Source organism: Synechococcus sp. CCAP 1479/9 (assembly GCF_019038535.1).
Taxonomy (GTDB): domain Bacteria; phylum Cyanobacteriota; class Cyanobacteriia; order PCC-6307; family Cyanobiaceae; genus Cyanobium.
This window is the reverse complement of the sequence record NZ_JAFKRK010000024.1, coordinates 164789-221852: the sequence shown is the minus strand read 5'-3', so window position 1 is coordinate 221852 and position 57064 is coordinate 164789. Positions and strand designations below refer to the sequence as shown.

Here is a 57064-nt window from a genome sequence, read left to right as displayed (position 1 = left end):
TCCCTCAAGGACGAACTCTTCTCCGACGACGACTGGGACGACTGGGGCGGATCGGGCCGCTCCGACCCCTGGTCGAGCCCGCCCCGGCCGCTGCAGCGGGATCCCTACCCCCTCGGCCGTTTCGCCGAGCGGGAGGCCGGCTACGACGACGACTCCCGCCGCTGGGACAACGGACGCTCCTGGGATCGTCAGGAGTCCTACGACCGTGAGCCCTCCGGCGAACGGCATCGCCCACGCCGCGGCGGCCGCTACGACCAGGACGATCCCTGGGCCGACGGCTGAGGGTCGTGAGCCAGTCCCCCACGTCGGACCCGGTGGCCAGCGCCGCCCGTGATCACTGGGAGGTGCTCGGCCTGGCTCCGGGCGCCGACGCCGCCGGCATCAAGCGGGCCTTCCGCCAGCAGGCCCGCCGCTGGCACCCGGACCTCAATGGCAACGACCCAGTGGCGGAGGCCCGCTTCAAGGAGGTCAACGAGGCCTACGCGGTGCTCTCCGATCCGGTTCGCCGCCGCGCCTGGGAGGCCGGCGAGGGTCAGGACAGCGCCGGGCTCGACAGCGACCCTTTCGCCACGGGCTTTCCCCGCTTCGAGGACTACCTGGCGGAGCTGTTCGGCCAGGAGCGCCGCAGCCCGCGTGACTGGGAGGAGGAGCCCGTCGAGGAGGAGCCCGCCGCGGCCGGCGAGGTGGCGACGGCGCCGGCATCGCCGCCACCGGTGATGGCCGCCACCGACGAGGAGACCCTCGTCACCCTCACCCCGGAGCAGGCCCTCAGCGGACAGCGGCTGGAGCTGGAGCTGCGCGACGGCACGGTGGTGGAGGTCTGGACGCCGCCCCTGGCGGGCGATGGCTGGCGGCTGCGCCTGGCCGGGGTGGCGGCCGGCGGGGCCGACCACTTCCTGCAGCTGCGGGTCCGCACCGAGGAGGGCCTGCGCATCGACGGCCTGCGGGTGCATTACCAGCTCGATCTCCACCCCGCCGATGCCGCCCTCGGCTGCCAGGCGGTGGTGCCCACCCTGGAGGGCCCCGTGCGGCTGCGGGTGCCGCCCGGATCCTCCAGCGGCCGGCTGCTGCGGCTGCGGCAGCGGGGGCAGCGCCAGGGGGACCAGCGGGGCGACCAGCTGGTGGAGGTGAGGATCCTCGTTCCGGAGCGGCCGACGGAGGCGGAGGAGGCCCTGTTCCGGCGCCTGCGGGAGCTGGACCGGGAGCAGAACGGCCCCAGGGACGGGGACTGAACCGCCCATCGACCGCCTACGGATGAGACACTGGCCTGCGCCCCACCCCTGACGATGTGACAGACGGCGGTCTCCCACCCAACCCGGTGCATGTCCTGCTGTTCGATCCGGGCAGTGACCAGGAAGGCATCCACTCGCTCGAGCTCGGCGGCCGCACAGTGGTTCTGTTGTTCGAGAACCCCGACGATGCCGAGCGCTACGCCGGGCTGCTCGAGGCCCAGGACTTTCCGGTGCCCTGCGTCGAGGTGCTCAACCGCCAGGATCTGGAGGATTTCTGCGCCGAGGCGGGCTACGAGGCCCGCTTCGTCCCCGCCGGCTTCATGCCCGAGAGCGAGGAGGAGCGGCTGCTGCTCGCCCCGCCCGAACGGAACATGGAGGTGACGGGCTGGAAGGAGGAGCCGACGGCCGCCGACGTGGAGGACCCCCATGGCCCCGCCGGCGATGCGGAGCTGGAGGCCTTCCGCCGTCGCCTCGAAGGTCTGCTTTGAGCGCCACCGGCGACGACAGGGGCCACCTGCTCACCGAGCGGCCCAACCCCGCCAGCGAGACCCTCGACCAGCTGCCGACGGCGAGCCTGGTGGAGCTGTTCTGTGCCAACGACCTGCTGCCCCAGCAGGCAGTGGCGGCCGCCGCTCCGGCCCTGACGGCCGCCATCGACGCCATCGCGGCACGCCTGGCGCGGGGCGGGCGCCTCTTCTACCTGGGGGCGGGAACCTCCGGACGGCTCGGGGTGCTGGATGCGGCGGAGTGTCCGCCCACCTTCTGCAGTCCCCCCGAACTTGTGCAGGGCGTGCTCGCTGGCGGAGCCGCGGCCCTGCTGCGCAGCTCCGAAGGGCTCGAGGACCTGCGGGAGGCGGGCCGCGATGACCTCGTCCAGCGGGGCTTCGGCCCGGATGATGCCCTGGTGGGCATCGCCGCCGGCGGCACCACCCCCTACGTGCTGGGGGGACTGGCCCACGGCCAGGCGATCGGGGCCCTCACCGTGGCGATGGCCTGCGTACCCGCTGAGCAGGTGCCGATGCCCTGCGACATCGACATCCGCCTGCTGACCGGGCCGGAACTGCTGACCGGCTCCACCCGGCTCAAGGCGGGCACCGCCACCAAGATGGCGCTCAACATCCTCTCCACCGGCGTGATGGTGCGCCTGGGCAAGGTCTTCGGCAACCGGATGGTGGATGTGGCCGTCACCAACAGCAAGCTGGAGGACCGGGCCCTGCGCATCCTGCGGGATCTGGCCGGGGTTCCCCGGGAGCAGGGCCTGGGCCTGCTGGAGCGGGCCGGGGGGTCGGTGCGGCTGGCGCTGCTGATGGCCGCCTCCGGCCTCGAGGCCGGGGCGGCCCGTGCGGCCCTGGAGCGTCACGGCCCCGGCCTGCGCCAGTGCCTCGAAGCCCTCGGGGTCAGCCTGCCGCCGTCGACGCCCCCTCTTCGCTGAACGGTCCCCAGTAGGGGGCGGTGAACAGCTCGGTGCGGCGGCGGGTGGCCGGCGGCACCTGGGCGGCCGGGGTCATCAGCGCATCACGCAGGGCCTGGTGGGCCGGGCTGGGGGGCCGCAGGGCCTGCACCCGCTCGGCGGCCAGCCGCACGATCTGCTGGGCGAGGGCCGCATTGGCCCGCAGGTTGTCGATCACCAGCTCGACGGTGACGGCGTCATGCATCGCATGCCAGCAGTCGTAGTCGGTGACCATCGCCAGGGTGGCGTAGGCCATCTCCGCCTCCCGGGCCAGCCGGGCCTCGGTGTGGTTGGTCATGCCGATCACCGTGCAGCCCCAGGAGCGGTAGAGCTCCGATTCCGCCCGGGTGGAGAAGGCCGGCCCCTCCATGCAGAGGTAGGTGCCGCCGCGGTGCAGCTGGCGCCCCTCCGGCATCAGGCTGTCGCTGACGTCGGCGAGGACCCGGGAGAGCACGGCGCAGTAGGGGTCCGCATTGCCGACGTGGGCCACCAGGCCCTCACCGAAGAAGGTGAGCGGCCGCTGCATGGTGCGATCGATGAACTGATCGGGCACCACCATGTCGAGGGGCCGCACGCTCTCCTGGAGGGAACCGACGGCGGACACTGAGAGGATCCAGCGAACGCCGAGGGAGCGCAGGGCCCAGAGGTTGGCCCGGTAGGGAACCTCGCTGGGGGTGAAGGTGTGGTGACGGCCGTGGCGGGCCAGGAACACCACCTCCAGATCGCCGATCCGGCCGATCCGCAGGCTGTCGGAGGGGGGCCCGTAGGGGGTGTCGACGCTCAGTTCGCGCACGTCCTCCAGGCCCTCCATGGCATAAAGGCCGCTGCCACCGAGCACCCCCAGTCGTGCCTTGGCAAGGTCGGACGTCGGCAGACCGCTGGCCTGGGGCGATGGGGTTGGGGGCTCGGTGGTGGCCATGGATGCGTGGTGCCCTGGACGGATACAGTCGAAGTTTGCCTCCTCGACCGTGCCCAAGGCCCTGATGGACACCGACGCCGGCCTGATCACCATCGATCTGTTCGAGGCCGATGCCCCCGGTACCGTCGCGAACTTCGTGAAGCTCTCGAAGGACGGCTTCTATGACGGCCTGGCCTTCCACCGGGTGATCAACGGCTTCATGGCCCAGGGGGGGTGTCCCAACAGCCGCGAGGGTGCCCGCGGCATGGCCGGCACCGGTGGCCCCGGCTACACGATTCCCTGCGAGATCAACGCCCAGAAGCACAAGGCCGGCAGCCTGTCGATGGCCCATGCGGGTCGCAACACCGGTGGCAGCCAGTTCTTCCTGTGCCATGGTCCCCAGCCCCACCTGGATGGCCAGCACACCGTGTTCGGCCACACCGAGAACATCGATGTGGTGCTGGCCCTGAAGAACGGCAGTCGGATCCGCAAGGTGACGATCGAGGACTGATCGAGGACAAGGCCGCGCCAGGCCTCACCGATGCTGCGCGACTGCGTCGGCTGGCCTGGCGATCACGTTTTCTGATCGATGCGATGGCGCTGCAGGCGCCCAGGCCCCTGAGTCTGCCCATCCCACTCCTGGGATTGGGCGGGGGACCGCGGCGTTGAGGCTTCAAGTGTGAGCGGTCCCTGTCCGCCTTGGCGTTGGGGACGGGGAGCATGTTCGGCCCCATGGGATGGAACATCGTCGTCGCCGGCGGCGGTGGCCGATGAACGGCTGATTCGGTTACAACCAAGACAGATCAACCGATCTGCGGAGCTGTCTCCCGGGCGGAGACCAGGGTCATTGGACGTCTGTGGCAGGGTGTCCATGGTCCTCGGATGATCCACCCGGCTGTGTTCAGGGAGAGGAATGATGTTGGCTCGGCGAATAGGTAACCATCCAGCACCTCAGAATTACCCTGATCAGTAACGCGCTGTTGAGAAGAGTCACGACACATTGAGATCAAGCAGATCTGCAGCACATACGCTGACTCGTAATCATTAGGTACATCATCTTCCGGGGTCGAGTTATGACAACGGTGATAGGAATGAAGAGCGGCCCGGCTGAGCACCTCTGCCTTGCCCTCCTGGGATTACAGGACTTAAAGACCCTTCATCCTCACGACTCATGACCGCCACCAACATCACCCGCACTGTCGGGATCGACAAATCCTCCATTGAAGTCGGCACCAGCACAACGGTGACGGCGTCGGCGGATTCCACCACACCCGCCATTGATGACGTCGTTTCCGGCGACGCCAGTGCCACGGCGGCCACCACGGCCCAGGCCGCCATTCTCAACAGCCGCATCAAGATCGGCACCGCCGGCACACTGAATGCCGTCGAGGAGGGAACGGTGGGGGCCGCAGCCACCACCACCAGCGGCAATGCCACGGCCAGCGCCAGCAACAACGGCCCCACCGGCGGGATCATCAACAGCACCCACCACCCCAACCAGCTCCAGGTGGGCACCAATGCCGTGGTGTCGTCCACCGCCACCAATGACGCCCTCGCGGTGGCCGAAGCGGTGGACGGAGCCTCCAGTGCCTCGGCCAATGCCGGCAAGGTGTTCGGCCTCAAGAACGTGGGACTCAATGCCGGCCAGGGCACGAGCCTGACGGCCAGCGCCACCGGGACCAGCACCGCGGCGGCCGAATCGGTGGGACTGCCGCCGGGAACGGGAGCGTCCAACGCAACGGCCGGTGCCTACGACGCCAAGGTGGTGGGCATCTACGCCAGCGGTGCGAAGCCAGGCGAGATGCCTCCCCCGACCGATGAGGACGCTGCGAGCGCGTCCTATGGCGGCGAGAAGAAGCCCCTGTCGATCTCCTTCGGCAGCAGTGGGACCGTCTCGGCCTTCGGGACGGGCGCCTTCGACGCCTCCGCCACCAGCGTCACCGGGGCGGCTGACGCCCAGAGCCGGGCCAAGCTCGTGGCCGGCATCGCCGTCGGCCCGGACAAGCTCCCCAGCAACACCGCTGCCAGCGCGGACCAGGGCGAACCGGCTCAGCCGTCCCCGGGTGGTCTGGTGATGAGCTTCGGGGAGAACGGGGCGGTGGCCGCCCAGGGCTCCGTGGGCAACGGCGGTGTGGGTGCCAGAGCGACGGCTGAAACGGTGACCGGCCCGGCGGCCGCCACCGTGGGCATCAAGACCATCGGCGGCATCGTCGATGTCAACCGGCTGGGCAATCAGAGCCTCTCCAATGGCCCCGGCTCCAGCACCATCCTCACCGTCGGCAAGGACGGTGACATCCAGGCCGCCGCCGTGGGCAACAGCGCCGCCTCCGCCAAGGCGGTGACGGCGCCGGCCAACGTCGACGTGTCGGCCACCACCAACCACAACAACGTGGTCGGCATCGCCATCGACAAAATGGCCATCGGCGAGAACGCCACCCGCCTGTTTGCCCAGGGCTTCAGCAAGCAGTCGGCCACGGCCCAGAGCACCACCTCCGGCGGTGATCCGATCGCCGGAGCCGCCAATGGCGACTTCGTCGCCGGCGTGCACGCCACCACGATCACCGTGGGCCGCAACGCCACCGACCCCGTGGCCGATGCCTCGCTCAACGCCAGCGCCACGGCCGGTGCCGTCACCACGACCGCCGGCAGCACCGCCCTGGCCGGGAACGGTTCCACGGTGGTGGGCTTCAACCAGAGCAGCCTCGCCATCGGCGAGAACGTGCTTGGAACCGGCGTCTTCAGGGCCACCGCCGCCTCCGATCTGGCCGCCGGCGCCACCGCCACCACCGGTGACACCACCGCCCGGGCCGGCGGCAGCGGCTCCAGTGTGATCGGCCTCAACGCCTCTCCCGTCACGATCGGCAAGGCCGGCAGTGTGGCGGGTTCCGCCAGCGGCACCGTGGGGGCCACCGCTGCCTCGGTGACCGGCGACGCCGTGGCGGAGGCCGCGCAGAAGGCGCGTGGGATCAAGGACAGCAAGATCGCCATCGGCACCGACGGCAACGCGACCGGCACCGCCGGCCTGACCGGTACGGCGTCGGCGACCACCACCACCGGTGACGCCGCCGCCGCCACCGATCTGTCCGCCAAGGGGATCGACAACGACGTCACGATCGCCATCGGCAAGGCGGGCAACGTGACCGGCACCGCCACCGTCACAGACAGCCGCACCCTGGCCTCCGCGGTGACCGGCGCCACTGATGCCAGTTCCGACCTCAAGGCGATCGGCATCCACCTCGGCAACACCAAGGTCACGATCGGCACCACCGGCAACACCGCCGGCACCGCCACGGCGGCCGCCCCCAGCGTCCTGTCCACCACCACCACCGGTGATGCCAGCGTCGGGGTCGAGCAGACCGCCATCGGCATCAAGGGCAGCGGCTACGACGGCATGGGAGCCCTCAGCAGCTCGGGCGTCAGCGCGATCAGCGCAGGACTGGCCGGCAACGTCATCGGCCGGGGCACCGGCAGCGCCCTCGGCACCGCCAACACCATCACGGGCGACGCCCTGGCCGGTACCGAGGCCTTCATCGCCGGCATCAAGAAGGTGGATCTCTCCGCCGACAACGTGACCGCGGAAGCGCAGGGGACCTACGGGACCAATGCGATGGCCGTCACCGGTGATGCCACCGCCAGTTCCGACGTGAAGGTGGCAGGTCTGCTGGGGAACTGGAACAACGCCAGCCTCAACGGCGATCTCAGGGCCACGGCGCGTCTGGTGAACGAGGTGATGGCCTCGACCACCACGGGGATGGCCACCGCCACCGCCAACAGCGATGTGGTGGGCATGAGCGGCTACCAGATCAACATCCTCCAGAGCGGCAACATCACCGCCTCGGCGGTGAGCGAGACCCTGGCCCAGGCCTCCACCGTGACCGTCTGACGTCGCTGCGGAGCGATCTCCCCTCCGGGGCCGGATCCACCGATCCGGCCCCTTCCCCTGACTCCCTTCCGGTCCCTGCGCCCCGTTGCCCCATGGCGATTCCACCCATCACCACCGCCCTGTCGCGGGCCCTGGCCCTGCGGCTCGACCAAGGCAGCACCTATCTCGGCGGCAGCCTCCAGCTCACCATCGCACCCAGTGCCCAGGCCAGCAACCGGTTGGTCCTGCCGGCGCCGGAGCCGGTCGGCTCCATCGCCACCGCCCTTGGCCTGGGCCTCGGCTCAAGCCGGTTCCTGGCCAGTCCCGCCGACGCCGCCTTCTTTGACAGCCCCGGTCTGTCGATCGTCACCGGGGGCGGCTCGATCGCGGGAACGGCGGGCGCCACGGCCACCACGGTCGGCCGCAACACCAATCTCGCCGATGCCACGGCCACCAACATCGGCCTGGCCAACATCGACGTGGTCACCCGCGGCGGCGGCGCCCTGCGGATCGGCACCCCCGCCGACCCCCTGCGGGCGGCGGCCTCGGCCGCGACCCGGTCCCTGCTGCCCGCCGGGGGCCTGCCGTCCCTCACGGCCCAGCTGTCTGCCCTCGCCACGGTGCGGGGGCTGGAGGGTGCCCCGTCCGCCGATCCCCCCGCAACGGTCGCCCTCCCCACCTTCTTCGGCCAGCCCAACGCCGCGGTGCTGGCCTCCGCCACCCTTGACGCCGATCCCGGGCCGACGACCAGCGCCGCCCGCGGCGTGGCCGATGCCAGGGGCATCGAGGGCTACCGGGTGATGGCCCTGCCGGCGGCGGTGCCGGGATCCCCGGCCCAGATCAGCGGCATCGCGGCCGCCAGCCTCTCCCTGGCGGGCGCCCCACCCAGCGGAGCCGAGCCGGCCAACCTCTCGGCGACGGCCATCGGCATCGATCACGCCGTTCTGCGGGGACCTTTGACTGGAGCGGTGAGCGTTCAGGGATCGGGCCTGGCCCAGCTCGACATGGCCAGCGTTCCGCCGACTGGCTCTTTGCTACTGAACAGCCTGCAGGGGATCGGTCTGCTCGCCGTCGATCTCCAGAGCAACGGCGGTGCACCCATCACCAACGAGGGGGCCACCGTGGTGGGGATGGGGGGCTTCGCATCGCCCAGGAGCGGTGGACTCCTGCCGACGATGGACGCGGCGGGCATTGATCGCTCCACCATCCTCACCGGCTCCGGGAACGACGTGGTGATGGGCCGCATCCACACCGAGCAGAGCTCGGGGCTGGACGCTGACGGTGACGGCGTTCAAGAAGCCGATGTGTTTCTGGATGCCTCCGCCCTGATCGGCGGGCCCGGTGGGTTCGACGGGATCCGTGACAGCCGGATCAACACCGGACTGGGGGACGACGCGGTGGTCGGCGCCGCCAGCCGCAGCCGGATCGAGGCCGCCGGCGGCGACGACGCGATCCTCCTCGACCGTGCCCGCAGCTCCTCCCTCGATGGCGGCTTCGGCGACGACGCCATCGCGGTGATGGGCCTGGCGCTCGACAACAGACTCCAGGGCGGTTTCGGCAACGACAGCCTGAAGGTGGCCGCCGGCGACGGCAACCGCCTGGACGGCGGCTTCGGCCAGGACCTCACGGTCGGCGGGACTGGCTCGAACACCTTCCTGCAGTCGAATGCGGGTTCGGCGCTCGATGCCTCCAGCAGCGACGTTTTCGCCCAGCGACTGGCGGATCCGGCGTTCTGGGGATCGCTGGGGAGCCAGCAGAAGCAGGAGCTCTGGGAGCAGGGCGCCCTGATGCAGGGCGGCCAGACGCTGGCACTCCTGGACACCATCAGCAACTTCGACGCTGCCCGGGGCGACGTCCTCGAACTCAGCAGCACCCTGGGCTCCCTCACCCAGTCCCTCTGGCAGAGCCAGGGGGCGATCTTCGGGATCCAGGGCGGCCAACTGGTGGTGCGTGACGGCCCCCAGAACAGCCAGATCGGCGTGGTGGTGGGAAGCCTGGCGGACATCCGCTCCCTCGGCATCGGCTCGCCCTCCCTGGCCTATGCCACCGACACCCGCCAGCTGCTGTTCGATGCCGACGGCGACTGGTCGAAGGGCAGCCGCAGCCTCGGCACCGTGACCATGGCCGATCCGGGCGCCCTCACAAAATCCAGCATCCAGTTCGGCGGCGGCGGCTGAACCGGGGCGATCGCGCCCGTTCCCATCCATCCCCGAGGGAGTGACCCATGCCTTCCGTTCCCCAGCTTCACCATGAGCTCGGCCGCGCCCTGGAGGCCATGGCCCGCCTCCCCCTCCACGACGTGCTTGAGCAGCGGGGGGTCCTGCGGGCCCTGGCCCGGGAGCTGGCGCTCGAAGGCCTCCGGCAGGAGGCCCGTTTCTCGTCGGATGAGGTGGGCGAGATGGGGGCGCAGCTGTGGGCGGGACTGCCCGGCGACGCCCCCACCGCCCCGGAGACCGACCTGGCGGGGGAATGGATCGGCAGCCTGCCAGAGGACGTGCGGGGGAGGGTCCGCCAGCGCTGGGACCATCTGCGCCTCCAGAAGGTTCTGGAGGATCGCTACGGAGAGCGGGTGGAGGCCCACTACCTCGAGCGGCGGGCGGATCTCGAGCAGGTGGTGCTGCGCCTGATGCGCCTGCCCCAGCAGGGGCTCGCCGAGGAGCTCTACCTGCGCCTGATCGACGACGGGGCCAGCTTCGGTGCACTTGCCAGTCGCCATTCCCTGGGCGACGAGAGCGTCACCCGGGGGATCGTCGGTCCGATCGAGCTCACCCAGCTGCACCCCACCCTGCGCGGTGTGCTGGCTTCCCTGGCCCCCGGTGACATGCACCCTCCCTTTGTGCTCGAGGCGTCGATCCTGCTGGTCCGGCTGGAGCACCGCCGGCCCGCCAGCCTGACCGAGGCCCTGCGGCACCGGCTGCTGGAGGAACTCCTGCAGCCGGATCTGGAGTGCTGGCTGGAGAGCGCCCTGGCGGAGCTGCGCCGCACCCACGCGGGGGCCCCGCTACCGCCGGCTCCCTTACCAGCCCTGGCGGGAGCCTGATCCATGACCACCGCCCCAACCCTCGACGACCTGCTGCTCTGCTTTCCCTTCCTGGCCGACCAGCCGCCGGAGCTGCTCGGGCGCCTCTCCGCAGAGGCCGAGCTGCAGCGCTTCCAGCAGGGCCAGCCCATCTGCCGCGTCGACCACCCGCCGGCCCGGATCTTTCTCCTGCTGGAGGGCACGGCCCGCTCGGTGGTGTTTTCCCGTCGTCTGGCCCGGGGCGTCAGCACCCTGCAACGTCTCCAGCCGGGAGCGGTGCTGGGTTGGACTCTGATCAGCTGCGGCCGCTGCTGGGAGACCCTGATCGCCTCCACCGATCTGGTGGTGGTCGCCCTGCCCCACGAATCGCTGCAACGGGAACTGGAGCACCATCCGCTCCTGGCGGAACGGGTGCGGGGCGGCGTCAGCCCGTCCGAGCTGTTCGCTGTCCTCGATGCCCACCTGCAGGACTACCCGCGGGCCCTCTCCCAGGAGGTTGTGGCGGCCGCGAACCAGCTGGCCGATGGCACGGCGGTGCGCACCTGGAATCCGGCGCAGCCGGCCGGCTTCGTGGCTGAGAGGGAACGGCTGTGGCTGGTGGCGGCGGGGCCGCTGCCCCTGGGCACGGCTGTGGTGGACACGGAGCCCTCCGAGGCGCAGGAGCCCCTCCGTCTTCTCGGCATCGACCGCCAGGCCCTGGCGGCGATCCTGGAACCGACGCCGCCGGAGCAGCCCGAGGTCACGGGTGATGGCTGGCGAGCCAGGCTCCTCGCCCGCTGGGAGCAGCAGCGACCGGGCCTGGAGCCCGCCGCGATCACGGCCGCCGAGCCGATCGACCTGACGGCGCCGGCCCCCGGGCCCGTGTCGGATCCCCAGGGCCCCGAGGCCTTTCCCTGGGTGCGGGGCACCGGTCCCCTGGAGTCGCCGATCGCGGCCTTCCAGATGCTCAGCCAGCATCTCGACCTGCCCTTCCGGCGCGAGATGCTGCGCCGGGTGTTCGGCGACCAGGTGCAGCGGCACGGCGAGGCGTCCCTGCCGCTGGCGGGGGCGGTGGCCGAATCGATGGGGCTGCAGACCCAGCTGCTGGAGATTCAGGTGGGTGCTCTGCCGCGGCTGACACCACCGTTGATGATCCGCTGGGGCAATGGTCTGGCGGTGATCTGGCGCTGCACCGGCCGGTCGGTGCTGCTGGGCATTCCGGCCGTCGGCAACCAGGAGCTCTCCCTGGCGGACTTCCGGGACCAGTGGGGCGAGGCCGGGGATGTGCTGACGCTGAGGGTCAACGATCTCACGCCGCGGCGCCGGTTCGGTTTCCGCTGGTTCCTGCCGGCCCTGCGGGAGCACCGCACCGTGCTCCTGGAGGTGCTGCTGGCCAGCTTCTTCGTGCAGCTCTTCGGCCTGGTGAACCCGCTGCTGATCCAGCAGGTGATCGACAAGGTGATCATCAACAACAGCCCCGGCGCCCTCGGCGTGCTCGGGGTGCTGCTGGTGGTCTTCGCCCTGTTCGAGGGGCTGCTGCTCTGCCTGCGCACTTTCCTGTTCGTGGACACCACGAACCGCATCGATCTGAGCCTGGGGACCCAGATCATCGATCACCTGCTGCGGCTGCCCCTCAGCTATTTCGATCGCCGACCGGTGGGTGAGGTGAGCAGCCGCATCGGCGAACTGGAGAAGGTGCGTGGCTTCCTCACCGGTACCGCCCTGACCACCATTCTCGATGCCGTCTTCTCGGTGCTCTACATCGGGGTGATGCTGATCTACAGCTGGCAGCTCACCCTGCTGACCCTCGCCGTGGTGCCATTCCTGGTGCTGCTGGTGCTGGTGGTCTCACCGATCGTGCAGGTCCAGCTGCAGAGAAGGGCCGTCGCCCATGCCCGCACCCAGAGCCACCTGGTGGAGGTGCTCAGCAGCATGATGACGGTGAAGGCCCAGAACATCGAACTGCGCAGCCGCTGGAAGTGGCAGGATCTGTACACCGACTACGTGGCCGATGGGTTCGATAACACCCTGGTGGGCACCACAGCCAGTTCGATTAGTGGATTCCTCAACAAACTCTCCGGTCTGATCGTCATCTGGGCCGGCGCCGGCATGGTGCTGTCGGGTGCCCTCAGCCTGGGGGAACTGATCGCCTTCCGCATCATCGCCGGCTACGTCACCGGGCCCTTGCTGCGCATGACGTCGATCTGGCAGTCCGTGCAGGAAACGGCCCTCTCCCTTGAGCGCCTCAGCGATGTCATCGATCACCCCCAGGAGGCCCCCGAGGACAACGCCAGGCGCCTGGTCATGCCACCCATCCAGGGGGAGATCCGCTTCCGCAACATCTCCTTCCGCTACCAGCCCTCCTCCCCCCTGCTGCTGAAGGGCCTGAACCTGACCATTCCCCACGGCACCTTCGTGGCGATCGTCGGCGCCAGCGGATCGGGCAAGAGCACCCTCACCAAGCTGCTGGCACGGCTGTACACCCCCGAAGAGGGCGTGGTGCTCGTTGATGGGATCGACGTGGCCAAGGTGGAGCTCCATTCGCTGCGCCGCCAGCTCGGCATCGTCCCCCAGGACACGGTCCTGTTCGATGGCTCCGTGGAGGAGAACATCACCCTCACCAACCCCGACGCCAGCACCGAGGAGGTGATCGAGGCCGCCCGGATCGCCGCCGCCCACGACTTCATCATGGACCTGCCGGCCGGTTACTCCACGGAGGTGGGGGAGCGGGGCAGCAGCCTCTCGGGCGGCCAGCGCCAGCGGATCGCCATCGCCCGCACGATCCTGCAGAAGCCGCGGCTGCTGATCATGGACGAAGCCACCTCCGCCCTCGACTACCAGACCGAGCGCGTGGTGAGCGAAAACCTGATGCAGGCCCTGGCGGGCTGCACCGTGCTGTTCATCACCCATCGCCTCTCCTCGATCGTGAAGGCGGACATGATCGTCTGCATGGGGCAGGGGGCTGTCCTGGAGGTGGGCCGCCACGACGAACTGATACAGGCCCGCGGTCCGTACTACGCGCTCTTCCGCCAGCAGGGTCGTTCCTCCCCGACCCAGTCGCCCGAAGCGGTTGCCCCGCCCGTCGTGGCCTTGCCGCCACAGGTAACGGAGCCGGTCATCGCCGCAGGAGGAATGGCACCATGACCCCCGTCGCCGACGGCACCACCAGCACCAACGGCCACGGCCTGGCCGCCGCCAACGGCCATGGCAACGGGCACAGCCCCACGGCCACGATGGCGCCTGGCCAGGCCCCCCCCGCTGAGCCGGCGCCGCCTCCGGTGCGTCTCTCCCGCCAGCGCCGCCGCACCCATCTGCCCCGCTCCACCAGAGGCTGGAGCCGGGCGATCATCTGGAGCCTGATCGGCCTGACAGGTTTCGGCGTCATCTACGGCGCCGTGGCCCGAATTGATTCCTCGATCAGCACCACCGGCAAGCTGCGTCCCGTCGGTGGCAGCCTCGACGTTCTGCCGCCGTTCACGGCACCGATCCGCCAGGTTCCGGTCCGGGAAGGCCAGTCGGTCAGGGCCGGCCAGCTGCTGGTGGCGTTCGACGCCCGGGAAGCCTGGCGCGAACGGCGCGACCTGCTGCTCCAGGCGGATCTCTGGCGCCGGCAGGTGAACCAGGCGGCGCAGCCGCTGGGACTGCCGTCCCTGCCGGGCGGCAGCCGGGAGGAGCGGCAGGTGCTGGCCCTCGATCGCCGGGACATCGAGCTGCGCCGGCGGGTGGCCCTGCAGCGACTGCGCCGCAGCCAGGCTGGCGAACGGGAGCAGACTGATGTGCTGGCGGCGCTGCGGGCCCGCTTCGCTCTCAACGCCAACATCCGCGAGCGGATGGCCCAGCTCGCCCGCGAGGGGGCGATCTCCCACCTCGAACTCGAGCGCCAGGACGAACGCCAGCTGGATCTGCTCAGCACCATCCGCCGCACGGAACAGCAGCGCGCCGCCGCCGGCAGCGGCGTGGTCGAGAGCCTGACGAACCAGGAGCAGGTGGGCACGGACAACGCCCGCCGCCTCTGGGATCGCTACGACGAGGCCCGCCATCGGCTGTTGGAGACGTCCACCCGCCTGGGCCAGGTGGAGGAACGGCTGCGACTCGGCCGGGTGGTCGCGCCGCGTGCCGGCAGGGTCTTCGATCTTCAGGCCAGGTCGGGGGAGATCTCCAGCCCGGGCCGTCCCCTGCTCCGGCTGGTGCCCCAGGGACCCCTGGAGGCGGAACTGGCGATCTCCAACCGGGACATCGCCTTCCTGCGGCCGGGGATGGCGGTTGATGTGCGGGTGACCTCCCTACCCTTCACCGACTACGGCTCCCTCAAGGGGACCGTGGTGCGGGTGGGGGCGGATGCCCTTCCCCCCGACCCCCGCAGCGGCGAGGAAACCTTCCCCGTGCTGGTGCGCCTGGAGCAGAGGCCACTGGGACGGAACGGCCGCAGCTACCCCCTGCAGGCGGGCATGGCCGTCACGGGGCTGGTGCAGCTGGGCACCCGACCGGTGCTGGCCCTGCTCAACGACCGGTTCGGCGGCGTCCTCGACGCCACCCGCACCATGCGCTGAGCCCCCTGCGGTAGCTCAGGCCGCCGCGGCGGCCCCCGGCACGGTGCCTGCGGCGGAACCGGCATCGGGTGAGCGCAGGGCGGGGAGTTCGGCGATGGCGGTGACGCTTCTGTCGGACCCCAGCAGCACCAGCCGGCTGCCCAGGTCCCCGGTGGCGATCGCCAGCTGGTCCACTCCGGTGGGCCGGGTTCCCATGCCGCTGACTAGCTGATCCAGGGGGGCGATCGGCAGCAGCCGGGGCTCGCCGATCCCCTCCAGACCCGCCGGCGTCAGGTCGACCGGAACCGACTCCGCCGCCCGATCGGCGAGGAGGCCGCCCAGACGCCAGGCGATGGCATCGGTCAGGCCGATGCCGCCACCAGGGCTCCACTCCAGATCTGCCAGCACCGGCAGGGCACGGTCGTTGGCCTGGGCCCGCATCCGGATGGCCTCCATCCCGGCCAGCACGAAGCGATCGCGTCCCGCGCCGCCGCTGACGACCAGCGGTGGCGCGCCCGCTCCGGTGCGATCCTCCAGGGCCCCCAGATCCAGCTCGAACCGGTCGTCGCCGGCCCCGGTCCGCAGCGTCTCGAAACCGCTGATGCCCCCGAGGATGCCGCTGGCCTCGCCACGGCCAAGATCGACCACCACCCCCTCCCGCCAGGCGCCGTAGTCGAGCCCGTCAAGGCCATCGCCACCCTGCAGGATCCCGTCGAGCCTGCCGGTGACCCCCACCGTCACCAGGGCATCCCCATCGCCGAGGAACAGGTTCTCCCAGCCGCTGAAGTCGAGCGAGCCGATCGTTCCGCTCCCGGGGGCCTCCAGGTGGACGGCCACCACCCCTTCCCCCCTGGCCACCCCCTCGTCCCCAGGGGCGTTCACCAGGCTGTCGAAGCCGCCGCCGCCGTCGAGGGAGCCGGCCAGCCGCGCCAGGGGAGCATCGATCCGGTCGTCCCCGCCCGCCGCCGCCAGCCTCAGCTGCGCCGGGGCCTCCCCCGCCAGATGGAGCGAGAGGGTGTCGTCCCCCTCTCCGAGGCCGACGGCATTGCTGGAGTCCGCCGCAAACGTCAGCGTTGAGCCGGTCACGGGTCCGTCGAAGTCGAGCCTGTTGGTGCCAGGGCCCGCGGCGATGCGGGAGCCGGTCACGGCGCCCTCCACGCTCAGTCGGTCGTCCCCTTCCCCCAGGTCGACATCGGAATCCAGCAGGGCGATCCGCTCGGTGACGGCCTGCCAGGTCAGGTCGCGCCAGGGCTGATCGAGCCAGGTCCGGATGCTGACCACATCGTCGCCTCCGCCCACCTGCAGCCGGCTGTTCACCAACCCGAGGGCCCGTGCCCGCAGCTGCAGGGAAGCTTCGGTTTCCGCCGGATCGGCGGCGGCCGGCAGGGTGATGCTCAGGCCGGGGCCACCACCCTGGGGATCCCGGAAGCCACTGGCGATCAGCACCCGGTCGTCCCCATCCCCCAGGAGGATGGCGCTGTCCTGCATGGCCTGGGCGAGCAGGTCGATGCCGATCTGACTCTTCACCGCGCTCACCGGGGAGTGGAGCTGGAACCGGGCCAGGCTGCTGAGTTCCAGCGTGCCCCCTCCGCCCGCGTCCTCGAGGCGGCTGTCCAGCATGCCGATCAGGGACTGGAGAACCTGCCCCCGGGCCAGGCCGCCGGCCACCAGAGCCAGATCGATGGCGTCCGAGACCCGCAGAAGGATGTCGTTGGCCTCTGGCCCCAGCTGAAGACTGGCCCGGTTCATGCCGGTGGTGTGGGTGGCCAGGCTCAGGCCGGCATCGTCGAGCACCGAAAGGGCCAGGAGTGTCAGCTCGCGATCGGATCCCACCTGCACCCGGGGTGTGTGGATGTCGCGTAGATCGATCACCGTGTCTCGGAGGGCGTCGAGGCTCTGGCGGTAGCGGCTCTCGGCCCCCCCTTCCACCGAACGGCTGACGATGCTGTCGTCGCTGCGGACGACGACCCGGAACGTCGGGATCTCCGGCGGCGCCACAGACCTCGCCATCATCGGCTGTTTCGGGCCGTCCCCGTTCACGTCGCTGGTCGCGTCACTGGTCGCGTCGCTGGACTCCAGGGCAACGCTCCGCTGCTGGCGCCGGGCGGCAGCGGGGGAGCCGGTCCAGAGCAGCCCGGAGCCGGCGGCGACCGGCGAGCGGAATCCCGACAGCGGCGCCTCCTGGGCCCAGGTGTTGGCCATGGCCGCCGCTGCCGCCTGGCCGGGCGGCGAGAGGCCACGTTCCCCTGCGCTGACCGGGCCAGAAGGATCGGCAGGGGCGAGCCCTCGATGGGCGCCACCGGATGCGGCCGAGCCGGGCTCCCACCCGGCCGGGGCTCCTGCGTCAGCACCAACGCCACCGGCCGTGCCCGCCGCCCGAGCGCTGCCCTGGCTGGCAGCGCCTGCCCCCGGCCCGTTCTCCGGCGACGGCCCTCCCCCAGCGGGCGCCGCCATCGCCCCGTCCTGCATCAGATAAAGGAACGTCAGCCACAGGGCCGTTCCGGTCAGTCCGGTCTCCAAGGAGAGCCGGCCGGGATCGCTGCGCAGACTCATCGCCCTGCGGAACTGCTGGATGGCCTGACCCATCGACTCCCCTTCCCGCCGAGCGCTGCCTCACCCCTAGCCCGGTTTCGATCGGCCCCGGACGCGGTGGTGCAATGACGCTGTGAACCTGCGACCCGACGTCACCGTCCTTAAGGACGCGCCCCGCCGGCGCCTCAGGACCAGACGATGAAGGCCCCGGGGGTGAGATTGAGCAGGGGGCAGGTGAGGGTCCGGCCCGGTTCCCCATCTCCATCCCCATCCCCGGCCACCGGGCCGCCGTCCGCCGCCGGCGGAACCAGGTCGGCCAGCTGGCGGCGCTCCGGCTCCAGGTCGATGCTCGGATGGCCCTTGCGGCGGGCATCGGGCGCCAGCAGCAGGTTGACGCCGGTGGTGCCCTGCCAGCGGGCCATCTCCATCAGCGGCCCGGCCAGGTCGGCGGCGGTGAGCTGGCGCGACTGGTGGGCCGCCAGCAGCAGGGCCAGCCCGGGACCGTCGAGCAGGGCGAGCAGGCGGGGATCCTCCTCGCGCTCCAGCAGCAGCCCCTTGCGCCGGGCCCAGTCCCGCAGCACCTCCAGACGGTTCGCCACCAGCAGGGGGTCGTGGGGGCCTTGCCAGCCCAGCACGGCCGTCAGGCCATGGGATTCGGTCTCCATCAGGTGGCCCAGCTTGGTGCGTTTCACCCGCAGGTAGGCGGCGTTGTGGAGGCCGGGGTCCATCACCAGGGGCACCCGGTCGACCACCTCGAGCCCGTAGCCGCCCAGACCGGCGATCTTGCGGGGGTTGTTGGTGATCAGGCGCAGCCGGCGCACGCCCAGGTCGCTGAGGATCTGGGCCCCGACGCCGTAGTTGCGCAGGTCGGCGGCGAAGCCCAGGCGTTCGTTGGCCTCCACCGTGTCGAGGCCGCCGTCCTGGAGGCTGTAGGCCTTGAGCTTGTTGATCAGGCCGATGCCGCGCCCCTCCTGGCGCAGGTAGACCACCACCCCCTCTCCGGCCGACTCGATCATGCGCAGGGCCGCCTCCAGCTGGGGACGGCAGTCGCAGCGGAGCGAGCCGAAAGCATCGCCGGTGAGGCATTCGGAGTGGACACGCACCAGCACCGGGCCGGTGCCCCGTTCCGGGTAGCCCTTGACGATGGCCACGTGCTCGCTGCCGTCGAGTTCATTGCGGTAGCCGATCGCCCGGAACTGGCCGAAGCTGCTGGGCAGGGTGGCCTCCGCCTGGCGGGCCACGAACCGCTCGGTGTCGAGGCGGTAGCGGATCAGGTCGGCGATGCTGATCAGCCGCAGGCCGTGGTGGCGGGCGTAGTCGGCCAGCTGGGCCAGCCGGGCCATGGAGCCATCGGCGTTCTGGATCTCGCAGATCACCCCGGCGGGGTAAAGGCCGGCCAGGCGGGCCAGGTCGACGGCCGCCTCCGTGTGGCCCGCCCGCTGCAGCACCCCGCCCTGGCGGGCCCGCAGCGGGAAGATGTGGCCGGGCCGGCGCAGGTCGCCGGGCCGGGTCTCGGGATGGATCGCCACCTGGATCGTCCGGGCCCGGTCCTCCGCCGAGATCCCCGTGCTCACCCCCCGCTCCGGGCCCGCATCCACGCTGACGGTGAAGGCGGTCTGGTTGCTGTCGGTGTTGCGATCCACCATCAGGGGCAGATCCAGGGCATCGAGTCGCTCGCCCTCCATCGCCAGGCAGATCAGGCCCCGGGCATCGGTGGCCATGAAGTTGATCTGCTGGGGGGTGGCGAACTGGGCCGCGCAGATCAGATCGCCCTCATTCTCCCGGTTCTCGTCATCGACCACCACGATCGACTCACCGTTGCGAATGGCCGCCAGGGCATCGGCGATGGCATCGAAGTGAATGCCCGTGGACTGGCGTGGGCCGGACAGGACGGTCAAGGGAGCGAGATGGATCGGGGAAAGGATCGAACCTCATTTATAGGGTGCCGGTACGATCCAGCGTTCTTCTGCGTTCCGCATGGCTGGCAAGCGCGTTGCGGTGATCGGTGCCAGTGGTTACGGGGGACTGCAGACCCTGAGGCTGCTGCAGGGCCACCCGGACCTCACGGTGAGCTTTCTGGGCGGGGAGCGCAGCACGGGCAGGCGCTGGAGCGAGCTGGTGCCGTTCCTGCCGCTGGAGGACGACCTGGTGGTGCGCTCACCGGATCCGGAGGCCATCGCCGCCGCCGCCGATCTGGCCGTCCTGAGCCTGCCGAACGGCCTGGCGGCCGGCCTGGTCCCCGAACTGCTGCAGCGCGGCGTCAAGGTGGTGGACCTCTCGGCCGACTACCGCTACCGCTCCCTGGCCCAGTGGGAGGAGGTCTATGCCGCTGAGGCCCGCCAGGCCGCCCGCCAGGATGGCGATCTCTGCCGGGAAGCGGTCTACGGGTTGGTGGAGGTGGCGGAGGCGCGGATCCGCGAGGCCCGCCTGGTGGCGGCCCCCGGCTGTTTCCCCACCGCCAGCCTGCTGGCCCTGCTGCCCTTCCTCGAGCAGGGGCTGATCGAGACCAGCGGCATCGTCATCGACGCCAAGACGGGCACCTCCGGCGGCGGCCGGGCCGCCAAGGAGAACCTGTTGCTGGCCGAAGCCGCCGAAGCCGTGGCGCCCTACGGCGTGGTGGGCCACCGCCACACCAGCGAGATCGAGCAGCTGGCGGGCCAAGCGGCGGGCCAGGCGATCCAGCTGCAGTTCACGCCCCACCTGATGCCGATGGTGCGGGGCCTGCTGGCGACGGTGTACGGGCGGCTGCGGGACCCCGGCCTGACGGCGGAGGACTGCACGACCCTGCTCAAGGCCTCCTACCGCCACAGCCCCACGGTGCAGGTCCTGCCGGTGGGGGTCTACCCCTCCACCAAGTGGGTGCGCAACACCAACCGCTGCCTGCTGTCGGTCCAGGTGGACCCGCGCACCGGCCAGCTGATCGTCATGAGCGCGATCGACAACCTGGTCAAGGGCCAGGCCGGCCAGGGGGTGCAGTGCCTCAACCTGCTCAGCGGCCTGGAGGCCGGAACCGGACTGCCGCTGTTGCCCTTCTACCCCTGAGCCAGGCGCCGGGCGGCGAGGCTGACGGCCAGGGGCAGGATCCGGTGCTCCTGGCGCTGGATGCGGGCGTGGAGCCGTTCGCGGTCGTCGTCCGCCAGCACCGGCACCGCCGCCTGCACCAGGATCGGCCCCGCATCTACCTGCTCGGTCACCAGGTGGGCGGTGCAGCCGGCCAGGGTGACCCCGGCCGCCAGGGCCTCCCCCACTCCGTCGGCGCCGCGGAAGCTGGGCAGGAGGGAGGGGTGGATGTTCACCAGCCGCTCCGGGAAGGCTCCGATCAGCACCGGGGTGACGATGCGCATCCAGCCCGCCATCACCACCAGATCGACCTGGTGTGCCTCGAACAGGCTGATCAGGGCCCGATCCAGGGCTTCTCGCGAGGGCTGCTGGCGGTGGTCGATCACCTCACAGGGGATGCCGAGCCGTTCAGCCCGCACCCGGGCCCCGCAGTCCGCCCGGTTCACCGCCAGGACGACCACCTGGCCATGCAGCCTGCCGTCGCTGCAGGCCCGCGCCAGGGCCTCGAAGTTGCTGCCCGTGCCGGAGGCCATCACCGCCAGTCGCAACGGGGCCTGGGTGGCCGGAGTCGGCTGTGGCAACGGCCACTGGAGAGACCCGCCGGGATCGCTATGGTCAGCGGAATCGGGCATTGCGTCCATGTCCCATCTCTCCATCCTGCCCACCGTTCTGCGGGATGCCGAGGCCCTGGCGGCCACCCTCGCCAGCCTTGAGCTCCCCTGGCGGTGGGGGGGGGAACTGGTCGGATTCGCCGGCGAGCGCCAGGCGGTGACCCTGCAGCTGCAGCTCAGGGATGGCCAGGGCCTGGGATGGGCCCACCAGGACGACGGCTCCCTCGCCCTGGTGGGCGATCTCCAGCGCATCAGCCGCAACACCGGCCTGCAGCGGCTGCTGGGCCGGATCACGCGGGCCTATGCCGCCCGGGCGGCTCTCCAGGAGGCCAGCCTGGCCGTCCCCACGGCGTCGATCGAGCTCCGTGTCTGACGACCCACCCCAACCCGACACGGCCGCCGGGCCGGTCGTCCAGCTCGACCTGCGTGAGCCCCACCGCCATTGGGTCCAGGTCACCCTCCATCTCACCCCCCGCTGTCTGCGCACGGAGCTTCAGCTGCCCGCCTGGACGCCGGGCTCCTACCTGATCCGGGACCACGTCCGCCACCTCGAGGCCCTCGAGGTGGATCAGGGGGAGAGCCACGTCATCCCGACACGGGTGGCGGAGGCCCGCTGGCGCCTGTCCCTCACCAGCCTCGCCCCCCTCGTTGTCCGCTACCGCCTCCAGGCCACGGAGCTGAGCGTGCGCACCTGCCACCTCAACGCCGACCACGCCTTCCTGGCCCTGGCCGGCGTGGTGCTGGAAGCCACGGGCGAACGCTGGAATCCCCACCGCCTGGAGCTGCAGCTGCCTGAGGGCTGGCAGGCCTTCGTTCCCCTGCCGACCCCCAGCGACGGCTCCTGGATCGCCGGCGACTACGACCGGCTGATCGACGCGCCCCTGGAGGCCGGCCCCCATCCCAGCCACCGGTTCAGCGTCGCCGGTGTGCCCCACCGCTGGGTCACCTGGGGGGGCGATCTGCCCGTCGAGGATCCCGCCTGGCTGGCCGATGTGGAACGCATCGCCCTGGCCTGCTGCCGCCTGATGGGGCAGACCGCCCCCGCCAGCGACGACTATCTGTTCGTGCTGCACCTGCTGGAGGCGGGCTTCGGCGGCCTGGAGCACGACCATGCCAGCGTGCTCCAGTACGGCCGGCGGGCCCTGGCGGCTCCCGGTGGTCGCCGCAAGCTGCTGCAGCTGGTGGCCCACGAGTACCTGCACCAGTGGAACGTGCGGCGCCTCAAGCCCGCCGAACTCACGCCGCTCGAATACGGCCGGGCCACGATCGTGTCCGGTCTCTGGTTCGCCGAGGGGGTGACCTCCTACCTCGACCTGCTGCTGCCGCTGGCGGCCGGCGTGGGCACGGAGGCCGACCTGCTCGAGGACCTGGGCGCCGACCTGAGCCGCTACCTGCTCACCCCCGGTCGCCGGGTCCAGGGACTGCGGCAGAGCGCCGAGGAGGCCTGGGTGAAGCTCTACCGCCAGGATGCCTCCTCGGCCGACAGCCAGATCAGCTACTACCTCAAGGGGGCCGTGGTGGCCCTGGTGCTCGACCTGCATCTGCGGCGGCACGGCTCCAGCCTGGGGGCGGTGCTGCGGGGGCTGTGGCGCAGCCATGGGGCCGCGGGGCGTGGCTACACCCACAGCGATCTGGTCGACGCCTTCGCCGGCCAGGCCCCCGACCTGGCGGAGCTGCTGCCCCACTGGCTGGAGAGCACCGACGACCCCGACCTCGATGCCTACCTGGCCGACGTCGGGCTGGCCCTGCGGCCGAAGCCGGCCAACGAGCCCTTCCTCGGCTGGCAGCTGGAGGAATCCGCAGGGGTATCGATGCGTCTGAAGCGGGTGCATAGAAACGGCCCGGCGGAGCGGGCCTGCCTGCAGGCGGGCGATGAGCTGCTGGCCCTCGATGACCTGCGCCTGCGCACACCGGAGGACCTGGCCATGACCCTCGCCATCCCCACGGCAGCGGCGGAACGGCAGCTGCTCTTCTGCCGGGACGGCCGGGTGCGCAGCACCGTCCTGCACCCCGATCCCCCGGCCACCGCCAGCTGGCAGCTGGTGATCGATCCCGACCGCGACGGCGCGCACACCCGCGACAACCGGCAGCGCTGGCTGTCGCTGCAGCCATGACGTCGTCCCTGCGCCCCCTGGTGCTGGCGGTGGCCGGTGCCGGTGTGATCAGCCTCGGGGGACTGACCTGGCTGGGCCGTGACCTGTTCGGCGCCCCGGGCAATGCCGGTGGCCGTGCCTCCCTCCTCGATCTGCTGGAGGAGGTCCGCCAGTCCCCCCCCGATGGGGGGGCTTCGCCCACGCACTCAGCGCCGGAGAAGGCCCTGCCACCGCCCCAGGCCGCCTGGCGTGCTCCCCTGGGGGGGGCCTGCCAGGCCGACCCGGCCCTGCGCGCCCGTCTGGCGGGCCTGGCGGAGCGACTTCGCTACGACACCGTCCGGCTGCGCATCGACCCGAGCAACTACGGCGAGCGTTTCCGCCGGGATGCCTTCGGCCAGACGCTCGACACCACCCCCCAGGTCGTCGTGCTGCACGAGACCGTCTTCGGCATCAACTCCGCGATCAACACCTTCATGACGCCCCATCCGCGGGACGAGGATCAGGTGAGCTACCACACCCTGATCGGCCTCGATGGCCAGGTGGTGGAGGCGCTGGACCCGGCCAAGCGGGCCTTCGGCGCCGGCAACTCCGCCTTCAACGGCCGCTGGGTGGTGACCAACCCGGAGCTGGCCGGCTCGATCAACAACTTCGCCCTGCACCTCAGCCTGGAGACGCCCCTCGACGGGGAGAACCAGGGGGGCAGCCACAGCGGTTACACGGCTGCCCAGTACGACGCCCTCGCGGTCGTCCTGGCCCGCTGGATGCGCCGCTTCGGCATCCCCCCCAGCAACATCACCACCCACCAGCACGTTGATCTGGGCGGGGAGCGCATGGATCCGCGCAGCTTCGACTGGCGGGAACTTCAGGTGCGGCTGGCCGCCCTCGGTGTGCTCTGCTGAGTTGCACGCCCTGGGCGCAGGCTCAGATCAGCGGGCCGGTTCAGATCAGCGGACTGGTGATCGGTTTGCGGGTGCCGTAGAGCAGGGCGTGCAGTTCCGGGTCCTGCATGTAGCGCAGCACCCGTCCGGGGTAGTCCAGCTTGCCGTTGTGGAGGTAGGCCAGGGTGGCGATGGCTTTGGCATCGGCGGGGGAGGTGCTGGCCATCAGCAGGGCGTTGTCGGAGAGCCCCAGGGCTTGCTTCAGCCGAACGAACTTGCCCACCAGCAGGCGCACGTTGCGGTCGGGGTCGAGCAGTTCCATGCGCGCCTCATCGATCTGCTCCGGGGTGGCATCGGCGGGCAGGAGCCCCTGTTTGACGAGCTCGCCGACGCTGAGCTGGGCGGGGCCATGGGTGCTGAACAGGCCGCTGCGAGCCGCCAGGGGCAGGTCTTCACCGGGCTTGGCGTGCTGCAGCTCATCGAAGAGCACGGCGGTGACCAGCATCGGATTGATGTGGTGGCGGCGGCTCTCGTTGAGGATCACCGGCCTGAGCTCCTCGAGCCGGCCGAGGGTGTGGCTGCGCAGGGGCTGGAGCTGGTCGATGCCCTCGGTGAACAGCTGGGCCAGCCTGGGCTGGGGCCCGTGGACGCCGAAGCGGCGGTTGAGCTCCCGCAGTTCCTCGGGACTGAAATCGACCGGATCGGGCCGCAGCCCTTCGCTGGTGGACGGACTGATCAGGGGAAAGGCCTTGCCGTCGCGCTCGCCGTCGGTGAGCAGGAACGAACTGCGCGATCGCACCTGGGGTTCCCGGCTCAGCGGGAAAAGGGCCAGGCCGCCGGCCACCAGAAGCAGGCCCAGCTTCATCGCGTGGCGGTGAAAGCCGCGGCGGCGCAGGCCGTGGCTCCGCTGGCAAGCCCGGGGCGCGACCGCCGGCTGGAGGCCGGAGCGTCGTGGCTTAGTTCCGGCGAGGCGGGACAGCAAGCGAAATGGCGCTCTTTAGACCAATTGTAACGAACACGGCCGGATTCTTCCCGCTTCGGGGGCGCTCCGGTGGCTGGCCCCGTGGTGGAAAGCCCGCATCCGCCGATCCGCTTGCCGAACGTGGAGGCTGATGGATACGGTTCGGGGGCCCGTCACGGCGTCCCAGGAGCCATGTCCCCGCTGCCGCCGTTGAACGGCCAAGATTCCGCTGCCCTCTGGGAGCGATTCCGCCAGCTGCTCTGGCACGACCCTGATCTTGCCCTCTGGCTCGACGTCAGCCGGATGGCCCTGGAGCAGCGGGACCTGGAGGCCTTCGAAGCCCCCTTCGCCCGCGCCTTCGCCGCCATGGAGGCCCTTGAGGCGGGGGCCATCGCCAACGCCGACGAGGGTCGGCAGGTGGGCCACTACTGGTTGCGGGCCCCGGAGCTGGCCCCCGATCCGGCGGTGGCCGCCGCCATCGCTGCGGAGGTGGACCGCCTCGAAGCCTTCGGACGGGACGTGCTGGCCGGAACGGTCACGGCCCCCGGCGGCCGGCCCTTCACCGACGTGCTCTGGATCGGTATCGGCGGCTCCGGCCTGGGCCCCCTGCTTATGCTCCGGGCCCTGCAGCGCCAGGGGGTGGGACTGCCGTTCCACTTCTTCGACAACGTCGACCCCGACGGCATGGCCCGCACCCTGGCCGCCCTGGACGACCGTCTCACCACCACGCTGGTGATCGTGGTCAGCAAGTCGGGGGGCACCCCCGAACCCCACCTGGGCATGGTGCAGGCCCGGGCGCGGGTGCTGGCCGCCGGCGGCGACTGGAGCGCCCAGGCGGTGGCCATCACCATGGCGGGGAGTCGGCTGGATCAGCAGGCGGAAGCGGCCGGCTGGCTGCGGCGTTTCGACATGTTCGACTGGGTGGGCGGACGCACCAGCATCACCAGTGCCGTCGGGCTGCTGCCCGCCGCTCTGATCGGCGCCGACCTGCGTGGCTTCCTGGACGGGGCCGCCGCCATGGACCGGCTGACGCGGGTGCCGGACCTGCGCACCAACCCCGCCGCCCTGCTGGCCGCCTCCTGGCACGTGGCCGGCGGCGGCCAGGGTCGCCGGGACATGGTGGTCCTGCCCTACCGGGATCGGCTGGAGGTGTTCAGCCGCTACCTGCAGCAGCTGGTGATGGAGTCCCTGGGCAAGCGGCTCGACCGCGATGGCGTCGTGGTGCACCAGGGCCTCGCCGTCTACGGCAACAAGGGCTCCACCGACCAGCACGCCTACGTCCAGCAACTGCGCGATGGCCTCGACAACTTCTTCGTGACCTTCATCGAGGTGCTGGAGGACCCGGCGGAGATCCCCACGATCGACGGCGAATGCCCCGCCGATTTCCTTGAGGGGTTCCTGCAGGGCACCCGGGCGGCCCTGGCCGAACAGGCCCGCCAGAGCATCACCATCACCTTGGGGCGCTTCGACGCCCGGGCCCTCGGGGCCCTGATCGGCCTGTTCGAGCGGGCGGTGGGGCTCTACGGCGAGCTGGTCAACGTCAACGCGTATCACCAGCCCGGGGTGGAAGCGGGCAAGCAGGCGGCCGCCGGCATCCTGGACCTGCAGAACCGGGTGGAGGCCCTGCTCGCCGATGGTCAGGCCCGCTCCCTGGTCGCCATCGGGGCGGAACTGGAGCTGGAGGCGGTGGAGCCGGTGTTCTGGCTGTTGCGGCACCTCTGCGCCAACGACCGCGGCTATGGGGCGAAAGGCGACTGGGGGCAGCCCGACGGGCTGATCTTCCAGCACACTTGAGGGGCCTTCCCCCTTCGCCATGGTCCGATCCCGCGCTGCGGTCGCCTGGGCCGCCGGTCAGCCCCTGGAGGTCACCGAGATCGATGTGGAGGGGCCCCGGGCCGGCGAGGTGCTGCTGCGGGTCGTGGCCACGGGCGTGTGCCACACCGATGCCTTCACCCTCTCCGGCGCCGACCCCGAGGGGATCTTCCCGGCGGTGCTGGGCCACGAGGGCGGCGCGGTGGTGGTGGAGGTGGGCCCCGGGGTGACCTCCCTGGCGGTGGGGGATCACGTGATCCCGCTCTACACGCCCGAATGCCGCTCCTGCCGTTTCTGCCTCTCCGGCAAGACCAACCTCTGCCAGGCGATCCGCGCCACCCAGGGCCGGGGCCTGATGCCCGACGGCAGCAGCCGCTTCTCCCGTGACGGCGAACGGATCTTCCACTACATGGGCACCTCCACCTTCTCCGAATACACGGTGGTGCCCGAGATCGCGGTGGCGAAGATCGCCCCGGAGGCGCCCCTCGAGAAGGTGTGCCTGCTGGGCTGCGGCGTCACCACCGGCATCGGCGCCGTGCTCAACACCGCCAAGGTGGAGCCCGGCAGCAGCGTGGCCGTCTTCGGCCTCGGCGGCATCGGCCTTGCCGTGATCATCGGGGCCGTGATGGCCGGGGCGGAGCGGATCATCGGCATCGACACCAACCCCGACAAGTTCGCCATCGCCGGCCAGCTCGGTGCCACCGAGTGCCTCGACCCGAAGGCCTTCGACGCCCCCATCCAGGAGGTGGTGATCGACCGCACCGACGGCGGCGTGGATTACTCCTTCGAGTGCATCGGCAACGTTCAGGTGATGCGCGCCGCCCTGGAGTGCTGCCACAAGGGCTGGGGTGAATCCACGATCATCGGCGTCGCCGGGGCGGGCCAGGAGATCGCCACCCGGCCGTTCCAGCTCGTGACCGGACGGGTGTGGCGGGGCTCCGCCTTCGGCGGGGTGCGGGGCCGCACCGAACTGCCCGGGTATGTGCAGCGATTCCAGCAGGGGGAGATCCCCCTCGACACCTTCATCACCCACACCATGGGGCTGGAGGACATCAACCGGGCCTTCGACCTGATGCACGCCGGCCAGAGCATCCGCTCCGTGATCCACTTCTGAGCCCCCCTGCGACCCCGGAGGTCAGCGTCCCCATGCTCGAGCTGCTCAGCGAGAACCGCAGTTTCGGCGGCCTGCACCGCCGTTACAGGCACCCATCGTCCGAACTGAACGGGCCGGCGACCCTGGCGGTGTACCTGCCGCCCCAGGCCCTCGCCGGGGAGCGGGTGCCGGCTCTCTACTGGCTCTCAGGTCTCACCTGCACCGACGAGAACGTGATGCAGAAGGGTGGGGCCCACCGTCTCGCCGCCGAGCTCGGCCTGGCCCTGGTGGCCCCGGACACCAGCCCCAGGGGAGCGGAGGTGCCCACCGACCCCGATGGCGGCTGGGATCTGGGCCAGGGGGCCGGCTTCTACGTCGATGCCACCGAGGCCCCCTGGGACCGCCATTACCGGATGCACGCCTATGTGGTGGAGGAGCTGCCCGCCCTGCTGGAAGCTGAGCTGCCCCTGAGCCAGGCCCGCGCCATCAGCGGCCATTCCATGGGGGGCCACGGTGCCCTGGTGACGGCCCTGCGGCACCCGGGCCGTTACCGCTCCGTGTCCGCCTTCGCCCCGATCTGCCACCCCTGCGCCTGTCCCTGGGGCCAGAAGGCCTTCGGGGCCTATCTGGGGGCGGATCCAGCGGCCTGGGCCGCCTGGGATGCCACTCTCCTGCTCGCCTCAGCGGCGGAGCGGCTGCCGCTGCTGGTGGATCAGGGCCTCGCCGATCCCTTCCTCGACAGCCAGCTGCGGCCCGCCGACCTGGCGGCGGCTGCCGAAGCGGCGGGGCACCCCCTGCAGCTGCGCTTCCAGGAGGGCTACGACCACAGCTACTTCTTCATCGCCAGCTTCATCGAAGACCACCTGCGCCACCACGCCGCTGCCCTCAGGGCACCAGGTTGACCAGCTTGCCGGGCACCACGATCACCCGCCGGGGCGGCTGACCATCCAGCCAGCGCTGGGCCACGTCGCTCTCCAGCGCCAGCTTCTCGAGGGTGGCCGCATCGGCGTCGGCGGGCACCTCCAGGCTGCCGCGCATCTTGCCCTTCACCTGGATCACCAGGGGGATCGTGTCGCGCACCAGGGCCGCCGGATCGACGGTGGGCCAGCGCTGGGCATGGACGCTCGCCCCGGCGCTGATGGGCTCCCCCTCCCCGTGGCCGCCGAGTTTCTGCCAGAGCTCCTCGGCCAGGTGGGGCGCGAAGGGGGCCAGCAGGATCAGCAGGGTGGACAGGGCCTCGGTGGCCACGGCCGGGCCGGCCGCCTCCAGGTGGGCGGCCAGGGCGTTGCTGAGCTTCATCAGCTCGGAAACGGCGGTGTTGAGCTGCAGCTCCCCTTCCAGGTCTTCGCTGATGGCGGCAATGGCGGTATGCACGGCCCGGCGCAGCTCCCTTTCGCCGTCGCTGAGGGCAGCGGGATCCGGCGCCGGCTGGGGGGCGTCAGGTTCGCTCAGGCGCAAACCACGTCCCTGGGCCCCCTCCACCAGGCGCCAGAGGCGCTGCAGGAAGCGGTACTGGCCCTCCACGTCGGCGTCGTCCCACTCCAGATCCTTCTCCGGAGGCGCCTTGAACAGGATGAACATGCGGGCCGTGTCGGCCCCGTAGCGGTCGATCACCACCGCGGGATCCACGCCGTTGTGCTTCGACTTGGACATCTTTTCGTAGAACACCTCCAGCACCTCGCCGCTGATCGGATCGCGGGGGTCGCTGGGGTCGGCCACCTGGGCCGGGGCCACGTACTGCCCGGTCTGGGGGTTGCGGTAGGTGATGCCCTGCACCATGCCCTGGGTGAGCAGGCGGGCGAAGGGTTCGGAGAAGCCCAGCAGGCCCCGGTCCCGCAGCACCTTGGTGAAGAAGCGGGAATAGAGCAGGTGCAGGATGGCGTGCTCGATACCGCCCACGTACTGATCCACGGGCAACCAGCGGTCGACGGCGTCGCGGCCGAACGGCCGCTGGTCGTTGTGGGGATCGCTGTAGCGCAGGTAGTACCAGGACGAACACATGAAGGTGTCCATGGTGTCGGTCTCCCGCTTGGCGGGGGCGCCGCAGCTCGGGCAGGGCACATTCACCCACGACTCCAGCTTGGCCAGGGGGGTCCCCCCCTTGCCGCTCAGGGGGATGTCCCGGGGCAGTTCCACCGGCAGCTGGTCGTCGGGGACGGGCACCACACCGCAACTGTCGCAGTGGATCACGGGGATGGGGCAGCCCCAGTAGCGCTGGCGGGAGATCAGCCAGTCGCGCAGTCGGTACTGCACCCGTCCCTGGCCCCAACCCTGCTCCTCGGCCCAGGCGACGATGGCCGACTTGGCCTCGGTGGTGGTCAGGCCGTCGAAGGAACCGGAGCCGATCAGCACACCGCCTTCGGTCCAGGCCTGGCCGTCGTAGGCGTGGGGGTCGGACCCTTCCGGGATCACCACCCGGAGCACCGGCAGCTCGTACTGCCGGGCGAAGGCGAAGTCGCGCTGGTCGTGGGCCGGAACCCCCATCACGGCACCGGTGCCGTAGTCGGCCAGCACGTAGTCGGCGATCCAGACGGGGATGCGTTCACCGCTGGCGGGGTTGCGGGCCCAGGCGCCGATCGGCACGCCCCGCTTGGGCCGGTCCTCGGCCGTCCGCTCCTGCTCGCTCTGGCGGCTGACCAGATCGGAGAAGGCGGTCACCGAGAGGCGGCAGTCGTCCGTGGTCAGCTCGGCCACCAGGGGGTGGTCCGGAGCCAGCACCACGTAGGTGGCCCCGTGGATCGTGTCGGGTCGGGTGGTGAAGACGGTGATGGCGGCACCGCTCTCCGTGGTGAAGGTCAGCTCGGCACCGAGGGAGCGACCGATCCAGTTGGCCTGCATCGTGCGCACCCGCTCCGGCCAGCCCTCCAGGGAAGGCAGATCGTCGAGCAGGGCATCGGCGTAGGCGGTGATCTTCAGAAACCACTGGCGCAGCCGGCGCTTCTCCACCTGGGCACCGGAGCGCCAGGAGCGACCCTCCGCATCCACCTGCTCATTGGCGAGCACCGTCTGGTCGATCGGGTCCCAGTTGACCGTCGCCTCCTTGCGGTAGGCCAGGCCGGCATCGAGGAACTGCAGGAACAGCCACTGTGTCCAGCGGTAGTAATCGGCGTGGCAGGTGGCCACTTCCCGGTCCCAGTCGATCGAGAGGCCGAGCCGTTTGAGCTGGTCCCGCATCTGGGCGATGTTGCGATCGGTCCAGTCCCCCGGATCGACGCCCCGCTCGATGGCGGCGTTCTCCGCCGGCAGTCCGAAGGCGTCCCAGCCCATGGGATGGAGCACCTGCCGTCCCCGCAGACGGGCCGCCCGGGCGATGACGTCGGTGATGACGTAATTACGGACGTGGCCCATGTGGAGGCTCCCCGACGGGTAGGGGAACATCGAGAGGGCGTAGTAGGGCTCGCCGGCGCCGTCCTGGGGGTCGGGGGTGACGTGCAGTCCCAGCTGCTCCCACTGCAGTTGCCAGCGTTGCTCGATCGCTTCGGGCCGGTAGCGGGAAGAGTCAGTCACGGGCCACAGGGAATGGGGGTGATCGTGTCACAGCCCATGGAGAGGCTCAGCTGAGGGCCCGCAGCGAAGCCACGGCGGTCAGGCTGATCAGCAGCAGCGGCGTGCCGGGTTCGGTGCTCATCGCCAGGAAATGGCTGTCCTGCCAGCGGATGATGCCATCGAACTCCTTGCCGGACAGCAGGACGACGTTCACAGGGGTGCGGATGCGGATCAGCTCCTGGACGTGCCGCACACTGGGCAGGGTCGTGTCGAGCCTGGGTCCCCGTTTTTCAAAGAAACTCTGCATAGGATCGACCCCAATCTCCAGGTTTCACGGAACGGTGCTTCAGGTGCTCCAATTCAGTAAATACCAGGGTCTTGGAAATGACTTCTTGCTGCTGGACGGCCGCAGCTTAGAGGATCCTGAGGGCCTGTTCGGCCTGACTCCCGACCGGGTGCAGCGGCTCTGCGACCGCCGCTTCGGGGTGGGTGGCGATGGCGTGATCCTGGCCCTGCCGCCGAGGGAAGGCGGCGAGCTGCGGATGCGGATCTTCAACGCCGATGGCACCGAGCCGGAGATGTGCGGCAACGGCATCCGCTGTCTGGCCCGTTTCCTCGCGGACAGTGACGGCGACGAGGCTCCCCGCAGCTGGGAGATCGAGACCCTCGCCGGCCGCATCGTGCCGGCCCTCGCTGAGGACGGTCGCATCCGCGTCGACATGGGTCCGCCGTTTTTGACGCCCGAGACCGTGCCCACCACCCTGGCGGTGGGGGAGCAGGGGCTGCCGGTGGGCGAGCTGGAGGTGCTGGGCCAGCGCCTGGCGGTGGCGGCCGCCGGCATGGGCAATCCCCACGCCGTCGTGCCCGTCGCCGACGTGGCGGCGATCGATCTGGAGGGCCTCGGCGCCGCCCTCGAGGTGCACGGGGCCTTCCCGGCCCGCACCAACGTCCACTTCGTCCAGGTGCTCGCCCCCGACCATCTGGTGATGCGGGTCTGGGAGCGGGGCGCGGGCCCCACCCTGGCCTGCGGCACCGGCGCCTGCGCCACCCTGGTGGCCTGCCATCGGCTCGGCCTGGCCGCCCGCCACGCCCGGCTGGATCTGCCGGGTGGGCCCCTGGAGATCCTCTGGGACGAAGCCAGCGGCCACGTGTTCATGACCGGTCCGGCCGAGGCGGTGTTTGACGGGGTCGTGGCCCCGTCGCTGTTCGACGAGGACGGGGCATTCCCTGCCGCCACGGCGATGCCAGCGCCGTCCAGCGCCCCGGTGGAGAGCGGGAGCGCCCCCCGCGTTGACGCAGGCGGTGGCGCCATCGATTGCGCCACCGCCTGCGTCAACGGCTGCCTGCGTCCGGAGGCCTGCCCCAGCGCCGAAGCCCGGGCCCGCGTCACAGCCCTGCTGGAGGGGCGCTCCCTCGACGATCTGGTGGCCCTGGCCGGCGAATCCCTGGAATCCCGCACCCGGGGCCGCCTCTCCCGCGATGCCCCCGCCCCCTGAGATCTACCTCGACGCCTGCGCCACCGCCCCTCCGGCGGTGGAGGTGCTGGAGGCCATGGCCGGCGCCCACCGGGAGGCCTGGGCCAACCCCTCCAGCCTCCATGGCCACGGCCTGGCGGCGGCGGATCGCCTGGAGCGTGACCGCCAGGCCCTCGCCGCCCGGCTCGGCTGCGGTGGGGATGAACTGGTGTTCGTCTCCGGGGGGAGCGAAGCGATCCACACCGCCCTGGTTGGCTCCGACGGGCCCCTGGAACCGGGCCGGGTGCTGCTTTCGGCGGTGGAGCACCCCGCCAGCTATGCCGCCGCCGCCGCCCTGGCGCGCCGGGGCTGGGAGGTGCAGCTCCTGCCGGTGGACCGTCGCGGGGTGATTGATCTGGATGAGCTGCAGCGCCTGCTGACGCCCCCGACCCGGCTGGTGTCGGTGCTCTGGGGCCAGAGCGAGGTGGGAACGCTCCAGCCGATCGAGGCGATCGGTGCGCTGTGCCGCCAGGCCGGGGTGCGGTTCCACGTCGATGCGGTGCAGGTGGTGGGCCACCGCCCGGTCGATTTCAGCCGGCTGCCGGTGGACCTGCTCAGCTGCGCGGCCCACAAGCTGCAGGGTCCCCGCGGCGTGGGGGCCCTGCTGGTGCGGCGCGGGGTCCGGCTTGAGCCCCTGATCGGCGGGGCCCAGGAGGGGGGGCGTCGCGGCGGCACCGAGCCGGTGGCCCTGGTGGCCGGCTTCGCGGCGGCCCTCGAGCTGGCCGACCGGCGGCTGGCGGCCCACGGCGGCACCGATACCATGGCCTCGCTGCGCGATCCCCTCCTGGCCGACCTGCGGCGCCTGGAGGGCGTGCGCCTGAGCGGCCCGGAACCGCACGACCCCGCCGGGCGCCTGCCGCACCACATCAGCCTGCTGGTGGACGGGCCCGAGGGCCGGCCCCTGGGTGGTCGGCGTCTGGTGCGGGAGCTGGCCCGCCAGGGCTACGCCGTCAGCAGCGGTTCGGCCTGCGCCAGCGCCGGTGCCGCTGCGGGCACGGCCGGCACCAGTGCCGTGCTGCTCGCCATGGGCTATGGCCCCGCCGAGGCGGCCAGCGGCCTGCGGATCAGCCTGGGCCCCTGGCTCACCGCCGCGGATCTGGCCGGCCTGCCGGCGGCCCTGGAGCAGGCACGGCGCGTGGTGGCGGAAGCGGCTGGGTAGGGTCCGATCAGCCCTGCCGCCAGCCGATGCTGCCCGCCGATCTGCGCACCGCCGAAGCCGAAGCCCTCCAGGCCCTCCAGGCGGCCCTGGCGGCCGGATCGGGGGGACGCTGGACCGTGGAATTCCGCTTCGAAGGACTGCGCCTGATGCCGGTGGTGCTGCGTCTGCTGGAGGGGCTGATCGCGGAGCGACCAGGGGTGCGGCTGCTGTTTCCGGATGCCGGTGCCACCGCCCTGGCCCGACGGGATGCTCCTGCCCTGGCTGAGCACATCGGCAGCTTCTCCGACCAGCAGCGGCGCCAGCAGGAGGAACCCTCGACCGGCGTGCTGCTGCTGGTGGGGGCGAGCCAGGCCGAATACGAGCTGGTGGAGGCGGTGTGCGGCCGCCACAGCGACGCCGTGGTGCTCGTCAATCCCGCCCTGGAGGATGCCGCCGTGGGCATCGGCAGCGTGGCGCGCCAGCGTCGCCGCGGCTTCCTGGCCGGCTGGCGGGCCGCCTATGCCCTGCTGCCCAAGGCCGACCGCGCCCTGCGCTGCGCCTACCCCGGCGAATGGGAGCTCTACCGGCTCGACCCCGACGGCTTCCGGCTGGCAGGCAGTTTCGAGCAGAAGCCCGATACGGAGCAGCAGGACCTGGCCCTCAGCGGCCGCGAGGAGGCCGGTCTTGGCAGCAACCTGCGGGCTCTGGGCCAGATGATCGAGGACCTGCAGAACTGAGACGCCTGTCCGGGAGGACCCGACCGGGGCGGCTGGTGCATCCCGGAAAGGCTGCGTACACTTCGCGGGCTTTCCCATGCCCATGCCCAGCGAATCGCCCCGGTCCCGTTCCTTCAGCCTCGTCGACGTCGGCGCCGCCGTCGCCGCCCTGCTGGCGATCGGGGGTGTGATCTGGAGCCCCCGGCTCAGCGGGGCTGTGGCCCAGGCCACCGGCGCCCTCGAGCCCGTCACCGTGATGGTGGACGTGCGCGGTGCCCCCGCCGCCGCCCCCCTCGAACTGCTGCAGCAGGCCCGCGCCGAGGGCAAGGTGGCGATCGTGATCCGCAACCAGCCCCACGGCAGCGTGGCGGTCAAGGAGATCCTTCCCTTCGACCGGATCATCTCCACCCTCACCCCCGACGGGAAGGTGGTGAGCGCCCCCGATCCCAACCAGAAGACCTTCAGCACCTTCGATGGACGTTTCGTCCTCGAGGGCCAGGGCCGGCGCACTGCCGGAGGTGTCGTCTTCGGCAACCAGACCATCAAGATCGGCGCCCCGGTTGAGTTGGAAGGCACCAACTACCGCTTCAACGGCACCGTCACGGACCTGAAACTCGGAACCTCCTGACATGACCCTGTCCGTCCGCCCCGTCCAGCACCGTCCCCGCCGCCCCCTGAGGCTGACGGCGCTGCTGCTAGTGGTAGGCGGCACCGGCCCGGCGGGTCTGGCGGCCTGGGCCCAGACCGAGCCGGCCCTTCCCTCGGCCCGCAGCCAGCGGCCCCTGCCGATGGCTGCGCTGCCGCTGGCTCCCCCCCCGGTGGGCATGCCGCGGCTGGCCACCGAAGTCACCTGCCCCAGCCTGCAGCGCCAGGTCGCCCTGGTGCTGGGCGACGAGCGCTCCCGCTGGAGCGTCAGCGTCGCCGACGGCAGCGGTCGGCTGCTGGCCGACGTCAACGGCCGCCAGCCTCGGGTGCCGGCCTCCAACCAGAAGCTGGTCAGCAGCGCCTTCGCCCTGGATCGCCTCGGCCCCGACTACCGGCTCAGCACCCAGCTGTGGCGGCTTCAGGACGGCACCCTGCGGCTCACCGGCCAGGGGGATCCCGACCTGGCCCTGCCCCAGCTGCAGCGTTTCGCCCAGCTGGCCATGGCCGCAGGGGCCAGCTCCCCCGCGGGTGGCGGTCCGGTGCGTCTGGAACTGGCGGAGGAAGCCTCCCAGAACTGGTGGCCCAGCGGCTGGAATGTGGCCGACCGGGCCTACGCCTACGGCGCCCCGATCACCCGGCTGGCCATCACCAGCAATGCCATCGACGATGCGGTCAGCAATCCCCCCTCCCGGCTCCAGACGCTCCTGCGTCGGGCCATGGACCAGGGCGGCGGATCGCCCCTGCAGCTGACCCTGGTGTCCGCCCGCCAGCCCCTGCCCGCCGACGCGGTTCTCATCCACGAGGAGCCCTCCACCTCGATGCATGGCCTGCTGAGTCTGGCCAACACCGAAAGCCACAACTTCACCGCCGAGGTGCTGCTGCGTCAGGCGGCCGGCACCTGGGACGTGGTCGAGGCCAGCCGTCTGACCACCATCTGGCTGGGCCAGCAGGGCCTGCCGATGGAGGGGGTCAGGGTGGCGGACGGCAGTGGCCTCGACCGCGCCAACCGCGTCACCAGCCGCTTCCTGGTGGCCCTGCTGCTGCGCATGGACCACCACCCCTATTCCAGGGACTACATCAGTTCGATGGCCATCGCCGGGCGCCGGGGCACCCTGCGCAACCTCTACAAGGGCACCAGCCTCGACGGGCGCCTCTTCGCCAAGACCGGCACCCTGACGGGCGTGCGCTCGATCAGCGGCGTTCTCCAGACGGCGGACGGTCCCCGTTACGTCAGTGCCGTGTCCGCCGGGGCGGGGGCTCCGAACACCACCATCGGCCGTGTGCTTCGGGAAGTGCAGGCCGTGGGGACCTGCCCTTCGGCGATCTGAGCCGGCTCTGAGGCGCCTGCCTCAGCTGGCCAGCCCCCGGCTGGCGGCACGACGCAGGCGACCGGCGGCCCGGCGGGCCCGGTCCACGGCGGCGTTCTCCAGGGGGATCGGGGCTTCGGGGGGGCGGCTGGTGGCCTGGGTTTCCTGGGCCTGCAGCCGCACCAGCTCCCTCCGGCCCCCGAGCACCACCTGGCTGAGCTCCTTGAGGCGCACCTCCAGTTCGCCCAGCACCTGCTCGGCGTAACGGTTGGCTCCCTCCTGGATGGTGGCCGCCTCCTGGCGGGTGCGGGCGATCAGGCCATCGCACTGCTGCTGGGTCTGCTGGCGGAACTGGAGCGCGTCGGCATGGAGACGCTCCGCCTCTGTCTGGCTTTCCCGCTGAACGCGCAGGCCTTCCTGGCGGATCCCTTCAAGATCCTGCAGGGCCTGGGCCCGGCTGCGCTCGTGCTGTTCCAGCAGCTGGCGGTTGCGCTCCGCAGCCTCCTGCTCCAGCTGCTGGCGCCGCTGCTGGGCCTCCTGCTCGAGCTGCTGCCGGCGGCCGGCGAACTGCTGCTCGAACTGGGCCATGCGGGCCTGGTGTTCCTGTTCGGTCTGGGCCACCTGCTGGCGGGCCTGCAGGACCATCTGCTCGCACTGCTGACGGGCGAGTTCCCGCTGTTCCGTCACCTGGCGCTCCGCCTCCTGGCGGATGGCGGCGGCGTTGATCAGCTGCTCGCGCTCTCGTCGCGCCTGGGTGACGATCTCCTCCGCCTGCACCCGGGCCTTTTCGATGAAGCCCTCCCGCTGCCGGATCAGGTCCTCGGCCTGGGAGATCTGGCCGGGCAGGGCCTCCCGCAGCGCATCCATCATCTCGATGGCGTCCTGCTCGTTCACCAGACGGCCGCCGCTGAAGGGGATCCGGCTGCCGTCGAGAACGATGTCCTCCAGCTGATCCAGCTGATCAAGGACGGTGAAACGGACCTCAGCCATATCGGGTTCCGGGAGCTGCCTGTCGATTAAAGAGCCTCTCCAGGTCGATCGCCACTCCCGGCGGGACCATGTGACCCACGTCCCCGCCGAAGCGGGCCACCTCCTTCACCACCGAGCTGCTGAGAAAGCTGTGGTGCGCTGCCGTGGCCATGAACAGGGTCTCGACCCGGGGGGCCAGGGTCCGGTTGGTGTGTGCGATCTGCAACTCGAACTCGAAGTCGCTCATCGCCCGCAGGCCCCGCAGGATCACCTGGGCGCCGCAGGCCTGGGCGTAGGTCACGGTGAGACCGTCGAAGTGGCCCACCTCGATGCCGGCGATCCCCTCGGTGGCCAGGCGGATCTGCTCCAGCCGCCGCTCCAGGGGGAAGGCGGGCTGCTTGGAGGGGTTCATCAGCACCGCCACCACGACCCCGTCGAAGAGGCCGGCCGCCCGCTCGATCAGGTCGAGGTGGCCCAGGGTGAGGGGGTCGAAACTGCCGGGATAGAGGGCTCGCATCTGCCCAGCCTATGGAGACGGGCCCATGGCAGGTTCCCCACCCGGGCGGGTTCCTAGAGTTCACCGATCCCTGCCGCCCACCCCATGACCGACGTTGCCCTGGACGCGGCCGCCAAGAAGACCCTGCTGCGCAAGATCCCCCACGGTGTGTTCATCTGCGGGGTGGCCGAGGGTGACGAGGTCAACGGCTTCACCGCCAGCTGGGTCACCCAGGGCTCCTTCGAGCCTCCCCTGGTGGTGATGGCGGTGCGCGCCGACTCCACCAGCAACGGCATGATCCAGCGCAGCGGGCGCTTCTGCCTGAACGTGCTGGCGGCCGATCAGAAGGACCTGGCGGCGGTGTTCTTTAAGCCCCAGAAAGGCGTGGGGGGACGGTTCGATGCCGCCCCGTTCCACCTGGGACCCCTCGGCCTGCCGGTGCTCGACGACGCCCTCGGGGCGGTGGAGTGCACCCTGGTGGGGCAGGTGGCCCACGGCGACCACACGGTCTTCGTGGGTGAGGTGAAGTCGGCGACCCTGCACCGCGACGCCGCCGCCCTGGAGCTGTCCGCCACGGGCTGGCAGTACGGCGGTTGAGGCCGGGCCATGGCTGAGCCGGTTGAGCCTCCTGGCGGCACTCCGGGCGGTGATGTCGTCGGGCCGCTCCTGCTCCAACGCGAGCGGCTGTCGGCCCGGCTGCGGGAACTGCCGGCGGAGCCGGGCTGCTACCTGATGCGGGATGCCAGCGACCGCATCCTCTACATCGGCAAGTCGAAGAGCCTGCGGGCCCGGGTGCGCAGCTACTTCCGCGACTCCCACGACATCAGCCCCCGCATCGCCCTGATGGTGCGGCAGGTCTGCGAGATCGAGTTCATCGTCACCGACAGCGAGGCCGAGGCGCTGGCGCTCGAGTCGAACCTGATCAAGAACCACCAGCCCCACTTCAACGTCCTGCTCAAGGACGACAAGAAGTACCCCTACCTCTGCATCACCTGGAGCGAGGCCTACCCGCGCATCTTCATCACCCGCCGCCGCCGGCTGCGCAGTCCCCTCGACCGCTTCTACGGGCCCTACGTGGATGTGGGCCTGCTGCGCCGCACCCTGGCCGTGGTCAAGCGGGTGTTTCCGCTACGCCAGCGTCCCCAGCCCCTCTACCGCGACCGCACCTGCCTCAACTTCGACATCGGCCGCTGTCCGGGGGTCTGCCAGGAGAAGATCGGCTCCGACGACTACCACCGCATCCTGCGCAAGGTGGCGATGGTGTTCCAGGGCCGCAACGACGAGCTCCTGGATCTGCTGCGGCAGCAGATGGAGCGCTACGCCGAGCGGCTCGATTTCGAGGCCGCCGCCAGGGTCCGCGACCAGCTGCAGGGCCTCGACCTGCTCACCGCCGACCAGAAGATGAGCCTGGGGGACAGCTCCGTCAGCCGGGATGTGATCGCCCTGGCGGCGGATGATCGCGTGGCGGCCGTTCAGATCTTCCAGATGCGTGCCGGCAAGCTGGTGGGGCGGCTGGGCTACACCGCCGATGCGGCCATCGCCACCCCGGCGGAGGTGCTGCAGCGGGTGATCGAGGAGCACTACAGCCAGGTGGAGCCGGTGGAGATTCCGCCGGAGCTGCTGCTGCAGCACCCCCTGCCGGCCCAGGATCTGATCGGTGACTGGCTGGCGGAGCGGCGGGGACGCAAGGTGCGACTGGCCGTGCCCCAGCGGCGCCAGAAAGCCGATCTGATCGAGTTGGTGGAGCGCAATGCCGGATTCGAGCTGGCCAGGGCCCAGCGGGGGGCGGAGCAGCAGTTGCTGGCCACCGAGGACCTGGCCCAGCTACTTGAGCTGCCGGTGCCCCCCCGGCGGATCGAGGGCTACGACATCAGCCACATCCAGGGCAGCGATGCGGTGGCCTCCCAGGTGGTGTTCATCGACGGCCTGCCGGCCAAGCAGCACTACCGCAAATACCGGATCCAGAGCAGCAGCATCCGCGCCGGCCATTCCGACGACTTCATGGCCATGGCGGAGATCATGCGGCGCCGTTTCCGCCGCTGGTCCCAGGCGAAGGCGGAGGGGGCCGATCTGGCCGCCCTGCGCCGCGCCGGCGCTTCGGCCCTGCACACCGATGGCCTCAGCGACTGGCCGGACGTGGTGATGATCGATGGCGGCAAGGGGCAGCTTTCGGCGGTGATGGAGGCCTTGCGGGAGCTGGATCTGCATGAGGAACTGACGGTGTGTTCCCTCGCCAAGCAGCGGGAGGAGGTGTTCCTGCCCGGCGCCCGCGAGCCCCTCGACACCGAGGCCGACCAGCTGGGGGTGGTGCTGCTGCGGCGGCTGCGGGATGAGGCCCACCGCTTCGCCGTGAGCTTCCACCGCCAGCAGCGGGGTGAGCGGATGAAGCGCTCCCGTCTCAGCGACATCGCCGGTCTGGGTCCGAAGCGGGTCAAGGACCTGCTGGCCCACTTCCGCTCCATCGACGCCATCCAGCTGGCCAGCCCCGAGCAGATCGCCGCCGTCCCCGGCATGGGGCCGGCCCTGGCCCGCCAGGTGTGGGACCACTTCCACCCCCCCATGGACACGGGCGACGCTGCCGAGGCCCGCCACGGGGAACCCCTGGAGCTGGCGGGATGAGGCCAGCCGTGCGGGCCTGGGGGGTGGGGGGTTGGGCTGGCCTGTTACTGGCCCTGCTGCTGGCGTTCGTCCCGGCGCCGGTGGCGGCGGCCCCGGGGCTCTGCGTCGGTCCGGTCTGCGGCGACGAGATCAGCCGCAGCGCCAAGCACCACTGGCAGCTGAGGCTCCGGGTCAGCGACCAGGAGAGCCGGCGGGAGCGGATCGTGGTGGATTGCCGCGATGGCGGCATCAGCCCGCGGCAGGGGCCGGTGGACCGGGCCTACAGCGCCGCCGTGGCCCGCCGCTGCTGCCGCCTGGTGGGGGAAGGCTGAGCCCAGCCCACCCGATGGCGATGAACCGCAGCACGGCGACTAACTTGGCGGTCCGTCGCCCATTGCCCTCCCCCGGGCCCTGACATGACGTTGCCGCTGTCCCTGCCCCTGACCCTGGCTGTGACCCTGCCCCCAGAGGCCTACCTCTGGTTCAAGACCCTCCACATCGTCGGGGTCGTGGTCTGGTTCGCCGGCCTGTTCTATCTGGTGCGCCTGTTCATCTACCACCGGGAGGCCGCCGAGCTGGAGCCGCCTCTGCGCCAGGCCTTCGAGGAGCAGTACGGCCTGATGGAGCGGCGCCTGGCCAACATCATCACCACCCCCGGCATGGTGGTGGCCGTGGCGATGGCGGTGGGCCTGCTGCTGGTGGAGCCCCTCTGGCTGAAGCAGGCCTGGATGCACGCCAAGCTGGCCGTCGTGGCGGGCCTGCTCGTCTACCACCACCTCTGCTACCGGCTGATGGGCCAGCTGCAGCGCGGCGAGTGCAATTGGAGCGGCCGCCAGCTGCGGGCCCTCAACGAACTGCCCACCCTGATGCTGGTGCTGGTGGTGATGCTGGTGGTCTTCAAGAACCAGTTCCCCACCGGTGCCGCCACCTGGTTCCTGGTGGCCCTGGTGGTGTTCATGGCCGGCTCGATCCAGTTCTATGCCCGCTGGCGGCGGCTGCGCGCCGAACGGCTGGCCCAGCAGGAGAGCGGCGGTGCTGCGGCCTGAGGCTCTCGCCCATCCCCTCACCCCGGTGCTGCGCCAGGTGCGCGCCGACAGCTGCCCGGAGCGGTTCAACTTCCACTGTCACACGATCTGCAGCGACGGCAGCCTCCACCCCCATGATCTGGCGGCCGAGGCCGTGGCCATCGGCCTGGAGCACCTGGCCGTCACCGACCACCACGGCCTCGCCGCCCATGGCGCCATCAGCGCCGCCCTGGACGACCACCGCCGGCGGGGGGCGGCCACCCCGACCCTCTGGCGCGGGGTGGAGATCAGCTGTCTGCTGGAGGGCTGCCTGGTCCACGTGCTTGGCCTGGGCTTCGCCGCGAAGCACCCCTCCCTCCACCCCTACCTGCAGGGCACCTCAGTGGTGGGGCCGGCCCTGCGGGCCGAGGCGGTGGTGGCGGCGATCCGCGCGGCCGGGGGCCTGGCGCTGCTGGCCCACCCCGCCCGCTACCGGCTGCCCCACCAGCGCCTGATCGCGGCGGCGGCGGATCTGGGCTTCGACGGCGCCGAGGTCTGGTACGACTACGCCATGCAGACCCGCTGGCAGCCCACGCCGCTGGTGTGCGAGGCGATGGCCGCCGATCTGGAGCGCCGGGGCCTTCTGATGAGTTGTGGTACGGATACCCATGGGCTGGTGCTCCGCGGCCGCTAGGGTTTGCTGACACGTTTCTCCTTGCGTCGATGGGCCTGCTCGATCGTCTGTTCGGTTCCCGTGCCGCCTCGGTGACCAAGCCTGAGGCTGCCGCCAAGGCCAAACCCAAGGCCGAGACCTTCTTCCTTGATCCCGAGGCCTCCACCAGCCTGGGCGATGTCAAGTTCATGAAGCGGTCCAACACGATCCGCCACACCTTCCCCGGAAACGCCGACAGCCCGGGAGAGAAGGAGATGGTGGCGGAAGTCGCCTCGATGGAGGCCCGGGTCGAGAAGATGACCCCCGGTCTGGCCGGCATCCAGCCCACCGAGAAGGGCGCGGTCAACCTCACCGGCGGCATCCCCAAGCCCGTCAAGAAAACCTTCGCTCAGCAGATGAGCGCCGCCGAACTGGGGCAACGCATCAAGGGCGCGGCCGTGACCCCCACCAACCTGCCCGGAGGTCCGGCGGCCGCCAAGCAGCAGAAGGAGGCCGAGGCCCAGGCCCAGCCGGCCAGCTCCCAGCAGGCGGCCAAGCCCGGCACCACTGATCCCTTCCGCTCCATGGTGAGGGATCTGGAACTCTGATCCCGCTGGCGCCGGGAGCCTGGTTCAGCGCTGCTCCACCAGGCTCTCGCTCTCCAGCACCAGCTGCCGCAGCCACTCCAGCCGCTCCGGATCGGCCCCGTCCCAGAGGCCGCGGTGGTGCGCCTCCAAGAGGCGTTCGGCCATGTCCCGCAGGGCCCAGGGGTTGGCGCGGCCCAGAAACTCCCGCACGGCCCCGTCCTCCAGCCAGGCGGCGCTGATGGCGCCGTAGCCCCAGTCGGGGACGCGCCCGGTGCTGGCGTCGTAGGCGAACAGGTAATCGAGGCTGGCGGCCATCTCGAAGCCGCCTTTGTAGCCGTGCTCCTGCATGGCGGCGATCCAGCGGGGATTGAGCAGCCGGGAGCGCAGCACCTTGTCGAACTCGCGCTCGAGCCGGTGCAGCCGGGGCCGCTGGCTGCGGGAGTGGTCGCCGAACCAGAGGGCCGGGGCCCGTCCCTGGAGCTTTTCAGCGGCGGCGCTCAGACCCCCCTGGAACTGGTAGTAGTCATCGGAATCGAGCAGGTCGTGCTCCCGGTTGTCCTGGTTGTGCAGCACCACCTGCACCTGGGCCAGGCGCCGTTCCAGCCCGGCCCGATCCGCCGTGGCCTCGATGGCGCCGCCACTGGCGGCATCGCCGGAATCGCCGTCGTAGCGCCAGGCGCTCCAGTTAAGGAAGGCGTCGCCCAGGTCGCCGCGCTCCTCCCAGTGGCCACTGTCGATCAGGCCCTGGAGGCCGGCCCCGTAGGCACCGGGCGCTGAGCCGTAGATGCGCCCCCCGTGGCCCTCAAGCCGGGCCGAGGCCGCCAGGGGATTGTCCTGGGGGTCCTCCTCGAGGCCGGCCACCAGGCGGGTGGCCCGGTTGAACCAGCCCACCAGCTGGGGGAAGGCATCGCGGAACAGCCCGGAGATGCGCAGGGTCACGTCCACCCGCGGCCGGCCGAGCAGGCGCAGGGGAATCACCTCCACATCCACCAGCCGGCGGGTGTGGCCGTCCCAGACGGGTCGCACACCCATCAGGGCCAGGGCCTGGCCGATGTCCTCGCCGCCGTTGCGCATGGTGGCGGTCCCCCACACCGAAAGGGCCAGGGTGCGCAGGTCGTCGCCCTCCTCCTGGAGATGGAGCTGCAGCAGCAGCTCGGCGCTGCGCCTTCCCAGGTCCCAGGCGGCCTCCGTCGGCAGGCCGCGCAGGTCGACGCTGTAGAAGTTGCGCCCCGTCGGCAGCAGATCCGGCCGACCGCGGGTGGGCGCCCCCGAGGGCCCGGCGGCGATGCGGCCGCCGGCCAGGCCGGTGAGCAGGGCCTGGCGCTCGGCCTCGCCGCAGGCCAGCAGCGGCGGCAGCAGGGCGCGGCGCAGATGCCCCAGCGCCCGTTCGGTGGCCGCCCCCGGCACCACGGGCGTCTCCGGCGTCACCGCTGAACTCCCGGGGGCTCCGCCCAGCGCCTCCTCCACCAGAGCCAGGGCGCGGGTCTCCAGCAGGGCCACCCCGTCCCCGACGTGTCGCAGCAGGGGACCGCCCTGCCTGAGGGCAGTGAGCCGGCCGCGGTCGGCGGCGGAGAGGGGGGCCTCCTCCGGATCGGACCAGGGGTCGAGGTCGAGGCCCAGATCGAGGGCGAGGGCCTGGGTGAGCCCGGGCACCCCCGCCTGGGGAGGGCGGGCCAGGCACAGCAGCAGCTCGGCCAGCTTGGCCGGCGCCGGCAGGGTGCCGAAAGTGTGCAGCCCAAGGCGGATCTGGGCCTCCTTGAGCTCGCACAGGTAGCCGTCAGCGGCTTCCAGCTGCCCGTCCAGATCCGGCTGGACCGTGGCGGGCAGCTGCAGCTCCTCCAGCCGCTGGCCCAGGCGTTCCCGCAGCAGAGGCGCCCGGGCGCTGCCCAGTTGGCGCGCCTCCCAGTACTCATCCAGCAGGGCCTCCAGGCCCTGCAGATCCCCATGCAGCCCGGCCCGTCCCAGGGGAGGGGTCAGGTGGTCGAGGATCACGGCCTGGGCGCGGCGCTTGGCCTGGCTGCCCTCGCCCGGGTCGTTGACAATGAACGGATAGAGGTGCGGTAGTGGCCCCAGGGCCCATTCGGGGAAGCAGTCCTGCGAGAGCCCCAGCCCCTTGCCCGGCAGCCATTCGAGATTGCCGTGCTTGCCCACATGCACCACCACCTGGGCGCCGAAGCTGCGGCGCAGCCAGAGGTACTGGGCCAGGTAGGCGTGGGTGGGGGGCAGATCGGGACTGTGGTAACTGAGGTTGGGATCCCGGTCGTAGCCGCGTTCCGGCTGGATCAGCACGACCACCCGGCCGAAGCGCAGTCCCCGCACCGGGAATGCCGGTCCTGGGCCCCCGTCCGGCAGCAGCGCCGGCTCCAGTCCCGCGTCGGCCTCCGGTGGCCCCCAGACCGCCTCCAGCCGCTGGCGGCCCTCCTGCGGCAGGGTGGCGTACCAGGCCCGGTAGGTCGACAGGGGCAGGTGGTCCAGGGGCGGGCGATGGCCGCTTTCCGGGTCGTTGCTGCGGCCCTCCAGCAGCCGGTGGATGAGGGCGTCGCCATCGGCCGGCAGCGCAGCGGCTGCCCCCAGGTCGTAGCCCGCCTCCGCCAGCCAGCCGAGCATCAGGGCAGCACTGGCCGGGGTGTCGAGGCCGACGCCGTTGGCCAGGCGACTGTTGCGGTTGGGGTAGTTGGCCAGCACCAGGGCCACCCGGCGACCGGCAGCCGGGGTGCGGCGCAGCTCGATCCAGGCGCCGGTGAGGCGGGCGACCCAGTCGAGGCGCTCCCGGTCGGGCACATAGCGGTGCAGGGCCGTGGCCAGGCTGTCGCTGGTGGCACACCATTCCTTGAAGGCCCCCACCCGGGTGGTGAGGCGCCCGTCCAGTTCCGGCAGGGCCACCTGGAGGCTGAGATCCAGGGGCGCCAGGCCGATGCTGCTGGCGCGCCAGGCTTCGCGGCTGCGGCCGCTGCAGAGCACCTGCAGCACCGGCACCCCCAGCCGTTCCCACAGGGGCGCCCCCAGCCCCGCCTCCTCGAACGACACCGAGGCGAAGCCCGTACCGCAGAGCACGGCCTCCGCCCCTTCCCGGGCCAGCAGATCGGCCACCCCCCGCTGCACGGCCCCATCCCGCAGGCTGCTGACCCACAGGGCCCGCGGCGCCAGACCCTGGCCGCGCAGGGCCGCCAGCAGTGCCTCCATCAGGGCCAGATCCCCCGCCTGCCAGAGGGCCCGGTAGAGGATCACCCCGACCCGGGAGCCGGGCTCGTCCCGCCAGTCATGGGGGAGGGGATCGGCGGCCGGAACGGGCCACGGCGGTTCGGGACGCTCCCCGGCCAGGAGGCTGGCCAGGGTCCGCAGCAGCAGGCGCAGGTTGGCCGGGCCCCCCTCCCGCAGGCAGGCCGCGCAGGCCGACGCCAGGGGCCCATCGAGGTTGCCGAGGCAGGCCAGGGCCTGTTCCTCCTCGGCGGTGCCGGCCAGCACCAGCAGCAGGCGGCCCTCCGCGGCGGCGACCCACTGCCGCAGGCACTCCAGGCCGTAGCTCCAGTGACCGCGTCCCCCCAGCAGCCGCACCACCACCAGCCGGGTGCTGGCGAGGCTGGTGGCCATGTAGTGGTCAATCACCGCCGGGTGCTGCAGGGCCGAGAGGTTGAGGGCCCGGAGCTCCCCGGGCAGCAGTTCCGGCTCGGCCTCGAGCAGCTGGGCCACCGCCAGCAGATCCGTGTCGGCGCTGCTGAGCAGCACCACCGGGGCCGGTGGCTGCTCCACGAAGAGGCCGCCGTCGTCCTCCGTCCTGTCCCCGGCGATGGACGCGAGTCGATGCATCACCCCATCCTGCCGAACGCGATGAGAAGATCGCATCGTCGCCACCGCCTTCCATGCACCAGTTCCTGCCCTATGCCTGGTTCGGCGGACAATGCGTCCCCTTTGCCGAGGCCACCCTCTCGGTGGCCACCCATGCGCTGCATTACGGCACGGGCGCCTTCGGCGGCATGCGGGCCCTCCCCAACCCCGCCGACAACAACGAGATCCTGCTGTTCCGTGCCGATCGCCATGCCCGTCGCCTCAGCCAGAGCGCCCGGCTGCTGCTGACGGAACTGCCGGAGGAGACGATCCATAACGCCATCCATGCCTTTCTGCAGGCCAACCGGCCCACCTGCCCGATCTACCTGCGGCCGTTCGTCTACACCAGCGATCTCGGCATCGCCCCGCGGCTGCACAACATCCAGACCGACTTCCTCATCTACGGGATCGAGATGGGCGACTATCTCTCCCCCGAGGGTGTCAGCTGCCGGATCAGCAGCTGGTGTCGCCAGGAGGACCGCTCCCTGCCCCTGCGGGGCAAGATCAGCGGCGCCTACATCACCAGTTCCCTGGCCAAGACGGAAGCCGTCAAGAGCGGCTTCGATGAGGCCCTGCTGCTCAACAGCCGCGGCAAGGTGAGCGAGGCCAGCGGCATGAACCTGTTCATCGTCCGGGACGGCGTGCTGATCACCCCCGGCGTCGATCAGGACATCCTCGAAGGCATCACCCGGGCCAGCATCATGGAGCTGGCCCGCTCGATGGACATCCCCGTGCTCGAGCGGGCCGTCGACAAGACCGAACTGATGATCGCCGACGAGGTGTTCCTCAGCGGCACCGCCGCCCGCGTCACCCCGGTGCGGCGGATCGAATCCACCGACCTCTCCAGCCACCGCCCCGTCATGGAGCGTCTGCGCGACCGCCTCACGGCGATCACGGAGGGCCGCGATCCCTCCTATGACCACTGGGTCACCCGCATCCGCATCGACGCCTGATGGTCGTCACCGCCGCCATCCACCACCCCACCGACCGCATCGGCTTCCTCGACTGGCTGCACGGTCCGACCCGGCCGGTGCTCGTCTTCGACGGCGCCACGGGCACCTCCCTGCAGGAGATGAACCTGACGGCGGAGGATTTCGGTGGCCCGGCCCTCGAGGGCTGCAACGAGAACCTGGTGTTCACCCGGCCGGATGCGGTGCAGGCGGTGCACCGCCAGTTTCTGGAGGTGGGTTGCGACGTCATCGAGACGGACACCTTCGGGGCCGCCTCGATCGTGCTGGCCGAGTACGGACTGGAGGACCAGGCCTTCGCCATCAACCGCCGGGCCGCCGAACTGGCCCGGGAGATGGCCGCCGCCTACAGCACCCCCGACAAGCCCCGGTTCGTGGCCGGCTCGATGGGGCCCACCACCAAACTGCCCACCCTCGGCCACATCGACTTCGACACGATGAAGGCCTCGTTCCGGGAGCAGGCCGCCGGCCTGATCGCCGGTGACGTCGACCTGTTCATCGTCGAGACCTGCCAGGACGTGCTGCAGATCAAGGCGGCCCTGCAGGGGATCGAGGAGGCCTTCGCCGCCGCCGGAGAGCGGCGACCGCTGATGGTCTCGGTGACCATGGAAACCACCGGCACCATGCTGGTCGGCTCCGACATCGCGGCCGTGGTGGCGATCCTGGAGCCCTTCCCGATCGACGTGCTCGGCCTCAACTGCGCCACCGGTCCGGAGCAGATGAAGGAGCACATCCGCTATCTGAGCCAGCACAGTCCCTTCGTGGTGAGCTGCATCCCCAACGCGGGGCTGCCGGAGAACATCGGCGGCGTGGCCCACTACCGGCTCACCCCCACCGAGATGCGGATGCAGCTGATGCACTTCGTCGAGGATCTCGGGGTCCAGGTGATCGGTGGCTGTTGCGGCACCACCCCCGCCCATATCGGCGCCCTGGCGGATCTCGCCGCCGGCCTGAAGCCCGCCCCCCGCGAGGTGCGGCAGCCCCGGCAGCGCCTGGAAAGGCCGCCGCTCCACTACGAGCCGGCGGTGGCCTCGATCTATGGCGTCACCCCCTACTTCCAGGACAACTCCTTCCTGATCATCGGCGAGCGGCTCAATGCCAGCGGCTCGAAGAAGGTGCGCGAGCTGCTCAACGCCGAGGACTGGGATGGCCTGGTGGCGGTGGCCCGCGGCCAGGTGAAGGAGAACGCCCATGTGCTCGATGTGAACGTCGACTACGTGGGGCGCGATGGGGTGAAGGACATGCACGATCTGGTGAGCCGTCTGGTCACCAACGTGAACCTGCCGCTGATGCTCGATTCCACCGAGTGGCAGAAGATGGAGGCCGGCCTCAAGGTGGCCGGAGGCAAATGCATCCTCAATTCCACCAACTACGAGGACGGCGACGAGCGCTTCTTCAAGGTGCTCGAACTGGCCCGTGACTACGGCGCCGGCGTGGTGGTGGGAACGATCGACGAGGAGGGCATGGCCCGCACCGCCGAGCGCAAGTTCGCCATCGCCCAGCGGGCCTACCGGGATGCGCTCGAGTTCGGCCTGCCGGCCCACGAGATCTTCTACGACCCGCTCGCCCTGCCCATCTCCACCGGCATCGAGGAGGACCGGGCCAATGCGGCGGCCACGCTCGAGGCCATCCGCCGCATCCGCCAGGATCTTCCCGGCGTGCATGTGGTGCTGGGGGTCAGCAACGTCAGCTTCGGGCTGTCGCCGGCCGCCCGCATCGTGCTGAATTCGGTGTTCCTGCACGACTGCTGCGCCGCCGGCATGGATGCGGCGATCGTCAGCCCGGCGAAGATCCTGCCCCTGGCGAAGATCAGCGAGGAGCATCAGCTGATCTGCCGCGACCTGATCCACGACCGGCGGCGCTTCGAGGACGGCATCTGTGTCCACGATCCCCTCACCCTGCTGACCACCGAGTTCGAGGGTGTCAGCGCCAAGGAGGCCAGGGCTTCCGGGCCGTCGCTGGCCGATCTGCCCCTGGAGGAGCGGCTCAAGCAACACATCATCGACGGCGAGCGCATCGGCCTGGAGGCCGCCCTGCAGGAGGCCCTGGCGGAGCATCCACCGCTGAAGATCATCAACACCTTCCTGCTGGATGGCATGAAGGTGGTGGGTGAACTGTTCGGCTCCGGGCAGATGCAGCTGCCCTTCGTGCTGCAGAGCGCCGAAACGATGAAGGCGGCCGTTGCCTTTCTCGAGCCGCACATGGAGCGCAAGGAAGGTGAATCCAGCAGCAAGGGCAAGTTCCTGATCGCCACCGTCAAGGGCGACGTTCACGACATCGGCAAAAACCTGGTGGACATCATCCTCACCAACAATGGCTATGAGGTGGTGAATCTGGGCATCAAGCAGAGCGTCGACGCGATTGTCGAGGCCCAGCGCCAGCATGGGGCCGACTGCATCGCCATGAGCGGCCTGCTGGTGAAATCCACCGCCTTCATGAAGGACAACCTCGAAACCTTCAACGACGTCGGCATCTCCGTTCCGGTCATTCTTGGCGGGGCGGCGCTGACACCGCGTTTCGTCAACGGCGACTGCCGAGCGGCCTACCGGGGCCAGGTGATCTACGGCCGGGACGCCTTCGCCGACCTGCGCTTCATGGACGCCCTGATGGACGCCAAGGCGGCCGGCCGCTGGGACGACCTCCAGGGTTTCCTCGATGGCGCTCCCGAGGGCCTGGGGCTGGGTGAGCCCACGTCCGCGGCGGCCGCCGATTCGTGCGAGGTGGCCGCCGAGCCTGGGGAGACTCCGGCACCGGTCGAGCCTGTGCCGACCGGCAGCGAGGAGCGCTCCGCGGCGGTGCCCGCCGAGCCGGCCATCGCGCCCCCCTTCTGGGGCACCCGGGTGCTCACCGAGACGGAGATCGATCTCGACGAAGTCTTCGCTTACCTGGATCGCAACGCCCTCTTCGCCGGCCAGTGGCAGCTGCGCAAGACCCAGCAGCAGAGCCGGGAGGCCTACGAGGCCATGCTCGCCGAGAAGGCGGAGCCGGTGCTGCAGGAGTGGCTGGGGCGCTGCCGCCAGGAGGGTCTGCTCACCCCCCGGGTGGCCTACGGCTACTTCCCCTGTGGCCGGGCTGGGAATGCCCTGGTGGTGTTCGATCCCGCAGCGATGGCCGATGGGGCAGGGCCCGCCAGCGGTGGCGGCGAGCTGGGGCGCTTTGCCCTGCCGCGCCAGCGCGGCGGCAACCGCTACTGCATCGCCGACTTCTACCGCGACTTGGAGACGGGCCCGGACGGTGCCCTGAGGCCGAACGACGTGCTGCCCATGCAGGCGGTCACCATGGGCGAGGTGGCCACCAGCTTCGCCCAGGAGCTCTTCCGGGCCGACCGCTACAGCGACTATCTCTATTTCCATGGCCTTGCGGTCCAGATGGCCGAGGCCCTGGCCGAATGGACCCATGCCCGCGTCCGCCGGGAGATGGGATTCGCCGCCGACGAGCCCACGGCCCTCCGGGACGTGCTGGCCCAGCGCTACCGGGGCAGCCGCTACTCCTTCGGCTACCCCGCCTGCCCCAATGTGGCCGACTCCCGCCAGCAGCTCGCCTGGCTGGGGACCGACCGCATCGGCCTGACGATGGACGAGAGCGACCAGCTGGAGCCGGAGCAGAGCACCACCGCCCTGGTGGCCCTGCACAGCCAGGCCAGGTACTTCAGCGCCTGAGGCCGGCCCCCCGGCCATGGCAGGCTTTGCTCTCCCTTCGCATCCCTGGCCATGGCCATCGCAGGACCCGGCGGCGTTGATGACGCCATTGCCGCGGGCGTGGATCTGGACGGCAGCCCGATCCCGGCCGCCATGCTCGCCCTCTACGGCGAAGTGATGGAACTGGAGAGCCGCCGGGCCCGCAGCGGGGTGAAGAAGTCGATGCGCAACCGCATCGTCCGCACCGGAGCCAAGCATCTCGATCGGCTCACCCTCGACCAGCGCCTGCGGGAAGCCGGCTGGGAGGGCCTCAAGGACAAGGAGATCGCCTTCTTCTACGGCTGAGCCCGCCCGACGGGCCCAGCGCCGGAGGGGCTCAGCTGCAGAGCTCCTCCAGGCTGTCGATCACGTCCTGCTGGAAGGCATCGAGGGCGTCGGAGTCGCTCAGGTCGATCCCCTCACCGGCGGCGTTCTGGGTGAGCTCCTGGAAGTGGAAGGCACCCTCGCCATGGGCCAGAAACTCCATGGCGGAGGGCTCACCGCTTTCCTTGTAGGCGTCGCAGAGGGCCAGGAAGGCCGCATCCTCGGTGAAATCCCAGCTCATGAAGGGGGTCGTGCTGAAAGACCTTTAACCCCTCTCCCCCGGAATTCGTCAACCTCCTGGGGGCAATTTGTGCCAGTCCTCCGTCAGACTCTCCCCGTTCCTGCACCGCTCCGGCCTTGGTCGCCTCCCCCCTGCAGCCCCCTGCCGAAAGCCGCAATGTGCTGGGAGAACCACTGCAGGAGTGTGGGTGTGCGCCGCTCACCGGTTGGTTCAGGGATGGCTACTGCCATGCCGATCCCGGTGATTTCGGCCGCCACACGGTCTGCTGCGTGGTGAACGAGTCGTTTCTGACCTACAGCCGCGCCCAGGGCAACGACCTGTCGACACCGATGCCCGCCTACAACTTCCCCGGCCTCCGCGCCGGGGACCATTGGTGCGTCTGCGCCGCCCGCTGGCTGGAGGCCTACGAGGACGGCATGGCCCCGCCGGTGCGGCTAGAGAGCTCCGCCTTCTCCACCCTCGAGGTGATCCCCCTGGAGGTCCTGCGCAGCCACGCGGCCTGAGCGGCGCCCTGCATCCCGGGACTCACCAGGGCACCGGCCGGCCGTCCCAGGCGAGGAAGGCGCCGCTGCCGGCGGCCGTCTGGCCCTCCAGCACATCGAGCAGGTGGCCGGCCGCCCGCTCCGGGCTGAACAGGGCCGTGGGCGGCACGGAGCGGCCGAAGGGGGCCGAGAGCGGGGTGGCGGTGGTGCCGGGATGGAGCAGGGTGACGCAGGCCTGGGGGAGCCGGCGCTGCCACTCGATCGCCAGGGTGCGCAGCAGCTGGTTCTGGGCCGCCTTGGCGGCCCGGTAGGCGTACCAGCCGCCGAGGCGGTTGTCGCCGATGCTGCCCACCCGGGCCGAAAGGCTGGCGAAATGCACCGGGCGGTCCCTGGGCAGGGCGGCTTCGATCGCCTGGGCCAGCAGCAGGGGGCCGAAGGCGTTGACGGCAAAGCTGCGCTCGAGAGCCTGGCGGGTCACCTGGGAGAGGCGCTTCTCCGGCTGCAGGGGGCCGTCGTGCAGCAGCCCGGCGGTGTTGATGACGATCCGGAGGGGCACGAGCTCACCGGCGGCACGGGCAGCCAGGGCGGCCAGGCTCGCGTCATCGGCGAGATCGAGCGGGATCTCTGCCCCACGGCGGCCGGCGGTGCGGATCCGCAGCCCAGGCGCCCGCCGGGCCAGCTCGGCCGCCAGCGCCCGGCCGATGCCCCCCGGGCCCACGATCAGGGCCTGACCGTCCCAGTGCTGCCAGTAGGGGTTGATGGCGGTCGACATGGCGGACACGGGGATGGCGCATGATGGCGGTTCCTTCCGGGGAACCGCCCCGCGCGTCGGTCCATGAGTCTGCGCATCACCGTGCTGGGTCGGGGTGCCTGGGGCGGCACGTTGCTGCGGCTCTGGGAGCGCCAGGGTCACCATCTGCGCAGCTGGTCGCGGCGGGATGGGGGAGACCCGGCGGCCGTGCTGCAGGACTGCGACCTGGTGGTGGTGGCCGTGTCGATGGTGGGAGTCGCCGCCCTGGGCCTGGGCCTGCGGGGGCGCTGGCCGGAGGGCCTGCCGCTGCTCAGCTGCAGCAAGGGCATCGACCTCGACAGTCTCTGCACCGCCAGTCAGCTCTGGCGGCGCCACCTGCCGGCGGTGCCGCTGGCGGTGCTGAGCGGTCCGAATCTGGCGGAGGAACTCGAGCGGGGACTGCCGGCGGCCAGTGTGCTCAGCAGCGACGACCCCGCGCTGGCCCGCCGGCTGCAGGAGCAGCTGCGGACCCCACACCTGCGGCTGTACACGAATGCCGACCCCATCGGCACCGAGGCGGCCGGGGCCCTCAAGAACGTCATCGCCCTGGCGGCCGGCATCAGTGACGGCCTGGGCCTGGGGGCGAATGCCAAGGCCTCGCTGCTGTGCCGGGGCCTGGCGGAGATCGCCGTCGTGCTCCAGGCCCTCGGCGGCCAGTCGACCACCCTCTACGGCCTGGCCGGCCTGGGGGACCTGCTGGCCACGGCGAACAGCAGCCTCAGCCGCAACTACCGCTTCGGCAGCCTGCTGGCCGAGGGTTGTGACGAAGCCACCGCCCTCGGCCGGATCGGCGCCACCGTGGAGGGGCCCCGCACCGCCCGCGCCACCCTGGCCCTGGCCGAGAGGGAGGGCTGGCAACTGCCGATCTGCGGCCAGGTGGTGCGCCTGCTGGCGGGCGAGCTGGAGGCCCGGCAGGCGGTGCAGGAGCTGATGCAGCGCGACCTGCGGGCCGAAGCGGCGCCCTGAGCCGAGACGGCTGTCCCGGTGTGCCGCCGCGGGGCAATGGGGCGACCGTCCTGCGCCAGGCGGCGACGGAGCCGGATTCTCCGGCATGATCCTCTCAATCCTTTGTGAATCCTTGCCGTGAGCCGGCACGTCAAGGCCGCCATCGCCGCCCTCCGGGCCACGGGCCGGCGCCTGCTCCACGGTTGCCGCCGCCACCCGATCCTGCTCACCGCCCCCCTGGCCGTCGTGGCCGTGGGGGCCGGTTTCGCCGCCCAGGAGCTGATCCCGGCGGGGGCCTCCCGCTCGGATCCCGACCTGCTCGAAGCCCTGATCGCCCAGCCCCGGGAGATCTCCCAGCAGGCCGCGGACGCCAGCGAAGCCCCCGACAAGGATCTGCTGGCGGCGGCCTCCCTGCAGGCCCAGCGCACGAGCCTCAGCCATCCCGACCCGGCCCTGGTGGAACCGGAGGCCGGCGCGGAGGTTCCCCTCGAGATCCGGGTGGCCCTCCTGGGCGCCTCCCCCTCCCCCCGACTGGGCGCCAGCGGCTACTGGCGACTGGTCGACCGGGACGGACGCCCCGTTCAGGATGGCGGCCCCGCTGACGCCCCCGATCTGGCGGCGGCCATGGCCGGACGGGCCGAGGTCTGGATGGAGACGGGCCCCGAGAACGTCCTTCAGGTGGACGGGCGGCCCTATGAAGGCCGCCTGAGGGTGCTGCGCGGATCCCAGGGCCTCCAGGTCGTGAACCACATCTCCCTGGAGCGCTACATCAGTTCGGTGGTGGGTGCCGAAATGCCCAGCAGCTGGAACATGGAGGCCCTCAAGGCCCAGGCCGTGGCGGCCCGGTCCTATGCCATGGCCCACATGGCCCGTCCGGCCAGCGCCCACTGGCACCTGGGCGACACCACCCGCTGGCAGGCCTACCGCGGCCTGGGCAGCGTCACCGCCCGCACCCGCCAGGCCACCGCCAGCACCTCCGGGGTGATCCTCAGCTACCAGGGGGGCATCGTCGAAAGCCTCTATGCGGCCACCAACCGCATCACCCAGGAGGCCCACGGCCACCTGGGGGCCAGCATGAGCCAGCACGGCGCCCAGGATCTGGCCGAGCAGGGCCTGCGGTACAACGAGATCCTCGGGCGCTACTACCGGGGCGCCTCCCTGGCCCGACTGCAGGCCGGTGCGAGCTGAGCGCCATTGGCAACGGGCCCGTGAGGTCTCGGAGCTGGCCCGCCGCCAGGGAGCCCTGGTGCCCCTTGACACCCGCATCCTGCCCGTTCCCGGCATGGAGCCTTTCGTCCTCCGCGAGCTGCTGTCCTCCACGCCCCGGCACCTGCGCCAGGGAGGGCCCCGGCCCAATCCCTTCCTCCCCTGGGACAGGCCCCTGCAGGTGGACCTGCTTGAGCCGGCCCATGTGCTGCTGCTGAACAAGTACCCGGTGCAGGAGGCCCACCTGCTGGTGATCACCCGTGACTGGCGTCCCCAGGGCGGCTGGATCGAGACCTGCGACTGGCAGGCGGTGGCGCAGGTGGGCCGGGACACCGGCGGTCTGTGGTTCTTCAACAGCGGCGCCCGCTCCGGCGCCAGCCAGCCCCATCGCCATCTGCAGCTGCTGCCACGCCGGCCCGGCGAGCCCAGCTGTCCCCTGGCGCCGCTGTTCCTGGAGCAGCTGGAGACGGGGGAGCCCGCCTGGAGCTGGGCCTACCGCCTCAGCCGGCGCAGCGATCCGCTGGGTGGGTCCGATCTTGAGGGTCTGTACCACGCCCATGCCCGTGCCCTGGAGCTGGGGGAACCGGGCCGCGACGGCGAGCCCCTGCACCCCTACAACCTGCTGTTCGACGACGACTGGTTCCTGACCGTGCGGCGGGTGCGAGAGCACGGGGCCGGATTCAGCGTCAACGCCCTGGGCTTCGCCGGCTTCCTGCTGATCACCGAGGGCTCCGACAGGGGCTGGCTGGAGCGCCACGGTCCCTGGGCCCTGCTGAAGGACGTGGCCGCCCCCCGGTCCTGAGCCTTCGCTTCCCGGCGGCCGGGTCCTGGATCGGGAAACTTCCGTGGTTCCACGGTTGTGTGATTCGGGCCACCTGACCCTCTCTGGAAAAAGAGCGCACCGCCAGCCGTCAACGGCGCCGCGGCACGCCCCGCTTCCACGACATCGCCGACGCCCAGGCCCCACGACCATGGCCCCCTCCACCAGCAGCCGCCAGACCCTTCCCTCCAGCGCCGCACGCCGCAACCAGCGCATGGAGCAGTACCGGGCCGTGGTCCGCCCCCTGGCGCTGCACTACGCCCGCTGCAGCCGTGAATCCTTCGAGGATCTGCTCCAGGTGGGCCTGATGGGCTTGATCCGGGCCGCGGAGCTCTACAGCGAGGATCGCCGGACCCCGTTCGAGGCCTTCGCCCGACCCCACATCCGCGGAGCGATCCTCCATTACCTGCGGGATGCCGCCCCGATCGTGCGGCTGCCGCGCCGACAGGCGGAGCTCCAGGAGCGGTTCAACCGCCTCAGCCGTCACCCCGCCCTCCTGGAGGATCCCGGCCGGGCGATCACCCAGCTGAGCCGGACCCTGGGCGTCACCCCGACGGAATGGCGCCGGCTGGAGGTGCAGCGGCTGCTGGCCAGGCCCGCCAACCTCGACGATCCGGCACTGGTCGAGGCCGTGGCCGCCAGCACCGCCAGTGAGTCGTACCGGC

The 57064-nt window shown here is 71.0% G+C and carries 48 protein-coding genes (2 of these 48 cut by a window edge); 36 read left to right on the top strand and 12 right to left on the bottom strand.

Annotation, left to right across the window (positions count from 1 at the left end; genetic code table 11):
- From dnaK to murQ, 4 genes are all read left to right on the top strand, one after another.
- Positions 1-282, top strand: partial view of a molecular chaperone DnaK gene (dnaK, locus tag KUG38_RS10685; RefSeq protein ID WP_216921210.1) — the 3' portion only. 1860 nt of this gene lie to the left of the window's left edge; the window shows 282 of its 2142 coding nt (coding positions 1861-2142); its start codon lies beyond the left edge, outside the window; it ends in the stop codon at positions 280-282.
- Between the two features lie 5 nt (positions 283-287).
- Positions 288-1232, top strand: a complete 945-nt coding sequence (locus KUG38_RS10680) for a DnaJ domain-containing protein (RefSeq protein WP_216921208.1) — start codon at positions 288-290, stop codon at positions 1230-1232.
- An 86-nt stretch (positions 1233-1318) separates the two neighbouring features.
- Entirely contained in the window at positions 1319-1720 is a 402-nt protein-coding gene (locus KUG38_RS10675; protein ID WP_216921205.1) for a DUF3110 domain-containing protein, read from the top strand.
- The gene (murQ, locus tag KUG38_RS10670; protein WP_216921196.1) at positions 1717-2664 is read left to right on the top strand and encodes an N-acetylmuramic acid 6-phosphate etherase; all 948 of its coding nucleotides are present in this window, start codon (positions 1717-1719) and stop codon (positions 2662-2664) included. Before KUG38_RS10675 ends, murQ begins: the two co-directional genes overlap by 4 nt.
- Here the strand turns inward: murQ and mtnP are convergent.
- A complete protein-coding gene (mtnP, locus tag KUG38_RS10665; protein ID WP_216921193.1) occupies positions 2630-3601 on the bottom strand; it encodes an S-methyl-5'-thioadenosine phosphorylase in 972 nt (323 codons plus the stop codon). The two genes, murQ and mtnP, sit on opposite strands and share 35 nt — an antisense overlap.
- Before the next feature lie 49 nt (positions 3602-3650).
- On the opposite strand from mtnP, the gene KUG38_RS10660 reads away from it, so the two are divergent.
- From KUG38_RS10660 to KUG38_RS10635, 6 genes are all read left to right on the top strand, one after another.
- Positions 3651-4091: a peptidylprolyl isomerase gene (locus tag KUG38_RS10660; RefSeq protein WP_216921190.1), complete on the top strand. Its 441-nt coding sequence runs from the start codon at positions 3651-3653 to the stop codon at positions 4089-4091.
- A gap of 660 nt (positions 4092-4751) precedes the next feature.
- Positions 4752-7463 carry a beta strand repeat-containing protein gene (locus KUG38_RS10655; RefSeq protein ID WP_216921187.1) on the top strand — a complete coding sequence of 904 codons (2712 nt, stop codon included), beginning with the start codon at positions 4752-4754 and terminating at the stop codon, positions 7461-7463.
- Between the two features lie 92 nt (positions 7464-7555).
- Positions 7556-9619 (top strand): calcium-binding protein, encoded by a 2064-nt coding sequence (locus KUG38_RS10650; RefSeq protein WP_216921184.1) that lies wholly within the window; start codon positions 7556-7558, stop codon positions 9617-9619.
- 47 nt (positions 9620-9666) lie between these two features.
- Positions 9667-10482: a peptidylprolyl isomerase gene (locus tag KUG38_RS10645; RefSeq protein ID WP_216921181.1), complete on the top strand. Its 816-nt coding sequence runs from the start codon at positions 9667-9669 to the stop codon at positions 10480-10482.
- 3 nt (positions 10483-10485) lie between these two features.
- On the top strand, positions 10486-13584 hold the full coding sequence (locus tag KUG38_RS10640) for a peptidase domain-containing ABC transporter (protein WP_216921179.1): 3099 nt from the start codon (positions 10486-10488) through the stop codon (positions 13582-13584).
- Positions 13581-14990 (top strand): beta-barrel domain-containing protein, encoded by a 1410-nt coding sequence (locus KUG38_RS10635; RefSeq protein WP_216921177.1) that lies wholly within the window; start codon positions 13581-13583, stop codon positions 14988-14990. Before KUG38_RS10640 ends, KUG38_RS10635 begins: the two co-directional genes overlap by 4 nt.
- Before the next feature lie 15 nt (positions 14991-15005).
- Here the strand turns inward: KUG38_RS10635 and KUG38_RS10630 are convergent, their stop codons facing one another.
- On the bottom strand, positions 15006-17171 hold the full coding sequence (locus tag KUG38_RS10630; protein ID WP_216921176.1) for a hypothetical protein: 2166 nt from the start codon (positions 17169-17171) through the stop codon (positions 15006-15008).
- Between the two features lie 515 nt (positions 17172-17686).
- Positions 17687-19399 (bottom strand): bifunctional 3,4-dihydroxy-2-butanone-4-phosphate synthase/GTP cyclohydrolase II, encoded by a 1713-nt coding sequence (ribBA, locus tag KUG38_RS10625; protein WP_286195882.1) that lies wholly within the window; start codon positions 19397-19399, stop codon positions 17687-17689.
- A 79-nt stretch (positions 19400-19478) separates the two neighbouring features.
- On the opposite strand from ribBA, the gene argC reads away from it, so the two are divergent.
- Complete coding sequence (gene argC / locus KUG38_RS10620; protein ID WP_216921175.1) at positions 19479-20543, top strand: N-acetyl-gamma-glutamyl-phosphate reductase; 1065 nt, start codon at positions 19479-19481, stop codon at positions 20541-20543.
- Here argC and purN read toward each other — a convergent pair.
- Complete coding sequence (gene purN / locus KUG38_RS10615) at positions 20534-21193, bottom strand: phosphoribosylglycinamide formyltransferase (RefSeq protein ID WP_216921174.1); 660 nt, start codon at positions 21191-21193, stop codon at positions 20534-20536. The two genes, argC and purN, sit on opposite strands and share 10 nt — an antisense overlap.
- Before the next feature lie 7 nt (positions 21194-21200).
- Between purN and KUG38_RS10610 the strand changes: the two genes are divergently transcribed.
- The 3 genes from KUG38_RS10610 to KUG38_RS10600 are packed head-to-tail and all read left to right on the top strand — an operon-like array spanning position 21201 to position 24164.
- Positions 21201-21545, top strand: a complete 345-nt coding sequence (locus KUG38_RS10610; protein WP_216921173.1) for a DUF1257 domain-containing protein — start codon at positions 21201-21203, stop codon at positions 21543-21545.
- Positions 21538-23286 (top strand): M61 family metallopeptidase, encoded by a 1749-nt coding sequence (locus KUG38_RS10605; protein ID WP_216921171.1) that lies wholly within the window; start codon positions 21538-21540, stop codon positions 23284-23286. The genes KUG38_RS10610 and KUG38_RS10605 overlap by 8 nt, the downstream gene beginning before the upstream one ends.
- The gene (locus KUG38_RS10600; protein ID WP_216921169.1) at positions 23283-24164 is read left to right on the top strand and encodes an N-acetylmuramoyl-L-alanine amidase; all 882 of its coding nucleotides are present in this window, start codon (positions 23283-23285) and stop codon (positions 24162-24164) included. The genes KUG38_RS10605 and KUG38_RS10600 overlap by 4 nt, the downstream gene beginning before the upstream one ends.
- Before the next feature lie 40 nt (positions 24165-24204).
- On the opposite strand, the gene KUG38_RS10595 is transcribed toward KUG38_RS10600, so the two are convergent.
- Positions 24205-25008, bottom strand: a complete 804-nt coding sequence (locus tag KUG38_RS10595; protein WP_216921757.1) for a helicase DnaB — start codon at positions 25006-25008, stop codon at positions 24205-24207.
- A gap of 288 nt (positions 25009-25296) precedes the next feature.
- On the opposite strand from KUG38_RS10595, the gene KUG38_RS10590 reads away from it, so the two are divergent.
- Genes KUG38_RS10590 through fghA form a run of 3 tightly spaced genes read left to right on the top strand, consistent with a single transcriptional unit; the run spans position 25297 to position 28911 of the window.
- Positions 25297-26898, top strand: a complete 1602-nt coding sequence (locus tag KUG38_RS10590) for a glucose-6-phosphate isomerase (protein ID WP_216921167.1) — start codon at positions 25297-25299, stop codon at positions 26896-26898.
- 19 nt (positions 26899-26917) lie between these two features.
- A complete protein-coding gene (locus KUG38_RS10585) occupies positions 26918-28030 on the top strand; it encodes an S-(hydroxymethyl)glutathione dehydrogenase/class III alcohol dehydrogenase (protein ID WP_216921165.1) in 1113 nt (370 codons plus the stop codon).
- Positions 28031-28062: 32 nt separating this feature from the next.
- Positions 28063-28911 carry an S-formylglutathione hydrolase gene (fghA, locus tag KUG38_RS10580; protein WP_216921163.1) on the top strand — a complete coding sequence of 283 codons (849 nt, stop codon included), beginning with the start codon at positions 28063-28065 and terminating at the stop codon, positions 28909-28911.
- Here the strand turns inward: fghA and leuS are convergent.
- A complete protein-coding gene (leuS, locus tag KUG38_RS10575; RefSeq protein ID WP_216921161.1) occupies positions 28895-31516 on the bottom strand; it encodes a leucine--tRNA ligase in 2622 nt (873 codons plus the stop codon). The genes fghA and leuS overlap by 17 nt on opposite strands.
- Positions 31517-31562: 46 nt before the next feature.
- Entirely contained in the window at positions 31563-31802 is a 240-nt protein-coding gene (locus tag KUG38_RS10570) for an Hfq-related RNA-binding protein (protein WP_216921159.1), read from the bottom strand.
- A gap of 43 nt (positions 31803-31845) precedes the next feature.
- On the opposite strand from KUG38_RS10570, the gene dapF reads away from it, so the two are divergent.
- The 5 genes from dapF (at position 31846) to KUG38_RS10545 (ending at position 36836) form a co-directional block, all read left to right on the top strand.
- A complete protein-coding gene (gene dapF, locus KUG38_RS10565) occupies positions 31846-32991 on the top strand; it encodes a diaminopimelate epimerase (protein ID WP_216921755.1) in 1146 nt (381 codons plus the stop codon).
- Positions 32975-34168: a cysteine desulfurase family protein gene (locus KUG38_RS10560; RefSeq protein WP_216921157.1), complete on the top strand. Its 1194-nt coding sequence runs from the start codon at positions 32975-32977 to the stop codon at positions 34166-34168. Before dapF ends, KUG38_RS10560 begins: the two co-directional genes overlap by 17 nt.
- 26 nt (positions 34169-34194) lie before the next feature.
- Positions 34195-34884 carry a DUF1995 family protein gene (locus KUG38_RS10555; RefSeq protein ID WP_216921155.1) on the top strand — a complete coding sequence of 230 codons (690 nt, stop codon included), beginning with the start codon at positions 34195-34197 and terminating at the stop codon, positions 34882-34884.
- An 82-nt stretch (positions 34885-34966) separates the two neighbouring features.
- Positions 34967-35491, top strand: a complete 525-nt coding sequence (locus KUG38_RS10550; RefSeq protein WP_353617779.1) for a DUF4330 domain-containing protein — start codon at positions 34967-34969, stop codon at positions 35489-35491.
- 1 nt (position 35492) lies between these two features.
- Positions 35493-36836: a D-alanyl-D-alanine carboxypeptidase/D-alanyl-D-alanine-endopeptidase gene (locus KUG38_RS10545; RefSeq protein ID WP_216921151.1), complete on the top strand. Its 1344-nt coding sequence runs from the start codon at positions 35493-35495 to the stop codon at positions 36834-36836.
- Between the two features lie 21 nt (positions 36837-36857).
- On the opposite strand, the gene KUG38_RS10540 is transcribed toward KUG38_RS10545, so the two are convergent.
- Together KUG38_RS10540 and coaD are read right to left on the bottom strand one after the other, a co-directional pair.
- On the bottom strand, positions 36858-37805 hold the full coding sequence (locus KUG38_RS10540) for a coiled-coil domain-containing protein (RefSeq protein WP_216921149.1): 948 nt from the start codon (positions 37803-37805) through the stop codon (positions 36858-36860).
- Positions 37798-38301 (bottom strand): pantetheine-phosphate adenylyltransferase, encoded by a 504-nt coding sequence (gene coaD / locus KUG38_RS10535; RefSeq protein ID WP_094584577.1) that lies wholly within the window; start codon positions 38299-38301, stop codon positions 37798-37800. Before coaD ends, KUG38_RS10540 begins: the two co-directional genes overlap by 8 nt.
- A gap of 84 nt (positions 38302-38385) precedes the next feature.
- On the opposite strand from coaD, the gene KUG38_RS10530 reads away from it, so the two are divergent.
- The 6 genes from KUG38_RS10530 to KUG38_RS10505 all read left to right on the top strand — a co-directional run bounded on the left by KUG38_RS10530 (position 38386) and on the right by KUG38_RS10505 (position 43142).
- A complete protein-coding gene (locus KUG38_RS10530; RefSeq protein WP_190609430.1) occupies positions 38386-38877 on the top strand; it encodes a flavin reductase family protein in 492 nt (163 codons plus the stop codon).
- 9 nt (positions 38878-38886) lie between these two features.
- Entirely contained in the window at positions 38887-40899 is a 2013-nt protein-coding gene (uvrC, locus tag KUG38_RS10525) for an excinuclease ABC subunit UvrC (RefSeq protein ID WP_216921147.1), read from the top strand.
- Positions 40896-41210, top strand: coding sequence for a hypothetical protein (locus tag KUG38_RS10520; RefSeq protein WP_216921146.1), 315 nt, complete (start codon positions 40896-40898; stop codon positions 41208-41210). Before uvrC ends, KUG38_RS10520 begins: the two co-directional genes overlap by 4 nt.
- Positions 41211-41294: 84 nt before the next feature.
- Positions 41295-41924 (top strand): protoporphyrinogen oxidase HemJ, encoded by a 630-nt coding sequence (gene hemJ, locus KUG38_RS10515; protein ID WP_286195878.1) that lies wholly within the window; start codon positions 41295-41297, stop codon positions 41922-41924.
- Positions 41911-42576 (top strand): PHP domain-containing protein, encoded by a 666-nt coding sequence (locus tag KUG38_RS10510; RefSeq protein ID WP_216921144.1) that lies wholly within the window; start codon positions 41911-41913, stop codon positions 42574-42576. The genes hemJ and KUG38_RS10510 overlap by 14 nt, the downstream gene beginning before the upstream one ends.
- Positions 42577-42605: 29 nt before the next feature.
- Positions 42606-43142, top strand: coding sequence for a hypothetical protein (locus KUG38_RS10505; protein ID WP_190609426.1), 537 nt, complete (start codon positions 42606-42608; stop codon positions 43140-43142).
- Positions 43143-43166: 24 nt separating this feature from the next.
- On the opposite strand, the gene cobN is transcribed toward KUG38_RS10505, so the two are convergent.
- Positions 43167-46928, bottom strand: a complete 3762-nt coding sequence (cobN, locus tag KUG38_RS10500; RefSeq protein WP_216921142.1) for a cobaltochelatase subunit CobN — start codon at positions 46926-46928, stop codon at positions 43167-43169.
- A gap of 53 nt (positions 46929-46981) precedes the next feature.
- On the opposite strand from cobN, the gene KUG38_RS10495 reads away from it, so the two are divergent.
- From KUG38_RS10495 to KUG38_RS10485, 3 genes are read left to right on the top strand one after another with little or no spacing between them, the layout of a single operon-like run.
- The gene (locus KUG38_RS10495) at positions 46982-47899 is read left to right on the top strand and encodes a branched-chain amino acid transaminase (protein ID WP_094584571.1); all 918 of its coding nucleotides are present in this window, start codon (positions 46982-46984) and stop codon (positions 47897-47899) included.
- Positions 47899-51573: a methionine synthase gene (gene metH, locus KUG38_RS10490; RefSeq protein ID WP_216921140.1), complete on the top strand. Its 3675-nt coding sequence runs from the start codon at positions 47899-47901 to the stop codon at positions 51571-51573. The genes KUG38_RS10495 and metH overlap by 1 nt, the downstream gene beginning before the upstream one ends.
- 51 nt (positions 51574-51624) lie before the next feature.
- Positions 51625-51897, top strand: coding sequence for a small RNA NsiR4-regulated ssr1528 family protein (locus KUG38_RS10485; RefSeq protein ID WP_094584569.1), 273 nt, complete (start codon positions 51625-51627; stop codon positions 51895-51897).
- Between the two features lie 31 nt (positions 51898-51928).
- On the opposite strand, the gene KUG38_RS10480 is transcribed toward KUG38_RS10485, so the two are convergent.
- Positions 51929-52156, bottom strand: coding sequence for a DUF8667 family protein (locus KUG38_RS10480; RefSeq protein ID WP_015108208.1), 228 nt, complete (start codon positions 52154-52156; stop codon positions 51929-51931).
- Positions 52157-52272: 116 nt separating this feature from the next.
- On the opposite strand from KUG38_RS10480, the gene KUG38_RS10475 reads away from it, so the two are divergent.
- The gene (locus KUG38_RS10475) at positions 52273-52659 is read left to right on the top strand and encodes a DUF2237 family protein (RefSeq protein WP_216921139.1); all 387 of its coding nucleotides are present in this window, start codon (positions 52273-52275) and stop codon (positions 52657-52659) included.
- A 22-nt stretch (positions 52660-52681) separates the two neighbouring features.
- Here the strand turns inward: KUG38_RS10475 and KUG38_RS10470 are convergent, their stop codons facing one another.
- Positions 52682-53410 (bottom strand): SDR family NAD(P)-dependent oxidoreductase, encoded by a 729-nt coding sequence (locus KUG38_RS10470; RefSeq protein ID WP_216921138.1) that lies wholly within the window; start codon positions 53408-53410, stop codon positions 52682-52684.
- Positions 53411-53473: 63 nt separating this feature from the next.
- On the opposite strand from KUG38_RS10470, the gene KUG38_RS10465 reads away from it, so the two are divergent.
- The 4 genes from KUG38_RS10465 to KUG38_RS10450 all read left to right on the top strand — a co-directional run.
- A complete protein-coding gene (locus KUG38_RS10465; RefSeq protein ID WP_216921137.1) occupies positions 53474-54394 on the top strand; it encodes an NAD(P)H-dependent glycerol-3-phosphate dehydrogenase in 921 nt (306 codons plus the stop codon).
- 117 nt (positions 54395-54511) lie between these two features.
- Positions 54512-55561, top strand: a complete 1050-nt coding sequence (locus KUG38_RS16945; protein ID WP_353617778.1) for a SpoIID/LytB domain-containing protein — start codon at positions 54512-54514, stop codon at positions 55559-55561.
- Positions 55551-56381 (top strand): ATP adenylyltransferase family protein, encoded by an 831-nt coding sequence (locus KUG38_RS10455; RefSeq protein ID WP_216921136.1) that lies wholly within the window; start codon positions 55551-55553, stop codon positions 56379-56381. Before KUG38_RS16945 ends, KUG38_RS10455 begins: the two co-directional genes overlap by 11 nt.
- A gap of 169 nt (positions 56382-56550) precedes the next feature.
- On the top strand, positions 56551-57064 hold the 5' portion of the coding sequence (locus tag KUG38_RS10450) for a sigma-70 family RNA polymerase sigma factor (RefSeq protein ID WP_216921135.1). The gene runs 251 nt beyond the window's last position; the window shows 514 of its 765 coding nt (coding positions 1-514); it begins with the start codon at positions 56551-56553; the stop codon falls past the right edge of the window.

Excerpts from the sequence above, each read along its gene's own strand:
- mtnP (WP_216921193.1), bottom strand. The coding sequence starts at position 3,601 with ATGGCCACCACCGAGCCCCCAACCCCATCGCCCCAGGCCAGCGGTCTG.
- KUG38_RS10655 (WP_216921187.1), top strand. The coding sequence starts at position 4,752 with ATGACCGCCACCAACATCACCCGCACTGTCGGGATCGACAAATCCTCC.
- KUG38_RS10650 (WP_216921184.1), top strand. The coding sequence starts at position 7,556 with ATGGCGATTCCACCCATCACCACCGCCCTGTCGCGGGCCCTGGCCCTG.
- KUG38_RS10645 (WP_216921181.1), top strand. The coding sequence starts at position 9,667 with ATGCCTTCCGTTCCCCAGCTTCACCATGAGCTCGGCCGCGCCCTGGAG.
- KUG38_RS10640 (WP_216921179.1), top strand. The coding sequence starts at position 10,486 with ATGACCACCGCCCCAACCCTCGACGACCTGCTGCTCTGCTTTCCCTTC.
- KUG38_RS10635 (WP_216921177.1), top strand. The coding sequence starts at position 13,581 with ATGACCCCCGTCGCCGACGGCACCACCAGCACCAACGGCCACGGCCTG.
- KUG38_RS10630 (WP_216921176.1), bottom strand. The coding sequence starts at position 17,171 with ATGGCCAACACCTGGGCCCAGGAGGCGCCGCTGTCGGGATTCCGCTCG.
- argC (WP_216921175.1), top strand. The coding sequence starts at position 19,479 with ATGGCTGGCAAGCGCGTTGCGGTGATCGGTGCCAGTGGTTACGGGGGA.
- purN (WP_216921174.1), bottom strand. The coding sequence starts at position 21,193 with ATGCCCGATTCCGCTGACCATAGCGATCCCGGCGGGTCTCTCCAGTGG.
- KUG38_RS10610 (WP_216921173.1), top strand. The coding sequence starts at position 21,201 with ATGTCCCATCTCTCCATCCTGCCCACCGTTCTGCGGGATGCCGAGGCC.
- KUG38_RS10600 (WP_216921169.1), top strand. The coding sequence starts at position 23,283 with ATGACGTCGTCCCTGCGCCCCCTGGTGCTGGCGGTGGCCGGTGCCGGT.
- KUG38_RS10595 (WP_216921757.1), bottom strand. The coding sequence starts at position 25,008 with ATGAAGCTGGGCCTGCTTCTGGTGGCCGGCGGCCTGGCCCTTTTCCCG.
- KUG38_RS10590 (WP_216921167.1), top strand. The coding sequence starts at position 25,297 with ATGTCCCCGCTGCCGCCGTTGAACGGCCAAGATTCCGCTGCCCTCTGG.
- KUG38_RS10585 (WP_216921165.1), top strand. The coding sequence starts at position 26,918 with ATGGTCCGATCCCGCGCTGCGGTCGCCTGGGCCGCCGGTCAGCCCCTG.
- fghA (WP_216921163.1), top strand. The coding sequence starts at position 28,063 with ATGCTCGAGCTGCTCAGCGAGAACCGCAGTTTCGGCGGCCTGCACCGC.
- KUG38_RS10570 (WP_216921159.1), bottom strand. The coding sequence starts at position 31,802 with ATGCAGAGTTTCTTTGAAAAACGGGGACCCAGGCTCGACACGACCCTG.
- KUG38_RS10560 (WP_216921157.1), top strand. The coding sequence starts at position 32,975 with ATGCCCCCGCCCCCTGAGATCTACCTCGACGCCTGCGCCACCGCCCCT.
- KUG38_RS10555 (WP_216921155.1), top strand. The coding sequence starts at position 34,195 with ATGCTGCCCGCCGATCTGCGCACCGCCGAAGCCGAAGCCCTCCAGGCC.
- KUG38_RS10550 (WP_353617779.1), top strand. The coding sequence starts at position 34,967 with ATGCCCAGCGAATCGCCCCGGTCCCGTTCCTTCAGCCTCGTCGACGTC.
- KUG38_RS10545 (WP_216921151.1), top strand. The coding sequence starts at position 35,493 with ATGACCCTGTCCGTCCGCCCCGTCCAGCACCGTCCCCGCCGCCCCCTG.
- KUG38_RS10540 (WP_216921149.1), bottom strand. The coding sequence starts at position 37,805 with ATGGCTGAGGTCCGTTTCACCGTCCTTGATCAGCTGGATCAGCTGGAG.
- coaD (WP_094584577.1), bottom strand. The coding sequence starts at position 38,301 with ATGCGAGCCCTCTATCCCGGCAGTTTCGACCCCCTCACCCTGGGCCAC.
- KUG38_RS10530 (WP_190609430.1), top strand. The coding sequence starts at position 38,386 with ATGACCGACGTTGCCCTGGACGCGGCCGCCAAGAAGACCCTGCTGCGC.
- uvrC (WP_216921147.1), top strand. The coding sequence starts at position 38,887 with ATGGCTGAGCCGGTTGAGCCTCCTGGCGGCACTCCGGGCGGTGATGTC.
- KUG38_RS10520 (WP_216921146.1), top strand. The coding sequence starts at position 40,896 with ATGAGGCCAGCCGTGCGGGCCTGGGGGGTGGGGGGTTGGGCTGGCCTG.
- hemJ (WP_286195878.1), top strand. The coding sequence starts at position 41,295 with ATGACGTTGCCGCTGTCCCTGCCCCTGACCCTGGCTGTGACCCTGCCC.
- KUG38_RS10505 (WP_190609426.1), top strand. The coding sequence starts at position 42,606 with ATGGGCCTGCTCGATCGTCTGTTCGGTTCCCGTGCCGCCTCGGTGACC.
- cobN (WP_216921142.1), bottom strand. The coding sequence starts at position 46,928 with ATGCATCGACTCGCGTCCATCGCCGGGGACAGGACGGAGGACGACGGC.
- KUG38_RS10495 (WP_094584571.1), top strand. The coding sequence starts at position 46,982 with ATGCACCAGTTCCTGCCCTATGCCTGGTTCGGCGGACAATGCGTCCCC.
- metH (WP_216921140.1), top strand. The coding sequence starts at position 47,899 with ATGGTCGTCACCGCCGCCATCCACCACCCCACCGACCGCATCGGCTTC.
- KUG38_RS10485 (WP_094584569.1), top strand. The coding sequence starts at position 51,625 with ATGGCCATCGCAGGACCCGGCGGCGTTGATGACGCCATTGCCGCGGGC.
- KUG38_RS10480 (WP_015108208.1), bottom strand. The coding sequence starts at position 52,156 with ATGAGCTGGGATTTCACCGAGGATGCGGCCTTCCTGGCCCTCTGCGAC.
- KUG38_RS10470 (WP_216921138.1), bottom strand. The coding sequence starts at position 53,410 with ATGTCGACCGCCATCAACCCCTACTGGCAGCACTGGGACGGTCAGGCC.
- KUG38_RS10465 (WP_216921137.1), top strand. The coding sequence starts at position 53,474 with ATGAGTCTGCGCATCACCGTGCTGGGTCGGGGTGCCTGGGGCGGCACG.